This is a genomic window from Bacillus sp. F9_6S_D1_P_5 (assembly GCF_054823925.1).
The window spans coordinates 113,151-170,821 of sequence record NZ_JBTREW010000012.1; the positions used below are offsets into that span (position 1 = coordinate 113,151).

A 57,671-nucleotide genomic window follows, 5' to 3' on the forward strand; every position below is an offset into this window, starting at 1 on the left:
AAACATGAACATCCAGAGTCACATGAAAATCAATCGTCAAATGGCGATACTTGCGACGATTAGAAAGCTGCAGTTTGCCACAAGAAGACATGTCATGAGTGTGCATAATATGGGTGGTATTCGAAATGCAAACAGAATTATGGGCGATTTGAAGTCGTATTTAAGTAAGACGATGCAAGGGAAAGAGTACGTGTACTATCTCAATAAAGAAGGGCATGCTTTGTTTGGCGATGATGGTAAGGTTGTTTCGAGAGGAAAGCTTGCACATGCATTATTACGTAATGAAGCATGGTTACATTTATTCTGTCCAGATGATTGGCAGATTGAAATGGATATCCGTTATATAAAGAATAAGGAAAAAAAGAAAATAGTTCCTGATGTGAAGTTTCGTGATGAAGAAAATATACTTCATGCGGTTGAAGTGGATCGCTCGCAGAAAATGAAAGTGAATGAAGAGAAGTTAAAAAAATATGAAGAATTTACGCAAATTTATAAACAGAAGCATAACGGGAAAATGCCAGTGATTCATTTTTTTACAGTGACTAAATACAGAGAAAAGAAATTAGAAGAGTTGGCAGCTAAGTATGATGTGTTTGTGAAGGTGTATGTGATTACAAATATATAAGGGCGAAATAAAAATTAACAGTCCTTCCATGGTGATATATTTCGTTACAACTCTTTAGAAAACAATTCTAGTTCATCAAAAGTCGATAAACTCATGCCAAAATCGCTATCCTTTCCTATGATTCTACATAAAGAATAGCGTATTTTTTCATTTTAAGGAAATTTAGTTTTGTTAGCTTGATAGCGATGTGGCGGTCCCTTATTAGTAGTTAAGTATTAGCAAAGAGAGCCTTACGACTCTCTCTTTTACATGATTAAAACAATGATGAGAAAAATGTGAAAAATATACTCTTTTCAAAACATTATTAGATGGGACCGGTAGGGTGTACCACAGCAGTAAACCCTCGATTTCTAATTTGAGCACTTACTACCTGATCAAAATTCCCTATATTAGCTACAATGTGATAACGTATTGGATCTACTGGTAATACTGGGTCTGATGGAAAATCTACCCATGTAAACGTGGAGTTAAAAGTATATAGTGGATTTATTAGATTTACCTTATAGTCTGCAGATACAACCGACTCTGCCAATAACACATCTTCACGGAATAACTGATACGTTATTTTATCCACAATAAAGATAGCACTATCGTTACTTCCTGTGTCAACATCAATTTCTGTACCTATCGTTGCGTTTAAATGGACGAAATCGTTTTCTCCTTGTACTTTAACAAAAACCTCCATAATCTGAACATTATCCGTATTGGCTGGAAGATCTATAGGATCTGGTATTCTTGCAAGTGGTGTAAAAAATAGAAGAGCTCCGGTTGGACCAGTTGGGCCTGTTATACCCGTCGGACCAGTTACTCCTGTTGGACCTGTTGCTCCAGTTGGACCTGTTGCTCCAGTTGGACCTGTTGCTCCCGTCGGACCAGTTACTCCAGTTGGACCTGTTGCTCCCGTCGGGCCAGTTACTCCAGTTGGACCTGTTGCTCCCGTCGGGCCGGTTACTCCAGTTGGACCTGTTGGCAATGTAAATGGGGGAATAGATGGTAATGTGGGGCCAATCAAGTTCGGATCGAATGCCGCTCCTTTTAGAACCCCATGTGAGTTAAACCCGTATTCTTCTGACATACGTCACCTCCAAAAGTTCTTATCATATTAAATAAATGCGTTTCTGAAATAATTATGACATTAGCTAAGGGCCTAAGGCTCTCTTTTTATACAGATTAATAATATGACTAAAAAAACTAAAGTATAGGGCTTGTAAAAGGCAGTCTCGCTGCTGTAAAAAATGTTGCATTAAATTGATCGCCCACAATAAATCCATCTGTAGTAGCACGAAATATAACTTGCACACTGTCTCCTACTTTTAATCCATATATAGCAGAAACATTTGCAAGTGCATCAGCAAAAAAATTCACTTCATTAGTTGACACTATAACTTCAACATTGTTGAGAAGAATATTGACTGAAAACCCATAGGTAACTAAAGGGTTACTAGGGCTAAATCTTAAACCTGCTGCTAATGAATATACTCCATCTTGATTTGGTTGGAATGTTGAAACACCGTCAAATTCATTTCCAAAATCAAATTGTTCATTATTAAATGTAAGAACTAGCGCATCCCCTGCGGTATATGTTTGTGTCTCTAAAGGGCCTTGTTTAAACGCTCTAAATGCAGATTCAATTGCGGTTACTCCAGTTGGACCTGTTATACCAGTTGGACCTGTTATACCAGTAGCACCGGTTGAACCTGTTACTCCAGTTGGACCTGTTATACCAGTAGCACCGGTTGAACCTGTTACTCCAGTTGGACCTGTTATACCAGTAGCACCGGTTGAACCTGTTACTCCAGTTGGACCTGTTATACCAGTAGCACCGGTTGAACCTGTTATACCAGTAGGGCCTGTTGGACCAGTAGCTCCAGTTGGTAAAGTGAATGGCGGGATAGGTGGTAGCGTCGGACCAAGTAAATTCGGATCAAATGCTACTCCATTCAAAAACTCATTTTCTTCATTCATACACACACCTCCATAATATGCTTGTACTAATCATAATTATTAAATGCTCAATACTAGATAAATGATCTTCACATAAGCGGAATCTCTCTTTTTTATTTTTATTCGACAAAATAGTCGTAACTCGATTTGTTATGCTTGGTTGAGAAATCTTACAAATTGGAAGTGCGGAGGAAAGATATATGAAAAGTAAATTACTTACAGCATTAACTTGTAGCGCCTTACTTATGGGATTGGCTGCTTGCGGTTCAAATGAGGGAGTACCAACAAAACATGAATTTTACAGTCTGGGAATAATTTGAAAAATATGCATGTTAAGAAAGTACCTATTATAATTATTTTCTTTAATTGATGATTTTCATCATAGTGGCAGTATAAGTTATGTGTAAAAGAAGAAATACAATGATGGTTTTTAGTAGAAGAGATATAAAAAAGTGCTAACAAGTTTGCAAACGAGATTGCAAACGAAAATGCAAACTAAACGAATACTTCTTAGTAATGGTGAGAGGGAAATGGTCGCTGATATGTCCCCTAAACCTTTATATATTAACGCTTATTAACGTTGCATAATCATACATAAAACGTACTACTTCACCCGTACGCAATCTGGACACCATGTAGTAAAGAATTTAACAACTACTGGCTCCTCACTTGCGATAATGTCTTTGAATTCCTGTTCTGATTTGATTTCTTTCATGTTTGTTTCTCCTTTTTCACTATCAATATTTTTGGTTGTTTAGTTGGTGTATTTGCTGTGAAATGAAAACTTCTAACGAAAATCTAACGAGAGTTTTCTTTCCGAATAATTCGTTTGCAAATTGATTCACCGAAGTTTCTTGAAGTTCTGATAAAACATGTAAGTAGGTATCCAGTGTGATCCCACTCTTTATGTCCTAATCGTTCATTTAAGATTATTGAGATATATACCTTAAAATCTAGAAATGAATATTAGGAACCTCACTTTTCTTTATAAGCTTTTTCATGAGCTGTGTCAAACTTCTGAATTGTAAGGTTACTATTATAAATAGGATAAATTAAATTATATTCATAATAGCCATCGCTATCACGTTCTTTTCCTCAGATATTTTTATGAGATGTTGTGAGAGAAGATATTAGGCGGCGTTAGGGGAGTTCCAGCAACAATTACATCCAAATAAAGTAATGCAGGTAAAAGAAGCAAGACTAACAAGAGGGGGGAATTGCTGCACTGTATAGAGTGAAAGAAAAAAATGATGTGGAACACGAAAGGGATCGTAAGAACATCTTAGGAATTACTTAGCGGTTAAGAAGTCAGGAGGCTAATGCAGATGTGGTAGAAAAAGACCATTATATTATTCTTTCAGAGGGGAGAATTAAGATGTTGAAATGGGTAAAGAAACTGTGTTCAAAAAACGCCCACCCTGCATTGTTTGTGAGAAACAAGAAGGTGAGCTTCACTTTAAAAGAAACGAATTGGATTTGTGAAAATTGTGCCCCAAATTACGCATGAACAAGGTATTGAATAGATACCTATACTCTTTTACACCTTATCCCATAAACAAGAAAGTTGGTGGGCTTCTGATTCAAGAGCTATTAAATGATCATTATTAATAGAGTTATTCGTATACATTCTGTTCTTTTGAATGTTAAGGACTGTATAATTCACATCTTTATATTCATTTGAAAATGTTGATTCATTTAATAATGTCAGTGTTGAGTTGATGTTATATTTATCAATTCGCTCTTTTTTTCCTTTGAAAAATAGTTTAATAAGATGCGGCTCATCATTAATGAGCAAACCGAGTTCAGGTGATGAGCGGACGATTAAATTATCTGATAACCAATGTGATTTACCTGAATCAAACCAAGAAACCTCTTTGTTTTTAATAAATTTTTTGTACTGCTTTATAACATCAATGTAGTTTTGCTTTTTCTTCTGGTCAACAGTTTGTACTAATGTTTCAAAACAGTCAAAAGGTAGTTCGTTTTTATGAAATTTAATAATAGTTTCTCGTAATTGTTTCCAGTAATCAAAAACCGGGTGATATTCAGGTTGAGATTTTAGATTCTTTACTAAATTCGTTTTAGCTGCACTACTTTTCAGTGTGAAGTCTAAAAATTGTGTAAGTCCCACTTTAATTTCCGCCATGTTACACCCCCTTTCTAAACATTACCAATTCGATATTGGAAAGGGAAATCCTGCATTTTTAAGGAGGTGAACTAGATGCTAGAAAAATCGATGTTCATGCACAATGGCCATTGTAAAGCTGATCCAGAAATGCCAATTAATTTTATATATTTAGCCAAGGTGCGTGAATTTCGTGCCTTTTGTGTTTCTTATTAAGTATTGCTAATACGAAAAAAGGTCCTGTTGTTTCCAACAGGACCTTTCCTAAAATGGCAAAGAGTAACTCTTACCTTACTCTTCTCGTATATAATACCTGAAAAAGATAGATGTGTATACAACAAGAAATTCCAATATAATTATTCGAATATAGTGTTTAAAAATAATAAGGTGGGATTTAAAATAAGGAATTAAATTACAAATGTTGATTTATCAATTGGTTTGAATATTTTTCTATCATCTTGTAGTAAATAAAGTGATATTGAGATAATAAGATATGTAATTTTGCATACCGGATTGTAAAGTTGAATAAGGGTGTACATGATCTAAATGATACGGAAGTTGAGGAGAGTAATACTGAAATTTCATTAACTTGTTTACTGTGTGAAATAAATTCATTTGAATAGAAGCAAAAATAGAGGTTTGCCTTAGACATTTATGAAGGTTAAGAATATTTATAACGAAAGGAGTAAAATACACAGGTCTGATTTTTGTAATGATGGAGGGAATTGTTGTGGACATAACTCAAAGTATGGCACGAATCGTGGTTAATGGGAAAAATCTTCCGTTTCGTTCAGTTAGAACTTCTGTATGGAATCAAGGGCCTGTAAATGATTTAATTGTTTCGACAAACCTGAGAGTTGAGGAGCTTTATCAGTTTATGTGGTCGCAAGTGCCAGTTATGCTTGCGATGTATTTTCTTCAGGGCGCGGACTTAATGAGGTTTGCTAGAATTATTGGGATTAATCAAAGTGTAACGGGAGAATATATTTATCATTTCTCTTGGGGATAAAACGAATTTATAGTAGCTTAACAGCTGCTTTTTTATTTTGTAAGGAATTTTAGGAGATGATGCATATGAGGTTAGGAAAATAAGATTAGAGTGTGATATAGGTAATTTGTTACTATGTTTAAAGTTCGTAAAGATACTCAGTGACTTTTCTTAATACAAGGGGTTTTACAAACTAATGTATAAAAGTATATATACGAATAATTAAATGAATCGAATTTTGATTATGGCTAATATCCTTTCCATGTATATTGCGATTTTAAAAAAGTAAATAGGGGGACCGCTTTTTTGTCCCTCTGTTTTTTTTATTATCCACAAATAGTTCCAGTTGCTATACCAGTTAGAGCAAACCTTACTGGGACCGTATCTATAACTGTATTTGTAACAGTATTGATAACAGAAACAGTTTGAATTTTTAACAGGTAGATGTGTGAGTGAATAGGATGAAAGTAATTACTTAATGTTGGGATAGGTTATAAATGGAGAACCAACTAAAAGAAATATTTGGTGCATTGATAGCAGCTATAGGTACAATAACTTCCGCTATTGGAAGTACACCGTTCTATTTTATAAGTAGTAATGTAAGGGAGGATTTAAATATATATGGAAACACATTACAAGCAGTTGGTAACGCTTTAGAGGCTGATGGTCAAGGAGAAATATCTCTTGAAAAAATCGGAAATGAAATTCAATCAATTGGTAATGTAACTGTAATATCTGGATTGGTTATTGAGTTTAAAGATGAAACAAAAATAAAATTAGTGATTGCTGGGAATTGGACACAGACTTTAGGAGGACTTACAGCATTAGCAGATGAATTTGAAGATGCTTCAGATAAAAATGAATCTTTTAATATTGTAGGAAATTTATTGCAAGCTATAGGGAATTCATTGCAGGCAATTGGAGGGATTTATGAACTGAAAAGTATTAGAAGAGAGCGGCAGGATAGTAAAGACGAACTAGTAAATGATACGGAGGGGAACTTAGACAATCAAGTAAATAGTGAGCTGGATAAAAAGAAAGAAGGACAGTCAATAGATACCATAGGCAGTTGGATCCAAGCTGTAGGTTCTGTATTTTCATTAATTGGACAAATACGTGAAGAAAGTGAGGAGTTAGAAGGGAGCGATTGATAGACTAGCTTAAAAAATAAAATTGTAACTATCTTTTAAAATAATAAATGGTGATTTTTACTTTTTTTTGATGAACCATTTTTATATAAAAATCATATAATATGTTGTAGGACAAGTAACCAGCTTATAAACTATTTAATACTCAATGAGATTACCTTTTGTATATCTTCGCATCTACTGATTCAGATGCTCTTTTTTATCAAACAAAACGCCCATTATGATAGGAGGTTAATAATGGGGATGACATTAGAGGAATTAGAAAAGTGTTATATTAAAGCCTTAATTGAGGGAGCAGAGTACGTAGCTGTTCAGATTGAAATGGATGGATTTCATAGTGATGAAGTAATTATTAACGACAAATATAATATAGATTCTGAATTAAAGTATTATAAGAAAACATACAATGAAAATTTAGAACATAGATGGACCCCAGGGATTCGTATTATAGGTTTTGCATATGGCTATTCGTTTTCAGAAATTCTACATGAATTAGGATTGCTAGTGAAGTAATGATTAAACAAATAGCAGTTATTGTACGTGATGCCGTGATTTTTATGGCGTCTTTTTTTGTTGTGAAGGAAAGATAAAAATAAAAAAGAGAGCTTAAGCCCTCTTTTTAATAAATACCTAACTTTTATGCACAGATTGGAATCCCTAATGCTATTAAAGTCAATGCTACTTGAAGTGAAAGTTCTAATCTCGCAATTTCGATTCCAGCAACTGATACCACTAAAAGAGGTTGTCCATTAACGAACAAAATACAACTTTCCATGCTTACACCTCCTTTCTAGTAATCTACTACAGTATATGAATCAAATTTAAAAACGTTATAGATTAATTTATAAATTTAATAAAATTGATAAATTAATCTATTATATAAAGTGACTTTCAATAGTCTAATAGCTGCCTTTTTGTCACCTTATAAAAAGGATATGAATATATTGGTAGTATATAAAAGCATAGGAGTGATAGATATGTTTTTTGCAAAGTTACGTGGTAGAAATGAAGTCCCACCAGTAGAAACAGACGCTCGAGGAGAGGCTTTCTTTAAATTAAGTCGGGATGAACTTAGCCTAAAATTCAAGTTGGATCTATTCAATATAGAGGATGTAACAGCTGCCCATCTGCATCTTGGAGCAAAAGGAACGAACGGTCCTGTGATAGCTTTTTTATTTGGACCAATAACAAATCCGGTTTCAATAGAGTGTGCAACGCTTACGGGAATGATTACTCAAGAAGATTTGGTTGGGCCGTTAGCGGGTCAAACATTATCTACTCTTGTAAATGAAATCATATCTGGAAACATTTATATTAATGTTCATACAGTACAACATCCTAATGGTGAAATTCGTGGACAATTGAATTATTGCTAAGAAATTATAGTAGTGAAAAATAAAGCATCCGTTTAGGGTGCTTTTATTTTGTGGAGGATGTATAGATAGATAATTTACCTTTAATAATCTTGAAAATTCATTTGTATAGTTTCGAAAGGAATCGAATTGAATTAGAAATAGTGAATTTTTTATCTTTTTAGTTTGTAAAGTAATTATCGAAAACTTGTAAATGAAATGCCCCTCCGAAAATTAAATTAGTATTAGTAGATAAACTTTGTAAATGAAATATGAAAGTGTAAGAGATAATAGAAATTTTTAAACCTAATCAAAGCTAATAGACTAACTTTCAGCACCCACTGAAATAAAGAATCATAACATAATTTGTAATAACTTATATGAAAGTGAGCTGAAAAAAATGTTTTATTCGTATTTTTATTCTCAAGCGGGTATGCGACCAGCATATGGTACATCTATAACGTATAGCGGAGCACAAAGTACAGTTCAAGCTGTTCAACAAGCGTTACAAATGCAACAACAAATACAAATGCAGCAACAAGGTATCCAGCCGTATTATTCATCTATGGAGTATTTTTATCCAGTGCAACCTATTACACCGTATGGAAGTTCTTTTCTTACGATCCCATATGGAACTGTATTTAACCTATAAAGTGAAAGTTTAATTAGTTCGGGGCAAGTATCCCAAACCGATTATTAGGCCTTACCAATCGGGCATATACGGGGGGCAACAAGGTCCCCACCTAACTTTCTCGCATGTGCCGAATTGTGAGGTGTGAGCCTTGTTTGTCACAAATGGCGAGATGAAATTGTGTATATGTAAGCGTCAATTAGTCGTCACATATAATTTGTAAATAACCCATGAGATAATCTCCGTACATACTAAAAGTAGAGTTTTTGTTGTAAGAAGATACCGATTAAAGAAAGAATGGGAATTATCTAATCATGACACATGATGGTTAATGGCTTTGTATGAAAGGATACATGAATATTTATTTATACGGACGAAACAAACTTCCAAGTCTTACTTGAACAAGGTCGAGATACAACAAAGAAGTCCTATCTGTGGTTATATCGACAGGACGATTGTCATTTGACAATCAACCTACAAGAGCAGGTAAACATCCGAATCGTTTTTTACTGGCTTTGAAGTATATTTACAGTCATAACATCTTATATTTTGTTTATAATTGTAAATAGTTATTGGGATTTATAAGAGTTATTTCTTTTTTTATAAATAAAAATATAAAAAGGAAAAATAATGCAACTTTTTAACTCGCTTATTCGTGTTATATGTGAAAGGAGGAGGGGGATGGAAATTGAAGAAATATATAAGATTTATATCAACGATGTGTACCGGTATTTATTTTCCCTTTCTCGTAGCCATCATGTAGCGGAGGACTTGATGCAGGAGACTTTTTATCGGGCGTATCTTTATCTAGAAGACTATGAAAACCAAAAGGTAAAATCATGGCTTTTTAAAGTGGCATATCATACGTTTATTGATTTTGTTAGGAAAGAGAAAAAAGTATCTTTTGTAGGAACGGAGGAATTAGAGGCAATTCAAGCAGGTGAATCTACAGAAGAGTATGTAGTCGCAAAAAATAGTTATGAAAAACTAATTCAGATTATTCATACTTTGCCGGTGGTAGAGGCGCAAGCTATTTTATTATGTGATGTACATGAATTAACGTACGAAGAGGGTGCTTCTGTATTAGATTTAAAGTTAAACACGTATAAAAGTCACATATTTCGCGGGAGAAAGAGATTAAAACAATTGTTAAAGGAGGAAAAGAGTCAAAATGACAAATGATAAACCTCATTCCGAACAAGAAGATTATAAAGAATTGTTACAAGAAGCTCTTCAGCAAAGGCCTGCTTCTCTTCCTGATGGAAAACAGGAGCAAGTGTTGAAAATAGGAAAGAAAAGAGCGCGTATTACGAATGTTTTAATTGTATTTACTTTTTTATTACTTATTCAACCTATATTGTATATATCTACACTCGCATACTATGTATTTGCACCTACAAACGCAATGGAGATACGGAATGTAGTAAATCAAACGTTAAGTGTAACAGAACCAAATGTATTTTTGAAAGATAGGGACATGGAGCAATCATTGTTACCGCTTAGTTTACAATTGCATTTTGATTTGTATAAAAGGGTAGGGAAGAAAGATATTCGAATAGGAGAAGAGAAAACAGATTATGTATTTAGTAGAGCAACGAGAGTAAGCCGTGAATATACAACAGATGAAAAAATTCCAGAAATCCCGTATATAGATAACGAAGTATTGTCTCATCCTAATAATTATAATGCGTCCTATAATAGTAGCGAAGAAGCGCAGGTATTAAAGGGTCTTCCGCAAGAATCTGTAGTAGAAGCATTTGTATCTTTTAGAGAATTATTAAGTGTACAAGAGGTAACGAATATATTTCCTACTATTGATATTGTGTGGTATGCCGTTAATACAGGATTAGAGGAGAAGCAAATGAATGACGAGGGTATGTATGTTGCCCCGGTTGGCTTTCCGGCAGATATGATTTCAAGGCCAAGTGGTGCTTTTGTAAGTGATTCACCTCATGAGGAACAATTTATTGATGTGTTAAAGTCATTACAGAAGCATGAAAATTTAGCAGTGAAGCTATCTAGAGCGAAAGTATTAGAGTTGTCAAAGCGTATTTCTTTCCTTGAAAAAAATGGGGTAAAAACATATGGGGCAGTTGTAACAGGACCTAAAGCAGAAGTTGAAAAATTGATGAGCCACGAAAAAGTTAGAAAATTGAAAGTAGGTGAAGCGAGATTATGGAATTGGCATTCTTAAAAAAAAGAAAGAATCATATTTATAAACAGGAAACGTGGATGGGGACTATTTCATTAATTATTGCCTTTCTAGCGTTATTGTATTTGAACATTATATTGCTTATTCAAGAAACATTTATAGGTAAAGGTTTTCTGCAAATAGTTGGTATTGGAGTGGTGTGCTCAGTTGTAGGTATGATCACAAAAAGCAAAAGCCGAAAATATGCATTGTGGGCATGTAGTTTATTTGTTTTTATGTTGCTGTTTGCTATATTTGGATATATGTTAGGTTGGATGATAAGTTTTGGGCCATAAATATGTGGGAAAGAGCGAATGTAGATTCGCTCTTTTTTTATGTATTTAAAGTAAAATAGATAAAAGAAGCATCCATTAAATTTGAATGGAGTGCACTATACATCTAGGTTGTATTATTATGGATATCTTTTCCGCTCACGTACATATAAATAGGCGACAAGTTTAGTGCTAAAACAATAGCTCGTCCAAACATTACGGATCCCTCTTACATAATATGTAGTAATAAGCATGAAAGGGGAACTAGTATGTCTTGCTATAACTACTGTAAGTATTGTAAAGAGTATAAAAAGAAACAGCATGATTGTTGTAATAATACGAGTAAGTGTAATGACAACAAGGAAAAGCTTGTTAGGGCGTCAGCATTTAGAGCTAGAAATACGGTGGAGCAAACGGTTCCTGCCAATACTTTTGTAAAGGTATTGTTCCAAAATGAACAATTTGATTTAGCAAATGAGTATGATCCTGCAACTTCTATTTTTATGCCGAAGACTAAAGGAGTTTACTCTATTCTTGGAACAATTGGTTTCTTTCCAAACGATCCGAGCTTAAATTATAGAGCTCGTGTAGAAATTCGTGTGAATGGAAACGCGGCAATAGCTATAGATAATGACTTTTTCGGTCCAATCAGTTTTGGAAATGTAGTAAGTGTTTCGACAATCATTCAATTGAATGAAGGAGATCAAGTTGAGGTTTATGCGCAAAGTAGCATAGACGGAGTTTTAAGTCCTTCAGAAGACGGTTCACATTTTGAAGCGGCAAGATTCCCTTCTCCAATAAAATAAAGTTGGGTACAGAGAAGATAAAGAATAATCCTCACCAAAATGGTGGGGATATTTTATTCTATTGAAAATAGTAATAGTTTGTCCAAACAATTCTTATCTATGTTACATAGTATGTAATAATAAGTTTAAAGGGGGACTTACTACGTCTTATTATTACTGTAAGTATTGTAAAGATTACAAAGAGAAAAATCATGATTGCTTTAGAAAAAATAGTCAATGTGATAGAAAGTATGTAAAAGTGAATTGTTGTGATGATAAGAAAGAAAAACTTGTTAGGGCATCAGCATTTAGAGCTGTTAATACAATAAATCAACCTGTTCCTGAAAATACTTCAGTTAAAGTATTATTTCAAAATGAACAGTTTGATCTAGCAAATGAATTTAACCCAGCAACGTCTATTTTTATTCCGAAGACGAAAGGGGTATATAGTGTATTAGGGAATATAACATTTTCTCCAAATGATTTTAATGTAAATTACAGAGCTAGAGTTGAAATTCGTGTGAATGGAAATCCGGCAATAGCAATAGATAATGATTTCTTTGGGACTGGGGTATTTTTTAATAATGATGTTTCAGTAACGTCTATTCTTCAATTAGAAGCAGGAGATTCAGTTGAAATTTTTGCTGAGAGTAGTGTTGCTGGAGTAATTGTTCAAAATGTGAATGGTTTGAATACGGTTCATTTTGAAGCGGCAAGATTTCCGTCTCCAATTAAATAATGAAGAGAATAAAATAATTTTCAGTAGGTTTAGTGAATCCCCTTTACCAAATGGTAGGGGATTATTATTGTTTTTTGTAAAATATATAAGTAAACAGGTTAAATGTAGTTTATTTCAGGAGCATTTCGGATGATAGGAAGTAAGGGTGAAAGAGCTATCTTATTTTGAGTATTAGATTTTCTACAGATAATAAAAAGAGTACAACGAAAGTAGTAACATGATGGTGAAAGTTCTTTACCAGTACAATTGCTAGTTATTTTACGTTTTTTTCTTTACTATATAGAAATTACATATTTAACGTAAGTTTGTGTAGGTAATGTTATTGTATGGAAAGGAATAATAGTAAGGAAATTATACTATATAAAAATAAAATAAATCCTAATATGAGTAGTATTGGATGCAACTTGAACATGTTTGACCTCCTTGAGTATATAAAGATTTTAATACATCTATGGTCAATTTAGAAGGGAAATGTTTTAGATGAATCCTGTTTGAATAAATATACTAATGTAACAGAGGAGTGAAAGTAAAATTAATAAAGGAGTATTGCTCGGTACACTTTGATTAAATTGTTTATAAAGAGCAGGTGGATTTATCACACGTGAAATATAAAAGTGAACAGGCTTATATGTACAGGATGAGGGATAAATAAAAAAAGAGCATACACAAATGGTACGCTCTAAAGAAAGATAGGTTTTATGAGTGGATAATCTCCATACGATAATATATGCTCAATTAATAAAAACGTGTGAAAAATCAATAGATTATCAATGGAATATCATGAAATGAGTAATTGTGGTCTTTACCGAAGTTGTTTAGCTAACTAAATAGTACAGATTAACAACCAGATAGTAATCGCACTTCTGTTTCGTATTTCTTATAGTCTGGATATTGCGTAATAGTTTGACATTTAGGTGTGGAAAGTTGATTAATTATAGAAATATTTGTAATTACCTCGTTACAAGGGCCGAAAAATGTAATTTTTAGTTTTGAATTTGGTGGAACTTTGACCACGATAGGTTTTTTTTCCATGAAATCAGCTCCTAATACGCAGTATTGTATACTGCTTTTTTTATTTAATTTGTAAAGGCGTATGAATATATAATATGAAATTTTTAGTTGAGTTGATAATGATATGGAGTTTTATAGTGTGATCAGATTATGAAAAACTAGTAGAAACGTAATTAAAAGATTGTATATTTTTAAAAAAATATAGATTCCCCCTATTTATATTATAGATAGCTAGTTAGGCATAAGGAGCTTTCGCTAAAACTAGCTTTGAATATAATAATAAAAAGGAGATGAATTGTATTGGGGTATATTATCGATATCTCAAAATGGAATGGAACGATTAATTGGGATATTGCAGCATCTCAGCTAGATTTAGTTATTGCTAGAGTTCAAGATGGTTCGAATACGGTAGATTATATGTATCAAAATTATGTGAATGAAATGAAGAAACGTAGTATCCCATTTGGTAATTATGCATTTTGTCGCTTTATATCTATTGCTGATGCAAGGAAAGAGGCACAAGATTTTTGGAATCGTGGCGATAAATCTGCTAAGTTTTGGGTGGTAGACGTAGAAATTCAAACGATGATGGATATGCAAGGAGGGACACAAGCGTATATAGACGAATTACGCCGTCTAGGTGCGAAAAAAATAGGCTTATATGTGGGGCATCATACGTATGTATCATTTGGAGCGCGTAATATTGAAGTAGACTTTGTATGGGTACCTCGTTATGGAGGAAATAAGCCAGCATATCCGTGTGATATTTGGCAATATACTGATTCGGGAAATGTTCCGGGTATTGGGAAATGTGATTTAAACCAATTAATAGGAAATAAGTCGCTTTCTTGGTTTATAGGTTTTGATCGAATAAATCAATCTATTCAATCCGGCAAAGAGGATGCACAGCAATCAAACGGTATAGGTATTGCAGTTTCCAAATATCCTGATGGATATGGTATAAACGTATATGAAAATCCTGCAAATCCACGGTTTACAGGTATAATAACTCCAAAAACTCCATATGTAGTCTTACATGGTTATTGGGGAGGCACAGATAAAGATATGATTTGCTTAGGCAATGATAAACAATGGGTATATGTGAAATATTTTGATGTGAAATGGTTTTATGCATCTTCAAAATATCCCGTTGGGTATGGAGTTAACTATTATGCAGAGCCTGAATGTATAAATAATAAAGGGAGTATAGATGGATCGAAATCTTTTCGTGTGTGGGGCAGAGCGAAAAATGCGATAGATATCGGGCAAAATAATTGGATACTTGAAGAACATGTAACTATTAATTTGCTATAAATAGTTGCTTGTTTTTAATAATACGTAAAGGGTCATATTACACATACATAGTAAGATGACCTTTAATATTTGAACAAAAAGTACATGATACATAGTTTATTCAAATGAAATGAATTACATGTAGAAAACACATTGTATACACAACAATACTGTATAGTTATTCTTATATAATAATAAAAGTGAGGTATTTTGAATTGAAAAAGAAAAAGCTATTTTTAGGGACGATTATTTCATGCGTAGTATTGGCATTATCTGCATGTGGTTCCTCAGGCAACGTAGTAACATCAAAAGTAGGAAATGTTACAGAGAAAGAGTTAAGTAAAGAGTTAAGACAAAAATATGGGGAAAGTACTTTATATCAAATGGTGTTAAGTAAGGCATTGCTAGATAAATATAAAGTTTCAGATGAAGAAGCAAAAAAACAAGTAGAAGAAGCAAAAGATAAAATGGGAGACAACTTCAAATCGACTCTAGAGCAAGTTGGATTGAAAAATGAAGATGAATTAAAAGAGAAAATGAAGCCAGAAATTGCATTTGAAAAAGCGATTAAAGCTACTGTCACAGAAAAAGATGTCAAAGATAACTATAAGCCAGAACTGAAAGTAAGTCACATTTTAGTGAAAGATGAAAAGACTGCTAAAGAAGTGAAAGAGAAAGTAAATAATGGTGAAGACTTTGCGGCTCTAGCGAAGCAATACTCAGAGGATACTGGTTCAAAAGAACAAGGCGGAGAAATAGCTGGTTTTGCTCCAGGGCAAACGGTGAAAGAATTTGAGGAAGCTGCATATAAATTAGATGCAGGACAAGTAAGTGATCCGGTAAAAACAACTTACGGTTACCATATTATTAAAGTGACAGATAAAAAAGAATTGAAGCCATTTGATGAAGTGAAAGATGATATTCGTAAAGATTTAGAACAGCAAAGACTACAAGACACGACAGGTAAATGGAAGCAACAAGTAGTCAATGATTTATTGAAAGATGCTGATATTAAGGTGAATGATAAAGAATTTAAAAATACATTTGAATTTCTAGAAAAGAAATAATGACTGCAATTAGAAAAGGGAACCTTTATAGGTTCCCTTTTCTAGTTAGTGTGTGAGTTATAAATAGATAGTAAGACAATACAATATTACATATAAATATTAAGAATTACAATGGGAATATATGTAATATTTTAAAGGTGGAATAATCATTACTTCATAAAATGTTGATATTATAATGTTTTGTTTGATTAATTTTATTAAATATAAAGCAAAGTTATTATTTTTATCCCACTATTTGTAGGCAGTATCATTTGCTTGGGCTAATTATTAGTTGGGAATGAACAAAACTTGAATTGATTTAAATTTTACTTTATAGATGTTGATAAACATAATTTACAGAATGAAACATACAATAATATTGATGCTAAATGAAGGGGGAAGTAGAGCATTCTATTAAAATGGATGTTCTTTTTAGTATGGAATTTTCAGAGGAAGAATGAACATTGTTACATGGATTATTGAATAGATAAATATATTACGTAGGAGGAGAACATGTGAAAGTAATCTTTCAAAGAGAAGGTGCAGGGAAAATTTTTGAATCGTATGATGAAGATATAAGTAACTTATTAGCGATTTTAAAAGAAACGAAAGGGATTAAGATCGGGATGGTTGAGTATGAAGTATTAAAATACGAATTAGAGTATTTTCGTAACCCTAAAAAAGCAGTAACAGAGAGGGAGTTACATATAATAGTACAACCAAAATATATTGAATAATTTAGATGGAATTATTTATCCCACTTTAATGGGCAGTAAGACCCCCACCTCACAATTCAGCGAAAGCAAAGAATTTATGTGGGGGATCAACTGCCCATAAAAGTCCGATTGGTTCAACTAATAATCAGTGGGGGATGAAGAAAATCCCCACTGATTAAAGTTTCACTTTATAGATAGTCTTATACAGTATGTACGAAAAGAGAGTGTTTAAATTGCTCTCTTTTCATAGAAGTTTTGTGAGTTCGTTCTGTATAATATATGCTTGCTTTTATAGATGGTTAATAAACTCGAAAAGTAAAACTTTTTGGTTTAGGCAGGGATTTTATATTTGAGTAGATAAACGTTCATATATATTGTTTTTTTATAAAAATATTGGAGGAGTAAAAATGAGTTTAGCAAGTTATATAGGGTGCAATGTAGAAATTCCGTTAACAGATCCAGATTCTAATGATGTAATTGTTTTTGGATCGTGCTTTTCAGATGAAAGTATGCGTGGAATTGTACAAGAGTTTCAATTTCAAACAAGTTACACGTATGAAGTTTCAACGAGTTGGGGCATTGAGCTTGATGAGTGGCAAAGTGAAAGGGAGAAGAGAGAAGCTAAAAAAAGCTATTAGCTTTATGCTCGATTATGGAAGGCTATTTAAATGAAGGGGACTATTTTGAATTATTCAGTTGTTGGGGTGGTGATGAAGATAAAGAACGAGTGGGAGAGTTAAAATTAAAAATAAATCATTTCAATGTAGATGGGATTTGTATTCCGGAAAGAACTCTTGTCACAATAGAAAAATAAATATAGAAATATATGTTATGAGAAAAAGCGACTTCAACTTGTATGAAGTCGTTTTTTTGTTGATATTTGGACGTCCTATTAAATAAGAAGTGAAAAGCTCATTTGATGAAGAAAAAATAATGATGGATAAAAATATAATTTAAATCATTTCAAAAGAACGTAGGTTCGTGTATAATTAGAACGAATGTTCTTGTGTTGTGGGTAGTATACGATTTAGAAAGAACGCGAAACATTATTTACGGACAGTTGATTTTCAATTTACTTTCCTCGCCTGTAGCGATTATTGAGGTATGAGCTTTACTGTCTATTAATGTGGGGTAAATATGAGCCAAGCAATTATGAAAGAATAATCGAAGAACAATATGTATGAAATCAAATGGATAAATGATCAAGGAGATTAAGAAATGAATAATGTAAAGGTGCAAAAAGAAGAAAGAGAATGGGTTCCATTTACAGTAATGTCGGAACAGTTGTTAAGTATGCGAAAGGTTGTTGGGGAAAAGTTTAAAGTACAAAAACCGCTTTTAACAAACGAAGCGAAAGAGAACATTTCAGATAAATTATTAACGTCGTTATTGTCTGAGAAAGAAATATTAGTGACATATTTTGAAGATGGATACATACTAACAAGCTATATGACAGTTGTACATATAAACCCGCTAAAGCGCATTGTAATATGTACTGACGCTTTTTATAAAACATACGTATTTAATGCTGCGGATATTATTGAACTAACATAAAGGAAGCTGAAATTTAAGTTTTAGCTTTTTTATTTTTGTTAGATGAGGGATAGAAATAATGAAACGAAAAAGCAGCTAGCTTCAGACTAGCTGCTAAGCCCCAGGGAAAGGGAGAAAAAGATAGGGTACTCCAAAAATCAATAATAGCTGTGTAACAGCCTGATTATAGTATAGACAAATTCAAAATTTCTAAACAGAACGATAAAAAAATAGCATTAGGCTGTACCTACTTGGTTTTGATCTGCAAGGTCAGAATCAAACGTATTAGTCGCGCTCACGCCATTAAAAGTATTAACAACAAAACCGACGTTTGAAGCACCAGATCCATTATAAGCCTTCGTATTTTCTTTCGGAGAAACGTTGTAGAAATCACCTAAGTTAAATGAACCGTTACTATTTTGTACAACTAAATTCCCTACAACTGAGGGCATAGTTTTCACCCACTTTACAATCATTTGTTAACACTACTATATGGCCGTATAGTCCAAATGGTTCATGTAACAAAATTGTGGAATAGTAAATCGTTTGAAGTGTAGCTTAATCCTACAATAAAAGTATGTTAAAATTAATGTATGGTCGATTAACTTTTTGGGAGAATTGTATAATTAATATATGTGAAATAAAAGGAGGCAAAATGTAATGAATAATGTTATAAAAAAAGTAGATTTAACAGATGCAAAATCAAGTAATCTTGTTGCACTAATTTATAGCAATGAAGTTATATTGGTTGAAGAAGCATTTTGTCCAAATGAAATAAAATTAAAGTTTAATGAAATTGCAATTTTATCTGTCATTAAAACAGCACATATAATGAAAGTATCCATCAGAAAAGAACTGGAAGCAATTTTTCATGACACTGGTGTTTTATTTGTGAAGCATAGTGTTGAGTATGGTAACAGTCAATCTATTACTATGCATTTTGAGCAATTTAAAAAGTTGCAGCATGAGATTGAGAATTTAAAGAAAAGTATGTAATCAGATTAAGTGAAGATTCTTTCATAGAGGTGAACTGTTCTATGTTGAAAAAATGGTTTGAAAATTTTTTGAATGAAACTCATTGTAAACATAAATATATTTTTATTAAGATGCAGGATAATGAAGATTTTAAAAGTGGTAAGCTAGGTATAGCTTATGTGTATCGTTGTAAGAAATGCGGGAAAGAGAAGCTGAAATTTAAAAACAATAACGAAATAAATAATGAATTTTTTGATACATAAAAAAGAGTAACCGTTATCGTTACTCTTTTTGCTTATATAAAAACTCCTTCTAAAGTATGAAATGAGTTGATACTTTAGTAATTGGCTGAATAAAAAAGAAGATAATAAAATATTGTAAAGGAGGAGAGAGGCTTGAAACGAAATAACAGTGGGAAAAGTGTAATTATTACAGGAGTGACGCAAGGGTTAGGTCGTGCAATGGTTGATCGATTTCATGAATTGGGATGGAATATATATGGCTGTGGACGTTCAAAAGATAAAATTGAAGAATTGAAAAAATATTACGGTAATACACATGACTTTCAAATAATTGATGTTTCAGATTCTCAGCAAGTAAGCGATTGGGCAAATTATATACTTCATAGAAATAGAGCACCTGATCTGTTAATAAATAATGCATCGATTGTTAATAAAAATGCGCCACTCTGGAAAGTAACTGCTCAAGAATTCGAAAATGTAATGAATGTAAACGTAAACGGTGTAGTAAATGTAATAAGAGCATTTGTCCCAGCAATGATAGCTAGGAAAGAAGGAATGATTATTAATATGAGTTCTAGTTGGGGGAGAGAAGGAGAAGCTGAGCTTGCGCCATATTGTGCCTCAAAGTTTGCAATTGAAGGCATCACGAAATCTTTGGCACTGGAATTGCCTTATGGTATGGCTGTTGTTGCTTTAGACCCGGGTGGAAGTATTAGTACCCCGATGCTGTATTCGTGTGCACCGCAGTATGTAAACGATTCACCCACACCTGAAATGTGGTCCCATCATGCCATTCAATATATATTGAATATAACAATAGATAAAAATGGAGCTTCATTGACATGTCCAGAATGTATGTAAATATAAATTGAAATGGCATATTTTTAGTACTGCACACTTTGTCTAAAAAGTACCTATAAGGTGCTTTTTTGTATGATTAGCACATTATTGAATGCACAAAATTACATATAGAAAATAAATATGAGTTAAAGGATGCCATTTCTGTATTTCAAAAGTAGTAGAAAATTTCTAAATAGGTGATAAAAATGAACCCAAGCGGTTTAAAAGTGACAGGAGCATGGTTTCAAGTAGGCGGAAATCTTACAGCGGCAATTGGGACGACAAGAGGATTTATCGGAGAAGAGAAAGTTGAATCAAATCTTGTAATTGTAGGAAGCTCATTACAAGCCCTCGGATATATATTGCAAATTATAGCGAGTAATGAAACTGAAGATGAAGGTGACAGTGACAGAGAGAATCAAAATACGTGTTTGAAAAATAAAAGTGAAATGCTTGATAAAACGGGCATTGAGTTATTAGCATTAGGGAATATATCAAATGTAATAGGAACGTATTTTAATATAAATGAGCAATTGAAAGAAAATGATTATCTTATAATTGTCGGGAACAGTTTACAATCGATTGGTGCACTTTTAGGAGTGGAAGCGGCTTTGCTTGAGATGAAAGCAGTACAGAGAATTATAATATTAGGTAATTCTCTGCAAAGTTTAGGTGCTGGACTTCAAGCATATCAAGGTATTATTAATATATCAAATAACGAAATTGAAAAGGAGGACAGTACGGTTGATAAGAAAAATGAGAGAATAATAGCACTCATTGGTGTTTGGATACAAGCGATAGGAACGGCTATTTCTGCTATTGGACTAACTTTAATAGAGAAAGAAGAAAGGTTAGAAAAAATAATTATATGAAATTGTTCATATAAAGGAGATGTGTAAAATTTCAATTTTACATAAGTAGAAAAGTTGAAGTAGTAGGTTTTTTTGTATTAGAATAGAATATATAGCAGTAAAAAAGATAGTAGTGGCAAATGAAAAATAAAAATGCGAAAAAATGGTTTTATTAGCGTTAAATAGAAGAGAGATTAAAAATACAAAGCAAGGAGTTTTCAAGAGATGATGTATTTGTTGGCAATTCTTCTTCCACCTGTAGCCGTATTATTTTGTGGAAAACCATTTCAAGCAATAATTAACTTCATATTAACATTAATTTTTTGGGTTCCAGGCGTTATACATGCGATATTAGTTGTACATGATCAAAAAGCGGATCGGCGATTAAAAAAACAAATTCAAGCATATGATGAAATGAATAAGAGAAATAGAAGATAGTTGAGTCGTGAAATGAAAAAAGAAAGGGGGATTACCTCCTTTCTTTTTTCATTTTGTTTAAGTTTAAATTTTAGTATAGCGGAAAGAATTTTTAATATAAGTATTGTGATAATTAGTTTTAGATTGTGCGTTTAATAAACCGGTGTAAATGTTTTCAGGCACGTTAAAGAAATCATACATTCCATTCTTTAATTGAATACGCAAAATCATAGAAAATGGATTATAACCAACAGCAACTAAATTTTTTGAAATCACGGGAGATAGCTCCATTATTTCGCAACTCCTCACTTTTCATTTTTTATTATTTCTTGTAGATGTTGAGTTTGTGGTGTTGAAATCCTTATAATTAAAGAAGTATTATACTTATATGCAATATATTAAATATTTGTTATACGTAATAATAAGGAAGTTCACACGAAGTACATATCGTTGTGCTATTTTTATTTCACCTTTGATTTATAAATAAGAAAATATTGACCATTTGAAAAAAAGGTATATTATTTATACGAGGTATAAAAATTCACTTTTTACATTCTATGCTTAAAGGGGCGGCATTATTAGGAAAAATAGAAGTGAAAATAGTTTGTATAAGAAGTATTCTAAAATTTATAATCTGTGAATTAGGAAAATATTGAATGCTCCAGGTCAATATACTTTCTTAATTAACTTTAGTTTAGAAAGTATATTGACCTCAATATTTTTAAGTAAATCAACGGGAGAATTGAAAGGCAGGAGAAAGTAACATGTCAGAAAATTATCGTTCTCGAGAGGAGCGACGACAAGTTAAAAAGAAAAAACAGCCAGCTTCTAAAACACAAAAACCAAAAGGAAAAACATCGTTCTTTCGTAAGTTTTTAATTACTTGCTTATTACTTGGTATTGTTGGTTTAGTGGCAGGGGTTGCTACCTTCTTCGTAATGATTAAGGACGCACCAAAACTTGAGAAAGCAAAACTTGTTAATCCATTATCCTCAAAAATTTATGATAAAAATGGCGATTTGGTATATGAATACGGGAAAGAGAAACGGACGAATGTTACGTATGATCAAATTCCTAAATTAGTAGAAAATGCATTTTTAGCAACAGAAGATGCACGTTTTTATGAGCATAGCGGAGTAGACTTCAAAGGTACTGCCCGTGCTGTGTTGGTGAGTCTTAAAGGAGATTACGGTTCACAGGGTGGAAGTACAATAACGCAGCAGGTTATTAAAAACTACTTCTTATCGATGGAAAAAACATCAAAACGTAAAGTTCAGGAAATATATTTAGCGTATAAGCTAGAACAACAATATTCAAAACATGAAATTTTAGAAATGTATTTAAATAAAATTAATTTAGGAAACCGTTCATATGGTATCGCAACAGCAGCACAAAACTACTATGGTAAAGAATTAAAAGAGTTAACATTACCAGAAGTTGCGATGCTTGCAGGTTTACCGAAAGCACCGAATAACTATGATCCAACGAAAACGGACAATATTCAAAGAGCAACAGAAAGAAGAGATGTTGTACTAAAATTAATGAATCGACATGGTTATATTACGAAAGCAGAAATGGAAGAAGCTTCGAAAGTTAAAGTAACAGATGGACTTAAAACTGCAACTGTACAAGCAATGCCATATCCTGCATTTATGGATGCAGTTGTGAAAGAAGTAGAAAAAGAATTGCCAGATGCTAACATTGGTTCTGACGGTTTAGAAATTTATACAACTTTAGATAAAGATGCACAGAATGCTGCTGATAGAATATTAGATGAAAATATTATTAATTATCCAAATGATAAATTCCAAGGTGCTTTCACATTTATGGATACGAAAACAGGCGAGGTTCGTGCTATAGGTAGTGGGCGCGGTGAAAATAAAGCAGTATTTAAAGGGCATAATATGGCAATTGAATTAGATCGTGCAGCTGGTTCAACGATGAAGCCAATCTTTGATTACGGTCCTGCAATTGAATACTTAAAATGGGCTACGTATCATCAAATTGATGATTCTCCATTTAAATATTCAACGGGACAAGAACTTCGAAATGCGGACAGAAGTCATTTAGGCCCAATTACTATGCGTGAAGCGTTAAAAATGTCACGTAACGTTCCAGCAGTTAAAACTGCAAAAGAAGTAGGACTTAATAAATCAAAGGAATTCTCTGAGAAATTAGGTATTACATTTAATAAACCGCCGGCAGAATCTACAGCTATTGGTACAAACGAAGTATCACCAACTGAAATAGCGGGTGCTTATGCGACATTTGGTAATGGTGGAAAGTATACGAAACCGCACTTTGTTAAGAAAGTAGTTTATCCAGACGGCAAGTCACAAAGTTTTGGACAAAAACCAAAACAAGTTATTGCTGATTCTACAGCATATATGATTACTGATATGCTTCGCTCAGTAGTGACATCAGGTACTGGTACAGCGGCAAATATTAGTTCTTTAGATGTAGCTGGTAAAACGGGTACAACAAACTATGATTCAAAACAATTAGCGAAATTTAATATTCCAGAAAGTGCAACTCGTGATAGTTGGTTTGCAGGTTATACGCCGCAATATACGATGGCAGTATGGACTGGGTATATGAAAGATGGTAAAGACGAGTATATTAGTAGTAAAAATACGAAAATTGCACAATTGATCTTTAAAGAAATGATGAGCGAGATGGCTACAGATAAATCAAGATTTAAAATGCCAAGTAGTGTAATTCAAGAAGGTAGTGAGCTGCGTATAAAAGGGGAAAAACGTGATTCTTCTCCAAATACGAGCGTACCGGATACAACGGAAAAACCAAAACAAGATCAACAGCAAAAAACTGAAGAAGAGAAAAAGCAAGAAGAATTAAAGAAACAAGAAGAACTTAAAAAACAAGAAGAAGAAAAGAAACAAGAGGAACTGAAGAAGCAAGAAGAACAAAAGAAACTAGAAGAGCAAAAGAAACAAGAAGAAGAAAAGAAACAAAATGAACAAAATAATGGAAATGGCCAAGGAACAACACCTCCAGCAAATAACGGAGGAGGCCAAGGAAATACAACACCTCCAGCGAATAATGGAGGAGGCCAAGGAAATACAACACCTCCAGCGAATAATGGAGGAGGCCAAGGAAATACAACACCTCCAGCGAATAATGGAGGAGGCCAAGGAACAACACCTCCAGCAAATAACGGAGGAGGTCAAGGAAATACAACTCCACCAGCGACCACAGAACCAAATACTGGCGGGAATGCAGGAGAGACCCCTGCTAATAATGGGCAGTAAGAAAAATTTATAAAAATATTAAAAAGCACTTAAGATTTGTATACATTACATTCTTAAGTGCTTTTTTCGTTTAAATGTTAAAAGTACCATAGAAATTTTAGGAATAAATAGAAGGAGAATGATAAAAAACTTGAGCCTGAGGTAGTGGAGGATAACTTTGGCTTTGAAAGATAGTACTACTTGGATGTGCGCCATGATGCCAAAATGAGGGAGTAACTTGACCTGGAATTTGATATTGTTGCCAAGTTGTAGGAAGTTCAATTCATACATCGGAACTAGCTGTATGGACGGCTGGAACGTGTATCCCAGGAGTCGAAGGAACGACGGCTGTTACTCTTAAAGATACCCACATAACATAATCATTCCTAAGTTGTGATAATAAAGTAGTATATTCTATTCACGCGTGTAAAGGTACATATAGATAGGACTTTAGGCTAATGTATATGTATAAAGTTGTAAGACCAATTTAAATTCATGGTGGACCATTTATTATAAAAAGATACATCTATTTACGGAGGGAAAAGGAACTAAGAAAATGTAAAATGGAGGTGTTAATTGCAAGAATATACGTGTTTATGGAGGAATTTTAATGGAACGATTATGGACGAAATCATTTATTCAAATGACTTTCGCAATGTTATTTTTATTTACAGGATTTTATTTACTTGTTCCAACGCTCCCGCTCTTTATTAAAGAAATTGGTGGTAATGAATCACAAGTTGGACTTATGATGGGGATGTTTACAATTGCAGCAGTTGTAATACGACCGATTATTGGAGGAATGTTAGATCAATATGGTAGAAGATCTTTTATTATTTTCGGACTCATCTTTTTTGGGTTAACGATGTATTCTTATAATTTAGCGTCCACTATTGTCCTGCTAGCTGTTTTACGTGTTATTCACGGGGTAACTTGGGCTGTCTCTACAACAGCTGTTGGAACAGCGATAACTGATATTATTCCAGATTCGCGCCGTGGTGAAGGTATGGGATGGTACGGTATGGCTATGACAATTGCGATGGCAATTGGCCCAATGATTGGATTATCGGTTGTACAAAATTATTCATTTCACGGCCTATTCTTGTTAGCAACTCTTTTATCCTTTGTGGCAGTGTTATTATCGTTCATCACGAAAATACCATTCACACCACAAAAAGAAAAAGGAAAAATGCAGTTGTTTGAAAAGTCCGTTCTATCCATTACGATTGTTGTTTTCTTTTTATCATTTGCATATGGAGGGATTACGACATTTTTACCGCTATTTGCATCGTCAATTGATGTGAATCCTGGGACATTCTTTCTTGTATATGCAGTTTCTTTAACAATTATCAGACCAGTTTCAGGAAAACTATTAGATAAGTATGGGGAAGTATTTATCATACTCCCGGCACTATGCATTACTATCATCGCAATAGTTGTATTAACGATTTCACATAGTTTAATGGGTGTAGTTATCGCCGCTGCATTATACGGTGTTGGATTCGGTTCCGCACAGCCGGCATTGCAAGCAGCGATGCTTACAATTGTTGATCCGAGTAAAAGAGGGGTCGCTAACGCTTCATTCTTTACCGCATTTGATTTAGGGATTGGACTTGGTGCGATTTTACTTGGAGTTGTTTCGCAAATGTTTGGTTACCGTATTTTATTTGCAGGTAGTGCAATTTCAGGATTAATTGCTTTCATTATTTTTGTTATTTTTGTAAAACAGCGATTAGGTAAAAAAGAATTTGCGTAAACGGGAGTAAAAAAGATGAGAATTTCAATTGAACATGACGCTCTACAATGGTTTAAGGAATAATTACGAATATAACATGATTGTAATTCAATGCAGCATGGATATTCTTTAGGGATAGTTTCTAAGAAACCAGATGGGGAAATTGTGTCAGTTGAGTAAGAAGTCATTCTATTTTTAGGGGATGTTGATGAACTTTGGTACTTTCAAAACTATCATTTAGTTGAAGGTTACCTCGAGAAAATGAAAGAAATTTAATTTAATTATGTAAAATAATAACTTTTTTAAAAATAAATAAGTTTTATATGAAAATTATATTGAAGAGATAGTGAAATAAATATCATGTAGAAACGAGTTGTAAATGTGTACAACTCGTTTTTATTATTTTCTTAAAAAAATTGGAAGAATGATATATTTAGCAGGAATTTTTGAATCATCCTTATATTTTGTTTTAATAAAAGTTAAAAAGAAGTCTGTCCTTTCTTTATAAAATATGAAAATTATTTTTGAAAAATTGTATTGTTACATCGGTAAAAGTATAGGAAACTTATCATTATAAAATAAATTGAAATCTTCTAAAAACTCTGATACATTGAAATAGAAATGTAGTTTCACAGTATTGTAAAGGCTTACAGTTATGTGCACGAAGATCTATTAGGATTGGAGGAAATAATGATGAAAGCTGAAGAAAAATTTTCCCCGGGATTAGATGGTATAGTGGCAGCGGAGACGAAAATCTCGTTTCTTGACACAGTGAAAGGTGAAATTGTAATTCAAGGGTATGATTTAATCGAACTCTCAAAAACAAAAGAGTATTTAGACATTGTGCACCTTTTATTGGAAGAACATCTACCAAATAAGGATGAAAAAATAGCACTTGAAAAGAAATTAAAAGAAGAATATGCGGTACCAGAAGGTGTATTTAACGTATTAAAAGCATTGCCGAAAGAAACGCACCCTATGGATGGGTTACGTACAGGTGTGTCCGCATTAGCTGGTTACGATAATGACATCGAAAACCGCTCTTTAGAAGTGAATAAAAGCCGAGGGTACAAGCTATTAAGTAAAGTACCAAACATTGTAGCAAATAGCTATCATATTTTAAACAATGAGGATCCAATTGAACCTCTTAAGGAATTATCGTATAGCGCAAATTTCTTCTATATGTTAACAGGTAAAAAACCAACTGAACTTGAGGAGAAGATCTTTGATCGTTCCCTTGTTTTATATAGTGAACATGAAATGCCAAACTCTACATTTACAGCGCGCGTTATTGCCTCTACGCAATCCGACTTATATGGTGCTTTAACAGGTGCGGTTGCATCTTTAAAAGGTAGCTTACATGGCGGTGCGAACGAAGCAGTTATGTACATGCTTTTAGAAGCTGGTAATGTTGAGAAGTTTGAAGAGTTGTTACAGAAGAAATTATATAACAAAGAAAAAATTATGGGCTTTGGACACCGTGTTTATATGAAGAAAATGGATCCAAGAGCACTTATGATGAAGGAAGCTTTAAAGCAGTTATGTGATGTAAAAGGTGATTATACACTATATGAAATGTGTGAAGCTGGAGAAAAGATTATGGAGAAGGAAAAAGGAATTTATCCGAACCTTGATTATTATGCAGCTCCAGTATATTGGATGCTTGGTATTCCAATTCAACTTTACACACCAATCTTCTTTAGCTCTAGAACAGTAGGACTATGTGCGCACGTAATTGAACAACATACGAACAATCGATTGTTCCGTCCACGTGTAAATTACATTGGCGAGCGACATGTACTTAGTAAATAAGAACAACTGGGGAGTTGTTAGCGCCGCCCGCCGGATGGGTGTTTGACCGACACCCATCATTAATAATAACGAATTTTCGACAGAAAGGGAAGAATAGCATGATTAAAACAAATGAAATTAAACAAAAAGATGCATTATTAGAAGAGATTACGGATTATGTATTAAATAAAGAGGTAACTAGTGCAGAAGCATTCAGTACTGCTCGTTACGTATTACTTGATACACTTGGATGCGGAATTTTAGCACTACAATATCCAGAGTGTACGAAATTATTAGGGCCAGTTGTACCAGGAACAATCGTGCCAAATGGTACACGTGTACCTGGTACGTCATATGTACTTGATCCAGTGAAGGGTGCATTTAATATCGGATGTATGATCCGTTGGTTAGACTATAACGATACTTGGCTTGCAGCAGAGTGGGGACATCCATCTGATAACTTAGGCGGCATTTTAGCAGTGGCAGATTATATTAGCCGTGTTCGTATTTCAGAAGGAAAAGAACCGTTAAAAGTACGTGAAGTATTAGAAATGATGATTAAAGCACATGAAATTCAAGGTGTACTTGCTTTAGAAAACAGCTTAAACCGCGTTGGTCTTGACCACGTATTATATGTAAAAGTAGCAACAACCGCTGTAGTTGCAAAAATGCTTGGCGGAACACGTGAAGAAATCTTTAATGCATTATCACATGCGTGGATTGATAATTCTAGTCTTCGTACATATCGTCATGCTCCAAATACAGGATCACGTAAGTCATGGGCAGCAGGTGATGCAACGAGCCGCGGTGTTCATCTTGCAATGACTGCTCTAAAAGGTGAAATGGGTTATCCAACAGCATTATCTGCACCAGGATGGGGATTCCAAGATGTATTATTCAATAAACAAGAATTAAAATTAGCAAGACCACTAGAGTCTTATGTAATGGAAAATGTATTATTTAAAGTTTCATATCCAGCAGAATTCCATGCACAAACAGCTGCAGAATGTGCTGTGAAATTACATCCAGAAATTAAAGAAAGATTAGATGAAATTGACCGTATTACAATTACAACTCACGAATCTGCAATTCGTATTATTGATAAAGAGGGTCCATTAAATAATCCAGCTGATCGTGATCATTGTTTACAGTACATTACGGCAATTGGTTTATTAAAAGGAGATATCGTTGCGGACGATTATGAAGATGTAGTAGCAAATGATCCACGTGTAGATGAATTACGTAATAAGATGGTCGTTGTTGAAAACAAACAGTACAGTTTAGACTATCTTGACCCGAACAAGCGCTCAATCGCCAACGCTGTTCAAGTTCATTTCAAAGATGGCACTGTAACAGAAAACGTGGAATGTGAATATCCACTTGGTCACCGTTTCCGTAGAGACGAAGCAATTCCAAAAGTTGTTCAAAAATTCACTGCAAATATGGCAGGTCATTATTCTAGTAAGCAACAAGAACAAATTCATGAAGCTTGTTTAAATGAAGAGAAGCTAGAAAATATGAATGTAAACGAATTTGTAGATCTATTCTTAATTTAATAATAGGGGGAATTTAGAATGGCTTGGGTTGTGAATAAACAGTCAACACAAGAGGAGCTTGCGAATCGCTTCCGAGCTTTAGTAGAAGCAAATGAAATTTTGCAAATTCCAGGTGCTCATGACGCAATGGCAGCTTTAGTTGCGAGAAATACAGGATTCTCAGCTCTTTATTTATCAGGAGCTGCTTATACTGCAAGTAAAGGACTACCTGATTTAGGAATCGTGACGTCTACTGAAGTAGCAGAGAGAGCAAAGGACCTAGTAAGAGCTACAGATTTACCAGTTCTTGTTGATATTGATACAGGGTTTGGTGGTGTATTAAACGTAGCGAGAACAGCGGTAGAAATGGTAGAAGCGAAAGTTGCAGCTGTTCAAATTGAAGATCAACAACTACCAAAGAAATGTGGACATTTAAATGGTAAGAAACTCGTTACGACAGAAGAGTTAGTTCAAAAGATTAAAGCGATTAAAGAAGTTGCACCAAGCTTATATATTGTAGCGCGCACAGATGCTCGCGGTGTAGAGGGCTTAGATGAAGCGATCGATAGAGCGAACGCTTATGTAAAAGCAGGTGCAGATGCGATATTCCCTGAAGCACTTCAATCAGAAGAAGAGTTCCGTCTATTTAATAGTAAAGTAAATGCACCTTTACTTGCGAATATGACTGAATTTGGGAAAACGCCGTATTATAGTGCAGAGGAATTTGCGAATATGGGCTTCCAAATGGTTATTTATCCTGTAACTTCACTTCGTGTTGCAGCGAAAGCGTATGAAAATGTGTTTACTTTAATTAAAGAAACAGGTTCTCAAAAAGATGCACTTTCAAATATGCAAACGAGAAGTGAGTTATATGAAACAATTTCATATCATGACTTTGAAGAATTAGATACAGGAATTGCAAAAACCGTATTATCAGAGGATCAATAGATAAAACAACTAAGGCGATGAGAATACATCTTTGGCAAAACGAACTGCTTGATGTGAAAATTCATCGCCTTCTGTTTTCAAAAATAAGAAATTCCACTCATCGTAGACGAGCATACGTAGTAGCATGTAAGGCCGAAATGATAGGGGGATTCAGATGGAGAAAACGAAGTTACCGTGGGATGAATTTTTTTCACTTAATAAAGATGTGAATCATACTTTCTTTACGCCAGAAGATTTTTCAGGAGATGAAGATTTAATCGCAAAAACGACAGAACAATTCGTTAAACAAGAAATTGTTCCACAAATGGAGAATATTGAACAACATAACTATAAAGTTTCTCGACAATTATTTGAGAAAGCTGGAGAGCTTGGATTATTAAGTATCGAGGTTCCAGAAGATTACGGTGGATTTGAGTTAGGAAAGGCAGTTTCAGGACTTGTAGCAGAAAAAATGGGATACGCTGGTGCATTTAGCGTTTCATTTAATATACACGCAGGTGTAGGTACATTGCCTTACATATATTACGGAACGAAAGAACAAAAAGAAAAATATTTGCCGAAAATTGCGTCTGGAGAATGGATTGGGGCTTATGCTTTAACTGAGTCGAATGCTGGTTCGGATGCTTTAAGTGCAAAAACGAGTGCAGTATTAAATGAAGATGGTACTGCTTGGAAGTTAAATGGTGAAAAGCAGTGGATTACAAATGCTCATATGGCAGATGTATACGTTGTTTTTGCGAAGACAAATAAAGGAATGACAGCATTTATTGTCGAAAGAACATGTGAAGGTGTATCTATTGGACTAGAAGAAAAGAAAATGGGGATTAAAGGTTCTTCAACGGCTACTCTTATTTTAGAAGATGTTGTCATCCCTGCTGAAAATGTTTTAGGGGAAGTTGGGAAAGGGCATCACGTAGCTCTTAATATTCTAAACTTTGCTAGACTAAAGCTTGCTTTTGGAAATATTGGAACAGCAAAACAAGCAATTGGTTTGTCGGTTCAATATGGAAAAGAGCGAAAACAGTTCCAAACGGAATTAGTAGATTTTACGATGATTCAAGAGAAAATTGCAAATATGATTATTGCTACATATGGAGCAGAAAGTGCAGCCTACCGTACAGCAGGTGTAATTGATGAAGCAATTCATGAGAGTGATGAAGATCTTATGAAGAAAATGTCTCAATTTGCAATTGAATGTGCACTTAATAAAGTAAATGCTTCTGAAACACTAGGTCATATCGTAGATGAAGCTGTACAAATTCATGGTGGTTACGGTTATATGCAAGAGTACGAAGTAGAACGATTATATCGTGATGCTAGAATTAGTCGTATTTTTGAAGGTACGAATGAAATTAATAGATTAACAGTTGCTAAAATGTTAATGAAGCAAATGGAACAAATTGAAGATACTGAAGTAGAAGTGGATGTAGCAAATGTTGAAAGGAACCACCGTTACATTTTATTAGCGAAAAAATTGTTGAAACAATCTTTGAAAACGCTCTCTAAAACTCCAGGTTTAAAAATTGATCAAGAGCAAGAATATTCACGTGTATTATCAAATATGTTAACGGACGTGTACGTCATGGAATCAGCATTTTTACGTACGAGTAAAGCCATTAGTAAAAATGGTGAAGAGAAAGAGCGTACGAAACAAATGATAACTGACGTTATTTGTGAAGAAGGCTATCGCAAAGTAGAAGAAGCGGCGATTTCTATACTTTCAGCGGCTGTTACAGAAGAACAAGATCGACATGTGATTTTAGCTGAAATTCGTCAATTATTAGTGCCTTTATACACGAACGTATTTACAAAAAAGAGAGAGATTGCGAAAGCTATTATAAATCGCGGAAAGTATATTGTGTAAATAGGAGGAAAGCGATATGAAAAAGATTGGTTTTATCGGTTTAGGTAACATGGGTCTTCCGATGTCTAAAAATTTAGTTAAATCAAGTTACACAGTATACGGTGTGGATTTAAATAAGGAGGCTGAAGCTTCCTTTGAAAGTGAAGGAGGAATTATTGGCTTATCAATCTCAAAGCTAGCAGAAACATGCGATGTGATTTTTACAAGTTTACCTTCACCTCGTGCTGTTGAAGCAGTTTATTTTGGGGAAGAAGGATTATTTGAAAATAGTCATTCGAATGTAGTTTTAATTGATACAAGTACTGTATCTCCACAATTAAACAAACAGTTAGAAGAAGCTGCCAAGGAAAAGAAAGTAGACTTTTTAGCAGCACCTGTTAGTGGTGGGGTAATTGGAGCCGAAAACCGTACATTAACGTTTATGGTTGGTGGATCAAAAGATGTATATGAGAAAACGGAATCTATCATGGGCGTACTAGGCGCGAACATTTTCCATGTTAGTGAGAAGATTGATAGTGGTACAACAGTTAAATTAATTAATAATCTATTAATTGGTTTTTATACAGCTGGTGTGAGTGAAGCTTTAACATTAGCGAAAAAGAACGATATGGATTTAGATAAAATGTTTGATATTTTAAATGTAAGTTACGGTCAAAGTAGAATTTATGAGCGCAATTATAAAAGTTTTATTGCATCAGAAAACTATGAGCCAGGCTTTACTGTGAATTTATTAAAGAAAGATTTGGGGTTTGCAGTAGATTTAGCGAAAGAAAGCGAACTTCACTTACCGGTAAGCGAAATGCTATTGAATGTATATGAAGAAGCAAGTGAAGCTGGGTATGGTGAAAACGATATGGCTGCTTTATATAAGAAAGTTAGTGAACAATTAATTTCTAATCAAAAATAATAGATTTATAAACATCATAAAAAAGGAGAGAATATAATGATTACAACTGAAATTAAACGAGTAAAAAATCATATTAATGGTGAGTGGGTAGAATCTACTGGTACAGAAGTAGAAGCAGTTCCAAATCCGGCGACTGGAAAAATTATCGCTTACGTTCCGCTATCTCCGAAAGAAGATGTTGAAAAAGCTGTTGAAGCGGCAAAAGCAGCATATGAAACATGGTCTAAAGTACCAGTTCCGAATCGTTCAAGACAATTGTATAAATATTTACAGCTTTTACAGGAAAACAAAGAAGAGCTTGCTAAAATCATTACGCTCGAAAATGGTAAAACATTAACGGATGCAACTGGTGAAGTACAGCGTGGTATTGAAGCAGTAGAACTTGCAACATCTACGCCAAATTTAATGATGGGACAAGCTCTACCGAATATTGCTAGCGGCATTGATGGATCAATTTGGCGCTATCCAATTGGAGTTGTTGCTGGTATTACACCATTTAACTTCCCAATGATGATTCCATTATGGATGTTCCCACTTGCAATTGCTTGCGGTAATACGTTCGTATTAAAAACATCTGAAAGAACGCCACTTTTAGCAGAGCGACTTGTAGAGTTATTCTATGAAGCTGGTTTCCCAAAAGGGGTATTAAATTTAGTACAAGGCGGCAAAGATGTTGTAAATAGCATTTTAGAAAATAAAGATATTCAAGCTGTTTCATTCGTTGGATCTGAGCCGGTAGCTCGTTACGTATATGAAACAGGTACGAAACATGGGAAACGTGTACAAGCGTTAGCTGGTGCGAAAAACCATGCGATTGTAATGCCAGATTGCAATCTTGAGAAAACAGTGCAAGGTGTAATTGGGTCTGCATTCGCAAGTAGTGGAGAGCGCTGCATGGCATGTTCAGTAGTAGCAGTAGTTGATGAAATTGCTGATGAATTCATCAACGTACTAGTAGCAGAGACGAAGAAATTAAAAGTAGGTGATGGTTTCCACGAAGATAACTATGTTGGACCATTAATTCGTGAATCTCATAAAGAGCGTGTATTAGGCTATATTAATAGCGGTGTAGCAGATGGAGCTACTTTATTAGTAGATGGCCGTAAAATTAAGGAAGAAGTTGGAGAAGGTTACTTTGTAGGTGCGACAATCTTTGATGGTGTAAATCAAGAAATGAAAATTTGGCAAGATGAGATTTTTGCTCCAGTATTAAGCATTGTACGTGTTAAAGATTTAGAAGAAGGTATTAAACTAACAAATCAATCTAAATTTGCAAATGGTGCGGTAATTTATACGTCAAATGGTAAGCATGCACAAACGTTCCGTGATAATATCGATGCTGGTATGATCGGTGTAAACGTAAACGTTCCAGCACCAATGGCATTCTTCGCATTTGCAGGAAATAAAGCTTCATTCTTTGGTGATTTAGGTACAAATGGTACAGATGGCGTTCAATTCTATACACGTAAAAAAGTTGTAACTGAGCGCTGGTTTTAATAAAGAGTAAACAGTCAAATCACTTATTAAACGAAAACCACCACTAGAAATAGTGGTGGTTTTCGTTTTGTTAATTACTTTTTTCGAAAGCAAGTTTAATACCAAAACCAATTAAGACGATTCCCGTTAACCCTTGAATATAACGTTGCGTCTTCGGTTTCTTCATAAAAGCACTAATTTTATCAATTAAAAATATATAAAAAGCGAACCAAATAACTGTTAATACGAGATAAGTAAGGCCCATTACGAGAAGTTGGATAAACGTATTATGATTTGGATTTAAAAATTGCGGTAAAAACGTTAAAAAGAAAACTGCAACTTTAGGGTTTAATAAATTCGTAAGAAAACCTTGGCGAAAGCAAGAAGTATGTTCATCTACATTATTCAAAGATAAATCGCTCGTATCAACGCCTTCTTTATTTCTTACTGCTAAAAGGGCTTTAATACCAATATAAATTAAATATAGAGCTCCAACGTACTTGAAAATAGAGAATAAAAGAGCTGACTTTACAATAAGTGCGGATAGTCCGATTACTGCTGCTAACGTATGAATCAAAAGTGCAATACATGTGCCGAACACTGTTTTTACTCCGCCCACCTTACCGGCAACTAATGTGTTTTTCGTGGCCATTGCTGTATCTGGACCGGGTAAAATAATAAGACAAATAGACATAATGATGAAAAGAAAAAAATTTTCAATCATAGTCGCTCCTCCTTTTTTATTTTTAGAATATTTGATTAAAAATAGTGTAGCACATATTTCGATTTAATAAAATTAAATTTTATTAAAAATTATTAAATAGGAAAGAGGCTATATAGTCATGTAATTACATGACTATATAGCCTCAGGTTTATCCCGAATGAACGGGCGATTGGTAAGGGGTAACTCACCACTTATGCGTTAAGTAAGTTAAAGAATCGATTTACATCCTCTTCTGAAACATCACTTAACTGCTTATATTTATAATTCGGGTTTTGATCTTTATCAACGACAACAGAGCGGACTCCTTCGAAGAAATCTGCATGTCTCATGAAATTTTTAGCAAGTACAAGGTCGGTAGCGAAACATTCTTCAACGGACTTACCTTGTCCATCGATAAACTGTTTTAATGTTACTTTTAATGAAACAGGGGATTTGGATAATAGTGTTTCTTTCGTTTTTAAAGCAAAGGAACTTTGGTCTTTCTCCAATGAATGGATGATTTCTTCAATTGTATCGAAGGCAAAATGAGAATTCATTTCTTCTAATGAAGGAGCAAGCTCGCTGTCTAAGTTTGGAGCAGTTGCAAATGTACGAATAATTTCTTTTAAATTAGTATGTACATCATTTTCTTTATGCCAATTAACACTTTCAAGTTCAGTAAGGAAATTTGGTAATGAATCAGATGTCATAAAGTAATCAGCAGCGTTTATAAATAATACGTCAGAAGCTTTTAAAATAGATGCTGTTAAAGCAACATATCGGCCAGCAAAACCTGGAGCTTTATTTAAGAAATAAGCAGCACCGACATCTGGGAAGAATCCGATATTCATCTCTGGCATTGCCCATTTTGTACGCTCTGTTACAATTCGATATTTCGCACCATTTGTAAGACCGACACCACCACCCATTACAATCCCATCTAAACAAGCGATGATCGGTTTTTTATATTGATAAATATATGTATCAATTTCATACTCTTCTTCAAAGAAACGTTCCGCATGCTGCAGTGCAGTTTCATTTGAACGTGCTTCATAAAGAGTTTTAATGTCGCCGCCTGCACAAAAACCTTTTGTACCAGCGCCTTTTAATACGATAAGCGCAATTCGCTCATCATGTTCCCACTCTTTCAGTTTTTGCCCAATTGGTTGCAACATGTCATAAGATAAAGAATTAAGTGCTTTTGGGCGATTTAAAGTAATTGATGCAACTCCGTTTTCACTAACAGAAAATAAAACGTGTTCAGTCATAATTCATCCTCCCTTACATATCTTCTTATTCTTAATTCTTGATACGTACTGAAATGTCCTTTTTAAATTTTGTCTAAAGTTGGCGGTACATGTTAATTTGTACACCGCATATTTTGACGAGTTATATTTGCAGGATTTTGGAGGTTGAAAATGAATATTACAACATTACTGTAATTGTAATTATTTGAAGTTATCATGATAAACACGCTATTATATATGTGTAAATTGTACAAAATCACTTCGGAAAGAGTATTTGAAGTGATAATAATGTAAGTAAAATTGCTTTTCATTAGAAATAGAGAAAGGAGAAATCGGAATGCCAGTACCTTTACTATTGTCGGTGATTATTTTGTCTTCTTTAATGATAGGAATAACCCAGTATTTTCATCATACAGATACGACAGAGGAAGTGAAGGATAAAGTACGACTTGTATTTCCGATTTTTATCATATCTATTTCTTTTTGCATTCTATTAAATAAGGATGGGTACATTGTCGCAGTATTTTCATTTTTTGTAGCGATCGTTTTCATTACAGTTTTATATTATGTAATGAAAGACTTTATACAAAAATAAAGATGTCGCAAGAGGCATTTTTATTTTTGAAACTAATAAAATTTCACATACCGTATTTTATATAAAAATAGAAAACATATAGCAATAGAAAAGTAAGCACTTCAACGTGTATTTACTTGTCAATCTTGCATTGCCAATATACTATTAATAATGTAGAGATTAGAAAAAGGGGTTGTATCTAACATGAAATTTGAGATGCACACAAAAATTATTTCAAATGAAAAAGAAGTAAGATTACATATAGAAGAAAACATATTTCAATTAACATTGGATGGTTATCACTTATTTACAGTTGAAGAAATATTACCTTTATATAAATCAAATGAAGAAAGAATTGGTAGTGCAATGATACAAAAGTTAGAGTGGGAGAACGGAAAAACTACAATAAACTATCAACTCGTATCACTTAAATCAGTAAATTAAAAGGAGCAGGAAAATATGAAGTTATTTCATACAGCGGATTGGCATTTAGGAAAACTTGTTCATGGCGTGTATATGACTGAAGATCAAAAGATTGTATTAGATCAATTTGTACAAGCTGTTGAGGAAGAAAAACCAGATGCCGTAATTATTGCAGGTGATTTATACGACCGAGCAATTCCACCTACAGAAGCAGTAGACTTATTAAATGATGTTTTACAAAAAATAGTGATTGATTTACAAACACCAGTTATTGCAGTTGCTGGAAACCATGATAGTCCAGATCGCATTCATTTTGGAAGTAGTTTAATGAAGAAACAAGGGTTATTTATTGTGGGCCAATTTCAATTTCCATATGAGCCAATTATATTAAATGATGAATATGGTGAGGTTCACTTCCATCTCATTCCATATGCGGATCCAAGCATAGTTAGACATGTATTGAAAAATGAAGACGTACGTTCTCATGATGATGCAATGCGTATTTTTATGAATGAACTTTCTGAAACGATGGATCAAGAAGCAAGACATGTCTTTGTTGGTCATGCATTTGTAACTTCTGCGGGCGAAGCGGAGGAGAATACAAGTGATGCAGAACGACCACTTTCAATTGGTGGTGCTGAATACGTAAATAGTCATTATTTTGATAAGTTTCATTACACAGCGCTTGGACATTTACATCAAGCGCATTTCGTACGTAATGAGACAATTCGATATTCAGGTTCTCCACTTGCATATTCTATTTCTGAAGAAAAACATAAAAAAGGATATTATATTGTGGAATTGGACGAGCAAGGTGAAGTAACAATTGAAAAAAGGTTACTTACACCACGCCGTAAAATGCGAACAGTAGAAGCGAAAATAGATGAATTATTACAACATCCAGTAAGTGAAGATTACGTGTTTGTAAAATTATTAGATGAAAATCCTGTCTTGCAGCCAATGGAAAAAATACGCTCTGTATATCCAAATGCAATGCATGTTGAAAGATCTATTCAAAGACGAGAATTCACAGAGTCAAATGAAGTAACTGTTTCAAGACATAAAACGGATGATTTATCACTATTAAAGGCTTTTTATAAAGAAATGAAAGGCCTAGAGTTATCAGAAGAGAAAGAACGTCTATTTGTAGAAGTATTACAAACAGTGCAAGAACGGGAAGGTGAACGAGGATGAGACCGATTCAGCTTATTATGACGGCATTTGGCCCATATAAACAGAAAGAAGTAATCGATTTTGATGATCTTGGAGAGCATCGTATTTTCGCCATTTCTGGGAATACGGGAGCTGGAAAGACAACGATTTTTGATGCGATTTGTTATGTATTATATGGTGAAGCAAGTGGAGAAGAACGTAGTGATACCAGCATGCTTCGTAGTCAATTTGCTGATGATAATGTGTATACAAGTGTAGAACTAACCTTTCAGCTAAAAGGGAAGCATTATGAAATAAAACGCCAACTTGGACATAAAAAACAAGGGAACAAGACGATTACGGGACATGCAGTAGAATTATATGAAGTGATTGATGATGAGCAGGTTCCAGCTGTTGATCGTTTCCATGTTACGGATGTAAATAAAAAAGTGGAAGATTTAATTGGTTTAAGTAAACATCAGTTTAGCCAAATTGTAATGTTACCACAAGGGGAATTCCGAAAATTATTAACATCTGAAACAGAAAACAAAGAAGAAATTTTGCGTCGTATTTTTAAAACAGATCGTTATAAGTTAATGCGTGAGTTACTTGATCAAAAACGAAAACAATGGAAAGACGTCTTACAAGAAAAGCAAAAAGAGCGAGAGTTATATTTCCGTAATGTTTTTAAATTACCAATTCGTGATGGATCATTATTAGAGACATTAGTGGAACAAGAACATGTAAATACGCATCAAGTAGTAGAGGCATTAGAACAAGAAACAACTGCGTATAAGGCAGAGGTGGAGCAATTACAAGTAGAACAAGATGCTCAAACGAAACAATTAAAGGATGCTGAAACTCGTTTTCATGCAGCGAAATCTGTAAATGAGAAATTTATAGATTTACAACAAAAGAATGAGAAATATAATACTTTACAAGAAAACCGTCCAGTAATTGAAATGAAAGAAACATCTTTTAAACGAGCGGAACAAGCGAAGCGCTTAGTACCATTTGAGCAATGGTATGAAGAAGCAATGCAAAATGAGCAGAAAGTTGAAAGTTTGTTAAAACAAATAATCGCCAAAAAAGAAAATATAACGAAGAGCTTTGAACTTGCTCAGGAGAAATATGAAGCAGTAAAGAATAAAGAACCTGAGAGAGAAAATGCAAAAAAACTCGTTCAAAGATTAGAAGAGTTACAACCGATTATTGCGTCATTAGCTGAGAAACAGTTGAATTTACAAAATGCAGAAGTTCAAGTAGTGAAATTAAAAGAAAGTATGCAAAACTTAGAGAAACAATTAGAAGTGCATACAAATCAAAAGCAGTTAATGTCTGGTGAATTGCAGCAATTAGAACGAGCACTTGAGCAATATGTAGCTAAAGTAGAAGAACTAACGAATATGCGAGAAGATGCAAAAGTTTTAAAGCAAGCATATGATGTTTGGCAAGAAAAACAAAAATTCGAGCAAGAAAAAGAAGCGGCGTATAATAAGATGCATTTGGCAGTAAATGCATATGAAAGTATGGAACGCCGCTGGTTAAGTGAACAAGCTGGTATATTAGCTCTTCATTTACATGATGGTGAATCTTGTCCAGTATGTGGTAGTACGAACCATCCGAAAAAAGCTACAGAGCAAAGTGATGCGATCGATGAAAAAGTGTTAAATGATTTAAGAGACAAGAAAAATAGTGCTGAAAAATTACATGTTCAATTAGAGGAGAAATGGAATTTCTATCATCTTCAATATGAACAGGTAATAGAAGAAGTTAAGAAGCGAGGCTATCACTCGGAAGAATTAGCTGAAACATATAGTGCGCTTGTTCAAAAGGGAAAACAATTAGCAACTGAAGTGAATACGTTAAAAGCAAGCGAAGAAACGCGTAAGCAAACTGCTGTGAATATAAAAAGCGTAGAAGAAAAAGTAGATGTACTTCAGAAACAAAAGCGTGAGGTAGAAACAGAGCAGCACCGTATAGAAATAGAGTGTATGCAGCTTCGTACGTCATATGAACATGATAAGAAAAATATCCCTGAAAACTTACAAACAGTTCAAGCTTGGAAAGTACAGTTTGACCAAGCTATGCATGAACTCAAGTTAATGGAGGACGAATGGAAGAAAGTGCAGGAAGCGTATCAACATTGGCAAAATGAAAATATACGTATTCAAGCAGAACAGAAAGGTGCTTCTAATCAATTTGAAAGTGCAAAATTGAAGAAAGAAGAGACTTTTACGCGCTTTATGAAAGAGCTTGAGCAGAGCGGATTTACAAATCAAATTACGTATAAAGAAGCTAAATTAAGTGATATCGAGATGGAGGTGTTACAAAAAGAAATTCAAAGTTATTATTCATCTCTTGAAGTGCTTGCAAAACAAATTCAAGAGTTACGTGCTGAATTAAAAGATAAAGAGTATATGGATATTACCGCGTTAGGTGAACATATAAAAGATTTAGAAATTAATCTTGATATTATTAAAGAAAAACGTCAACGTGCGCAAAATGCGGTAACATATATTTCTGATTTACATGAAAATATTAGACGTATCGATGAGCAAATTCATGAGGAAGAAAAAGCTTTCCAAGAACTTGTTGATTTATATGAAGTAATGAAAGGTGATAACGAAAGCCGTATATCATTTGAACGTTACATCTTAATAGAGTATTTAGAACAAATTGTTCAAATTGCAAACGAACGATTACGTAAATTATCAAATGGACAATTTTATTTAAAACGAAGTGAGCGAGTTGAAAAGAGAAATCGTCAAAGTGGATTAGGATTAGATGTATACGACGCATACACTGGCCAAACACGCGATGTAAAAACATTATCGGGCGGAGAGAAATTTAATGCATCACTTTGCTTAGCGCTTGGAATGGCAGACGTCATTCAAGCATATGAAGGCGGTATTTCCATCGAAACGATGTTTATCGACGAAGGCTTTGGTTCATTAGATGAGGAATCATTAACAAAAGCAGTTGATGCTTTAATTGACTTACAAAAATCAGGCCGATTTATCGGTGTCATTTCACACGTTCAAGAGCTGAAAAACGCAATGCCAGCTGTATTAGAAGTAACGAAACAGAAGGATGGGTGTAGTCAGACGAGGTTTGTGGTGAAGTAAGTTCAATTATAATTCATGCTCAAAGTATTGTTTGCGATTTTCTAGTATAGAACTTATAAAACACAAATGCCATCTCTTTATAGAGGTGGCATTTATTTGTTATTCAGAATTAGACAATTCACCCACAAGTTATCTGGAGAAGGCGGTGTATTTTCCAAGCGATTATAAGTTTTAAAAGCCGAAATTGCTGATATAACTCCACCTACTAAAAATAAAGTAGATCCACTGACTAATATGATACGACTGACATACGTTTCACGTGCTTCCTCGACTTCCTCCTGTAACGTTGTTGGCATTTGAACTCCCCCTAATCGACATTAATTTTGTAGATAGTATATACAAATGCCTAAAATATGTTAAAATCACTGGATAGTGTTAAGAGGAAGTATATAGTTAGATGTGAATTGTTTGAAAAATCTTCATTATAAATTTATGCTAACTTCACATAGAGCACATATTAACATTGTATTATGTATATGTACCAAATAAATAAAGTGAATTGTATTTCTTTCTGTTTTCAAAAATTTAAAATTCTATTATTTTTATATAAAAGTTTCACATCAGAGTTTTAAATATTTTGGAAATAGATCTAAATAAGAGAAATTCACATAAAAGGGGAATGTCTTATGACAACATATACGAGTGAGATGAGAAAAAGTTTAGTTTCAGAAGAAGATGTAGATATTTTAAAAATTATGGCGCACCCAATCCGCTTACAAATTGTAAATGAATTAAGTACGAGAAAAACTTGTAATGTAACACAATTAACAGAATTACTAAATATTCCACAATCGACTGTTTCACAACATTTATCAAAAATGAAAGGTAAAGTGTTACGAGCTGAGCGAAGAGGATTAGAAATTTATTATCACATTAATAATTTAAAGGCGAGTAAGATTGTAAGTGTTTTAGGATATATAAACTAATGAAGTATTTTCATATAAAATAGCCGCTGCTGATGAGCAGGGGCTATTTTGTGTTGTTTTATGTATTCGTATTTAAAATTTTATAGTTTTTATGATTTACAATTGTTCGCTCGAATTCAAAAGTACCACCGCTTACATTTGTAATTTCAACTAAGACCGATTCAGTATAAAGTTTTAGTACAGATCCTGTAATCTTTAAATTATTTCGTTGAAAAAGTATAGTATCCCCTACGTTTGCTTTCATAGTACCTCCTCATTAAAAACAGAAATATTTTTTTATTATATATATTAAACCACGTATAGATATATTAGTGAATATTTAGTTTTGTTTATCAATAAAATATTTTTTATTTTATAAAAGAGGATGATAAAACAGCTGTAAGTCGTATGGAAACAAAACATTATAAAAGCTGCTTTCGTATTTAATAAGTAGTTTTTTGTATTTCGTCCTTCGTTTTCTGTAACTGATTCCATATTTTTGACGCTCTATCTTGTAAGTGCTTACATAACCGGAAACATCTTATACAATGAAGGTGTTAAATCAAAAGAGGTGGTCAATATGAACATAAAAAAAGAAAACTTAGCGAAAAGCATTGAAATAGAAAGAGGAGGCGGAAAGGTATGAAAAAATCAAATGTTAATCCATGGCTTGTTGTCCTTGGTACAGTCATAGTTCAAATGGGACTTGGTACGATATATACATGGAGTTTATTTAATCAGCCTTTAGTTAGTAAATACGGTTGGAGTCTTAACGCAGTTGCTATAACTTTCTCAATTACGAGTCTTTCCTTAGCATTTTCAACTTTATTTGCGAGTAAATTGCAAGAAAAATGGGGACTTCGTAAGCTTATTATGATAGCTGGGTTAGCATTAGGACTAGGATTAGTACTTAGTTCACAAGCTTCTTCGTTAATATTGCTTTATGTATTAGCAGGGGTTGTTGTAGGTTATGCAGATGGTACAGCATATATCACTTCACTATCCAATTTAATAAAGTGGTTTCCAAAGCGTAAAGGTTTAATTGCTGGAATTTCTGTCTCTGCATATGGTTCGGGTAGCTTAATCTTTAAATATGTTAACGCACAGTTAATTGAATCAGTTGGTGTATCACAAGCATTTATATACTGGGGTTTAATTGTTACAGCTATGATTGTCCTTGGAGCTTGTTTAATCCATCAAGCTGCTGAACAGGGTGCAGTTCATGAAACAAAAACTTATGAATATACAACGAAAGAAATGTTACGTACAAAACAAGTATACTTATTATTTATAATGTTATTTACATCATGTATGAGTGGCTTATACTTAATTGGTATGGTAAAAGACATTGGTGTTCAACTTGTAGGGCTTAGCGCAGCAACAGCAGCTAATGCGGTGGCTATGGTTGCAATCTTCAACACATTAGGTCGTATTATTTTAGGACCGTTATCAGATAAAATCGGCCGTTTAAAAATCGTTACTGGTACTTTTGTTGTTATGGCGAGTTCAGTCTTAGTTTTAAGTTTTGTAGATTTAAATTATGGTATCTACTTCGTATGTGTAGCAAGTGTTGCGTTTTGCTTTGGTGGAAATATCACTATTTTCCCAGCTATCGTTGGTGATTTCTACGGTATGAAAAACCATAGTAAGAACTACGGAATTGTGTATCAAGGATTTGGATTTGGAGCGCTTGCAGGTTCCTTTATCGGTGCACTTCTAGGTGGGTTCAAACCAACATTCATGGTGATCGGCGTACTATGTGTCGTATCATTTATTATCGCAATTTTAATTCAAGCACCTAAGCAGAAAAAAGAACAAGAAGAAGAGTATCGCAGCGTAGCATAAGAATATAAATCTTCTATCACAATATAAATACGAAAAAGCACCCTATTAAATAGGGTGCTTTTTTATGAATTATTGTAACGAGGTTATATAATCTTTGGAGTTTTTTTGAGACAAAAAATTGAGTGAAATACCCATTTGGATTATATTGGAATATTAAAAATGAAACATTAAATTCGAAATACGTATTAAATCTTAAATAATAAACAAGACATACATCAGTTATTGCAAGATATATTTTCTCGGTATTTTCAGAAAAATATTGAGAAAATATATACTTGAGTTTGTGATAATGATGTGTAAATGAAGGTATCTACTGTTAGTCTTTTATAAGTTTAAAAAGGGGAGTATAAATTAAATGTGTAAGATAAGTACTTATTAATGCTTTTAGATGTAATTGTATTGAGAATCACTAAAATGTTTTATCTGAAAAATAAAAATAGGTTGACAAGTTTATTGAGAAAGATTATCATTTCGTTGTAAGAATATTAATTGAAAAATATTATCAATAAATAATAATTTGATGAAAAGTACACTTGACCAATTAGTTTAGTAAGTGTATTATTTTTTACATCGATAATGATAATCATTATCATTATTTGTTTAATTAGATTAATTTTCAAATGAAAGGATAGAGGAAATGAACTTAGGGGAATTTGTTGGAAAAACGGTTTTAGTAACAGGTGCAGCCCGAGGTATAGGTAGTGTTGTTGCCAAAATGTTTTTAGAAAGAGGAGCTACAGTTATTGCTGTTGATCAAAATGAAGAAGGGTTAAACGAACTCTTAAATGAAACACGTATGAAAATGTTTCGTTTGGATGTGAGTGATAGTAACGCTGTTGAAGATATAGTAAATCGTATTGAAAATGATATAGCACCGATAGATATATTAGTAAATGTTGCAGGGGTTTTACGTATGGGAGCGATTCACTCTTTAAGTGATGAAGATTGGAATAAAACATTCTCTGTAAATTCTACAGGCGTTTTCTATATGTCCCGAGCAGTAAGTAAACGTATGATGCAAAGAAAGTCAGGGGCAATTGTTACAGTTGGTTCAAATGCAGCAAATACCCCGAGAATCGAGATGGCTGCGTATGCTGCATCAAAAGCTGCAACGACGATGTTTATGAAATGTTTAGGATTAGAACTTGCAGCGTATAACATTCGCTGTAACTTAGTTTCTCCAGGCTCGACTGAAACTGAAATGCAAAGGTTACTATGGACTGATGAGAATGGAGCAAAAAATATAATTGCTGGTTCTCAAAGTACATATAGACTCGGTATACCGTTACAAAAAATTGCACAACCTTCAGAAGTTGCTGAAGCGGTATTGTTTTTAGCTTCAGATAAAGCGAGCCATATTACAATGCATAATTTATGTGTCGATGGCGGAGCTACATTAGGCGTTTAATAAAAAATCAGGGGGTCACTATACTATGAATGAATTGACGGCTGTAAAGGAACTGTCAGAAAAATTACTAGAAGATTATAAGACTGAATCTTCATTCTTTTTCGCTTCACCAACGCGAACGATATTGACAGAAGGAGAGTTTACTACAGTAAAGCATCGTGAAATTGAAAGTTTTCCAGAACTAGTACAGGCGTTATTACGTAATGCAAAACAAGCTGGAAATCCGAATCCTATCGTTGTTGGTGCCTTGCCATTTGATCGTAGAAAAGAAGTTCAACTTATCATACCAGAAGATAGCAGAATTTCTGAGCGTTTACAATTGGAAACAACAAATCAGTTTGAAACAAACGAGAACTTAACTTTTGAAATGACGCCTGTACCAGATCCAGGAGTGTATATGAATGGTGTGAAGCAAGGAATTCAAAAAATACAAGACGGTGATTTAAAGAAAATCGTTCTATCTAGATCGTTAGATGTTAAATCTTCCGAAAAGATTGATAAGCAAAAACTTCTTCGAGAATTAGCAGAGCATAATAAGCACGGTTATACATTTGCTGTGAATTTACCGAAAGAGGAAAACGAGGATAGTAAGACATTAATAGGAGCAAGCCCTGAATTACTCGTTTCACGTAATGGTATGCAAGTTACTTCTAATCCATTAGCGGGTTCAAGACCACGTAGTGATGATCCAGTGGAAGATAAAAGAAGAGCAGAGGAATTACTTTCTTCTCCAAAAGATTTACATGAACATGCGGTAGTAGTGGAAGCGGTTGCCGCAGCACTTCGTCCGTACTGTCATACATTACATGTTCCAGAAAAACCATCTGTTATTCATAGTGAAGCGATGTGGCATTTATCTACTGAAGTGAAAGGGGAACTAAAGGATCCAAATACTACTTCTTTAGAATTAGCAATTGCTCTTCATCCTACGCCAGCAGTTTGCGGAACGCCGATGGAAGAAGCGAGAGAGGCGATTCAAAAAATTGAGCCATTTGACCGTGAATTCTTTACAGGAATGCTAGGGTGGAGCGATTTAAATGGGGACGGTGAATGGATTGTTACAATTCGCTGTGCGGAAGTGCAAGAAAATTCACTTCGATTATTTGCAGGAGCGGGAGTTGTTGCTGAGTCAAAACCAGAAGATGAGTTAGCAGAAACATCAGCTAAGTTCCAAACAATGCTAAAGGCTCTAGGGTTAAGTGATAATTCACTGAATGAAAAATAGGGGGAAGAAAGAATGTTAACAGGTTATACAAAGTGGCCAAAAGAATTTGCTGATTGTTATCGAGAGGAAGGGTGTTGGCTTGGTGAAACATTTGGCGGGATGTTAAGAGAGCGGGCTGAAAAATATGGAGATCAAATTGCAGTTGTAAGTGGTAATACGCATATAACGTATAGTGAACTTGATAAAAAAGTAGATCGTTTAGCATCAGGTTTACTGAATTTAGGAATAAAGCAAGAAGATCGAGTTGTAATCCAACTACCTAACGTTATCGAGTTTTTTGAAATATGTTTTGCGCTATTTCGAATTGGAGCTCTTCCTGTTTTTGCACTACCTTCACATCGAAGCAGTGAAATTAGTTATTTTTGTGAGTTTGGTGAGGCGAGTGCTTACGTTATTTCAGATAAGGCTCTCGGCTTTGATTATCGAAAACTAGCAAGAGAAGTGAAAGAGAAAGTGCCAACTTTACAACATGTAGTTGTAGTGGGAGAAGAAGAAGAGTTCCTAAACATAAATGATCTGTATATAGATCCCGTTCCATTACCAGAAGTTCAGCCAAGTGATGTTGCGTTTCTCCAATTATCAGGAGGGACAACAGGACTTTCTAAATTAATTCCTAGAACACATGATGACTATATTTATAGTTTACGTGTTAGCGCTGAAATTTGTAATTTGAATGCAGAAAGCGTCTATATGGCAGTTCTACCAGTAGCGCACAATTACCCAATGAGTTCTCCAGGTACATTTGGAACTTTCTATGCGGGTGGAAAAGTTGTGCTGGCGACTGGAGGTAGTCCAGATGAGGCATTTGCACTTATTGAAAAAGAAAAAGTTACGATTACTGCTCTCGTGCCACCATTAGCAATGATATGGCTTGATGCTGCATCCTCTCGTAATAATGATTTATCGAGCCTAGAAGTGATTCAAGTAGGTGGAGCGAAATTTAGTGCTGAGGTTGCAAAACGTATACACCCTACATTTGGATGTACGTTACAGCAAGTGTTCGGTATGGCAGAAGGGTTAGTAAATTACACAAGATTAAATGATCCTGAAGAAATCATTATTCATACGCAAGGGAGACCGATGTCTACATTCGATGAGGTAAGGGTTGTTGATGAAAATGATAACGATGTAAAACCTGGTGAAGTAGGTAGTTTATTAACACGAGGGCCCTATACAATTCGTGGTTATTATAAAGCAGAAGAGCATAATGCACGAGCATTTACAAAGGATGGTTTTTATCGAACGGGTGATCTTGTAAAAATAAATGAACAAGGTTACATCATAGTAGAAGGAAGAGATAAAGATCAAATTAACCGTGGTGGTGAGAAAGTTGCTGCGGAAGAAGTTGAAAATCATCTATTAGCACATGATGCAGTGCATGATGTAGCAATTGTATCGATGCCTGACGATTATTTAGGAGAACGTACTTGTGCATTTGTAATAGCTCGCGGACAAGCTCCGGCAGTAAGTGAATTAAAAATGTTTTTAAGAGAACGCGGTATAGCTGCTTATAAGATTCCAGATCGAATTGAATTTATTGAATCATTCCCGCAAACAGGTGTGGGAAAAGTGAGCAAAAAAGAATTACGTAAAGTCATTGCTGAAAAACTTATTACGGTATAACGATAAATAATATAAAAATTGGAAGGAAGTGATTAGATGGCTATCCCATCTATTTCAGTATACAAAATGCCAGTTGAATCAGAACTACCAAAAAATAAAGTGAACTGGACACCAGATCCGAAGCGTGCGGTTCTTCTAATCCATGACATGCAAGAATATTTTCTTGATGCATATAGCGATAAAGAATCACCAAAAGTAGAACTCATTTCAAATATTAAGGTAATAAGAGAAAAATGTAAGGAACTTGGTATACCAGTTGTTTATACAGCGCAACCAGGTGGACAAACGTTAGAACAACGAGGATTATTACAAGACTTCTGGGGTGACGGTATTCCTGCTGGACCAGATAAAAAGAAAATTGTCGATGAACTTTCCCCTAATGAGGATGATATATTCTTAACAAAATGGAGATATAGTGCATTTAAAAAGACAAATCTATTAGAAATTTTAAATGAACAAGGAAGAGATCAACTCATTATTTGTGGTATTTATGCGCATATTGGCTGCCTTTTAACAGCTTGTGAAGCGTTTATGGATGGTATAGAGCCGTTCTTTGTAGCAGATGCAGTGGCGGATTTTTCATTAGGGCATCATAAGCAAGCATTGGAGTATGCGTCTAGTAGATGTGCAGTAACGACATCCACCCACTTACTGTTAAAAGATTTACAAAGTGTAAAAGGTGATAAGAGTGAAGGGATTACTTTACAGGAAGTACATGAACTAGTTGCACAATTACTTCGTGAACCAGTAGAAAGTATTGAGACTGATGAAGATTTATTAAATAGAGGACTTGATTCGGTCAGAATTATGAGTTTAGTAGAGAAGTGGCGTCGCGAAGGAAAAGAAATCACTTTTGCGGATTTAGCAGAGAACCCAACCGTTGTTGATTGGTACCGCTTATTATCTCTGCAAACAGAACATGTACTTTAATATAGACTACATAATAAAGGGGTAGTAAAGAATGCCTAATAGTCAAAAGGTTCGTCATTCATTATCATCTGCGCAGACTGGTATGTGGTTTGCGCAGCAATTAGATCCACGTAATCCGATTTATAATACTGGAGAATATGTAGAAATAAACGGAAATATTAATCAAGATATTTTTGAATTAGCAGTACGTAAAGTTGTAATGGAAGCAGAAGCGCTGCATGTTCGCTTCGAAGAGGATGAAATTGGTCCATGGCAAGTTATTGAAGAATTACAGTTTCAAATGCACTTTATTGACGTTCGTAAAGAAGAAAATCCTGAAGAAGCTGCTAAAGTATGGATGAAAAATGATTTATCTATGCCAGTCGATTTGAAAACAGATACATTATTTACTGAAGCACTTATTCAAGTTGAAAATAATCGTTTCTTTTGGTATCAGCGCATCCATCACATTGTGATGGATGGCTATGGATTTTCACTTCTTAGCCAAAAGGTAGCGAAAGAGTATACAACACTTATAGAAGAAACAAATAAGAAAGAGAAGCCATTTGGTTCTCTTTCAAAGATTGTACAAGAAGATATTGAATATCGTGAGTCGAAACAATTTCAGGAAGATCGTACTTTTTGGTTAGAGAAGTTTGCAGATGAACCAGAAGTTGTAAGTTTAGCAGAACGAGCGCCGAGAACATCAAATGGATTTTTACGAGAAACAGCTTATTTATCCAGTTCTAGCACGAAAACTTTACTAGAAGATATCAATATTTCTTTAACAAGTTGGCCAGAATTTATTGTCGCTGTAACAAGTATTTATATGCATAAGTTAACAGGTGCAAATGATATTGTTTTAGGCTTACCGATGATGGGGCGTCTCGGTTCTGCATCTATTCATACACCGAGTATGGTAATGAATTTAGTACCACTTCGTCTCACTGTAACTCCAAATATAACTATTACAGAATTAGTACAGCAAGTTTCTAAAGAAATTCGAGATGTACGTCGTCATCATAAATACCGTCATGAGGAATTAAGAAGAGACTTAAAGTTACTAGGTGAAAACCAAAGATTATTTGGACCATTAGTGAATGTGATGCCTTTTGATTATGGACTTAATTTTGCTGGGAATCGCGGGATAACACATAATTTATCAGCAGGACCTGTCGATGATTTATCGATAAATGTTTATAAACGTTTCGATGAAAATGAGCTAATGATTCATTTTGATGCGAACCCAGAAGTATATAATGGTGCGGAACTAGCATTGCATAAAGAAAGATTTATGAATGTATTAGAATTAGTGATAAATGATTATGAAAAAGATGCGTCGATTGGAAGCATAAACATTACTCTTCCTGAAGAAAATCAAAAAGTTTTATTCGAATGGAATGAAACTAAAGAAGTTGAAGAGTTAATCTCTTTACCTATATTATTCGAAAAACAAGTACAAAAAAATCCAAATAAAATAGCAGTAACTTGTAACGGAATAAATCTTACGTATAAAGAGCTAAATGAACGAGCGAATGAACTAGCACACTATTTAGTAGAAGAAGGAATAGGGCCAAATCAGTTTGTAGCTTTAGTATTTCCAAGATCAACGGAAATGGTAGTTAGTATGCTAGCAGTTTTAAAGGCTGGTGCAGCGTATTTACCAATAGATCCAGAATATCCAGCCGAGCGAATAAGTTATATAGTAAATGATGCAAAACCAGCTTGTATTATAACGCATTCATCTGTTACATCAACTTTATTTATAGAAAATGATATGAAAAAAATTGAATTAGATCGTGAAGAAACAGAACAAGCGTTAAAAGCATATTCTCATTTGAATCTACCATTTAGAAATGATGAATCACTTTTAAACCCAGCTTATACAATTTATACTTCAGGATCAACCGGCAATCCAAAAGGTGTAATTGTTCCTATGAAAGCTTTAAGTAACTTTTTATTGGCTATGGATGATATGTTTTCATTACATGAAAACGATCATTTATTAGCAGTTACAACATTTGCGTTTGATATTTCAGCTCTCGAAATTTATTTACCTCTTATTAGTGGTGCAAGTTTAACAATCGCACAAAAAGAAGTAATTCAAGAACCTTCTGCGTTAACGGCATTGTTACAAAAAGAAAGAGTGACAATTATGCAAGCTACACCGACGCTTTGGCAGGCGTTAGTAACGGAATATCCAGAGAAGCTACAAGGACTAAATGTGCTCGTAGGTGGCGAAGCACTTCCAGCCCATTTAGCAAAAACATTAAAAGAATTAGGTTGTACTATTACAAACTTATATGGACCAACTGAAACGACGATTTGGTCTACTGTCATGAACATCGATGAAAGAGAAAGTGGTATACCTCCTATCGGAAAGCCGATTTGTAGTACAGCTGTATATGTATTAGATGCAGGGTTACAACCAGTACCACCTGGAGTAATTGGTGAATTATATATTGCAGGGGAAGGGCTTGCAAGCGGATATTTAGGAAAAACAGAGTTAACGGCTGAACGTTTTGTTGCAAATCCTTATGGAGAACGAGGGCAGCGCATGTACCGTACAGGTGATCTAGTAAAATGGCGCAATGATGGTGTGTTAGAATATGTGAGCCGCGCAGATCATCAAATTAAAATTCGTGGTTTTCGAATTGAATTAGCTGAAATTGAAATGGTATTACAACGACATGAAAATATTAAGCAAGCAGTAGTAATGGTACGAGAAGACCGCCCAAATGATAAGCGAATCATTGCGTATATCGTTGCCGAAGAGAAGGAAACGATTAATCTTTCCGAAATTCGTTCTTATGTTTCAGAAAGTTTAGCGAATTATATGGTACCATCAGCGTTTGTGTTGTTAGAAGAATTACCATTAACACCAAATGGAAAAGTTGATAGAAAGAAATTACCAGCTCCTGATTTTAATGAAATGAATAAGGAGAGAGTTGCTAGAAATCCGAAGGAAGAAATATTATGTGATTTATTTGCAGAAGTACTTGGTGTTTCTCGTATTAGCATTGATGATAATTTCTTTGAAATGGGGGGCCATTCGCTTCTTGCATCTCGTTTAATGGCAAGAATTCGTGAAACGTTAAGTGTCGAATTAGGAATTGGAAAACTATTTGGATCGCCAACTGTCGCTGAACTAGCGAAGCAACTGGATGGAGCAAAAAATGCACGACCAGCTATTCAGAAAGTAAGTAGACCAAGTGAAGTTCCACTTTCATTTGCACAGCGTAGGTTATGGTTCTTAAATTGTTTAGAAGGTCCAAGCCCTACATATAATATCCCGCTAGTCATTCGTTTGTATGGAAAGTTGAACGAGGAAGCATTGCAAGGTGCTTTTTATGATGTAGTCGAGAAACATGAAACACTGAGAACAATTTTCCCTAACGTATTAGGTAGTTCCTATCAGAAAATTTTAAATATGGAAAATATAAATCTAGCAATGATTAAAACAAAAACATGTAAAGAGGAATTAGAAAGTGTGCTTGCTGAGGCGGTAAGATATAGCTTTAACCTCGATGTTGAACCAGCAGTTCGTTTGCATCTATTTACAGTGAATGAAAATGAACATGTATTACTAATACTATTGCACCATATTGTAGGGGATGGCTGGTCATTACAACCGTTAACGAGAGATTTTACAACGGCATATAAAGCGCGATGTCAAGGTGAAAGAGCGCAGCTGGAGACACTTCCAGTTCAATACGCAGATTATGCACTTTGGCAACAGCAATTGTTAGGTGATGAAACTACAGAAAAGAGTCTCATTTCAACACAATTAGAGTTTTGGAAGAAAGAGCTAAAGGGGTTACCAGATCAATTGGAGCTACCTACAGATTACCAGCGTCCAATTGAAACGAGTTATCGAGGAGAAACAATTCATTTTCAAATAGATGCGGGTATGCATAGTAGGTTAGTAGAACTTGCACGGAAAAACGGAGTTAGTTTGTTTATGGTGTTGCAAGCAGGACTTAGTGCGCTATTTACAAGATTAGGTGCAGGTACTGACATACCAATCGGTAGTCCGATTGCTGGAAGGAACGATGATGCACTCTCTGACATAGTCGGTTTATTTGTAAATACATTAGTGTTGCGTACAAATACATCAGGAGATCCAAGTTTTAAAGAATTATTGAATAGAGTGAAGCAAGTAAATCTTGCAGCTTATGAAAATCAAGATGTGCCATTTGAACGACTTGTTGAAGTGTTAAACCCAGTACGTACTCGAAATAGTCATCCGCTGTTTCAAGTTATGTTAGCTTTCCAAAATACGCCAGAAGCAACCTTTGATGCTCCTGATATAGAAGCGAACCTTGAAATTCAAAGCGTCGGCTCTGCAAAATTTGATCTAACATTTGAAATTAGCGAGAGTAACGGCGTTGATGGTACTCCAAACGGCTTACACGGATTATTAGAGTTTAGTACTGATTTATATAAACGTGAAACGGTGCAAAAATTAATAGAACGATACATTTTGTTATTAGATGATGCGGTAGAGAATCCGGATCAATCAATTGGTAGATTAGAAATTTTAACGTTAGCAGAGAAAAATACAGTGTTAGAAAAGTGGAATGGTGGTTTTCAAATTGTACCAGAAATGACATTATCACAATTATTTGAAAAGCAGGCTCATATAAATCCAAATGCTATTGCTGTCATCTTTGAAGATGAAAAGTTAACTTATGAAGAGTTAAATAAAAAAGCGAATAAAATAGCTCGTTTGTTAATAGCAAAAGGAATTGGTCCTGATCAACTCGTTGCTTTAGCAATGCCGAGGTCTTTAAATATGGTTGTGAGTTTACTTGCGGTTCTTAAAGCAGGAGCAGGTTATCTTCCATTAGATCCAGATTACCCGTCTGATCGTATTTCATTTATGCTCCACGATGCGAAACCATCATGTGTTTTAACAAATTCAAATGTGGAAATTGAATGTGATGAGAAACTAAAAATTTTAGTTGATGATGAAAAAGTAATAAAAGAAATTGAGAAATATAGTGAAGATAATATTGATGAAATGGAGCGTGTGAAGCCGTTAACTCCATCACATGTTGCTTACGTTATTTATACGTCAGGCTCAACAGGTAGACCGAAAGGCGTTATGATACCTCATCAAAACGTAGTAAGACTTTTAGGAGCAACTGATCATTGGTTCCAATTTGACGCGAACGATGTGTGGACGATGTTCCATTCCTATGCTTTTGATTTCTCAGTTTGGGAAATTTGGGGACCTTTATTATATGGAGGGCGTCTAGTCGTAGTACCACATACTGTAAGTCGTTCGCCGAAAGAATTTTTACAACTTCTAGTTAAGGAAAAGGTTACTGTTTTAAACCAAACTCCATCAGCGTTCTATCAATTGATGCAAGCAGATCGTGAAAATGAAGAGATTGGCCAAAAATTATCTTTACGATATGTTGTTTTTGGAGGAGAAGCACTTGAGCTAAGTCGATTAGAAGATTGGTATAGTCGACATTCTCATAACGCACCAAAACTTATTAATATGTACGGTATTACGGAGACGACAGTACATGTTAGTTATATTGAATTAGATGAAACAATCGTCTCTTTACGCGCGAATAGTTTAATTGGTTGCAGTATACCAGATCTTAAAGTATACGTATTAGACAACTACTTACAACCAGTGCCACCTGGAGTAGTTGGAGAAATGTATGTTGCAGGTGCAGGGCTTGCTCGTGGGTATTTAGGAAGAGCAGGATTAACAGCTGAGCGCTTTATCGCAGATCCATTTGGTAAGCCTAGTACAAGAATGTATCGTACAGGAGACTTAGCGCGTTGGCGTAAAGATGGGACGCTAGATTATATAGGGCGTGCAGATCACCAAATAAAAATTCGTGGATTCCGAATTGAATTAGGGGAAATAGAAGCGGTCATAATGAAACACCCTAAAGTTCAGCAAGTAGCCGTTATTGTACGGGAAGATCAACCAGGGGATAAACGGTTAGTTTCTTATATCGTCGCATCTAATAATGAAATGATTGATACGAATGAAATGCGTCAGTATGCTGGATGTAGTTTACCAGATTACATGGTTCCGTATGCTTTTGTAGTAGTAAATGAGTTACCTTTAACTCCAAACGGTAAATTAGATAGAAAGGCATTGCCAGTTCCAGAATTTATTGCATCATCTTCTAGTCGTGGACCAAGAACACCGCAAGAAGAAATGTTATGTGACTTATTTACAGAGATTTTAAGTGTACCTCAAATAGGAATTGATGACGGATTCTTTGATTTGGGTGGTCATTCACTTCTTGCGGTGCAGCTTATGAGCCGAATTAAAGAAGCGCTTGGAGTGGAATTAAATATTGGAACTTTATTTGCAGCACCAACCGTTGCGGGATTAGCTGAGAGACTTGAAATGGGAAATGGTCAAAGTGCACTTGATGTGTTGCTTCCATTACGAGCAAGCGGAGACCAATTACCACTATTTTGTGTACATCCAGCAGGTGGATTAAGTTGGTGCTATGCCGGACTTATGAAATCTTTAGGAACAGATTATCCAATCTACGGTGTCCAAGCACGTGGAATCGCTAAAAATGAAGAACTTCCAAAAAGTTTGGAGGAAATGGCGAAGGATTATTTAAAACACGTTCGTGAAGTACAGCCCCACGGACCATATCGTTTACTTGGCTGGTCGCTCGGGGGAAATGTTGTTCATGCAATGGCGTCGCAACTACAAAATGAAGGAGAAGAAGTAGAATTACTCGTTATGCTGGATTCTTATCCAGGTCATTTCTTACCGAATACGGAAGCACCTACTGAAGAAGAAGCGTTAATCGCATTACTTGCTTTAGGTGGATATGATCCAGATAACATGGATGGTAAACCACTTACGATGGAAAGTGCAGTAGAAATACTCCGTAAAGATGGAAGTGCATTAGCAAGTCTTGAAGAAGAGACGATTTTAAATTTGAAAGAAACGTATGTAAATTCGGTAGGGTTGTTAGGGAAATATGTACCGAAAGTTTATAACGGAGATATATTATTCTTTAGATCTACTGTTATACCAGAATGGTTTGATCCTATTTCTCCAAATACGTGGTTAAATTATTTAGACGGGGAAATAGTGCAACACGATATTGATTGTAGACATAAAGATTTATGTCAGCCAGGTCCGCTTACAGAAATTGGACAAGTATTAGCGAAATATTTGCAGAATAAGAAAGGGGTAAGTACAGTATGACGAATCCGTTTGAAAATGATAACTACACATATAAAGTATTAAAAAATGAGGAGGGCCAGCATTCTCTCTGGCCTGTCTTTCTTGATGTACC

At 34.4% G+C, this 57,671-nt stretch carries 53 protein-coding genes and 6 pseudogenes (2 of these 59 cut by a window edge); 45 read left to right on the plus strand and 14 right to left on the minus strand.

What is annotated here, in order from left to right:
• Together ACUXEY_RS16460 and ACUXEY_RS16465 are read left to right on the plus strand one after the other, a co-directional pair.
• Positions 1 to 63: the 3' end of an FtsK/SpoIIIE domain-containing protein gene (locus tag ACUXEY_RS16460; RefSeq protein ID WP_461301139.1), read on the plus strand. The gene continues 1,128 nt to the left of window position 1, outside the view; the window shows 63 of its 1,191 coding nt (coding positions 1,129-1,191); the start codon falls outside the window, past its left edge; the stop codon is at positions 61 to 63.
• Positions 5 to 625 carry a replication-relaxation family protein gene (locus tag ACUXEY_RS16465; protein ID WP_461301140.1) on the plus strand — a complete coding sequence of 207 codons (621 nt, stop codon included), beginning with the start codon at positions 5 to 7 and terminating at the stop codon, positions 623 to 625. The genes ACUXEY_RS16460 and ACUXEY_RS16465 overlap by 59 nt, the downstream gene beginning before the upstream one ends.
• A 304-nt stretch (positions 626 to 929) precedes the next feature.
• On the opposite strand, the gene ACUXEY_RS16470 is transcribed toward ACUXEY_RS16465, so the two are convergent.
• The 4 genes and pseudogenes from ACUXEY_RS16470 to ACUXEY_RS16485 form a co-directional block, all read right to left on the minus strand.
• On the minus strand, positions 930 to 1,700 hold the full coding sequence (locus ACUXEY_RS16470) for an exosporium leader peptide-containing protein (protein WP_461301141.1): 771 nt from the start codon (positions 1,698 to 1,700) through the stop codon (positions 930 to 932).
• A 116-nt stretch (positions 1,701 to 1,816) separates the two neighbouring features.
• The gene (locus tag ACUXEY_RS16475; RefSeq protein ID WP_461301142.1) at positions 1,817 to 2,590 is read right to left on the minus strand and encodes an exosporium leader peptide-containing protein; all 774 of its coding nucleotides are present in this window, start codon (positions 2,588 to 2,590) and stop codon (positions 1,817 to 1,819) included.
• Between the two features lie 589 nt (positions 2,591 to 3,179).
• Positions 3,180 to 3,284: pseudogene (locus ACUXEY_RS16480) on the minus strand (thioredoxin domain-containing protein); the annotation flags it as partial.
• Positions 3,285 to 3,378: 94 nt separating this feature from the next.
• Positions 3,379 to 3,678, minus strand: a pseudogene (locus ACUXEY_RS16485) (site-specific integrase); the annotation flags it as partial.
• A 20-nt stretch (positions 3,679 to 3,698) separates the two neighbouring features.
• On the opposite strand from ACUXEY_RS16485, the pseudogene ACUXEY_RS16490 reads away from it, so the two are divergent.
• Positions 3,699 to 3,766: pseudogene (locus ACUXEY_RS16490) on the plus strand (helix-turn-helix domain-containing protein); the annotation flags it as partial.
• A gap of 340 nt (positions 3,767 to 4,106) precedes the next feature.
• Here the strand turns inward: ACUXEY_RS16490 and ACUXEY_RS16495 are convergent.
• Positions 4,107 to 4,715, minus strand: coding sequence for a hypothetical protein (locus ACUXEY_RS16495; protein WP_461301143.1), 609 nt, complete (start codon positions 4,713 to 4,715; stop codon positions 4,107 to 4,109).
• A gap of 691 nt (positions 4,716 to 5,406) precedes the next feature.
• Between ACUXEY_RS16495 and ACUXEY_RS16500 the strand changes: the two genes are divergently transcribed.
• From ACUXEY_RS16500 to ACUXEY_RS16510, 3 genes are all read left to right on the plus strand, one after another.
• Positions 5,407 to 5,703 (plus strand): hypothetical protein, encoded by a 297-nt coding sequence (locus ACUXEY_RS16500; protein ID WP_461301144.1) that lies wholly within the window; start codon positions 5,407 to 5,409, stop codon positions 5,701 to 5,703.
• Positions 5,704 to 6,179: 476 nt separating this feature from the next.
• Positions 6,180 to 6,833, plus strand: a complete 654-nt coding sequence (locus ACUXEY_RS16505) for a DUF6944 family repetitive protein (protein ID WP_461301145.1) — start codon at positions 6,180 to 6,182, stop codon at positions 6,831 to 6,833.
• Between the two features lie 234 nt (positions 6,834 to 7,067).
• The gene (locus tag ACUXEY_RS16510; protein WP_242251870.1) at positions 7,068 to 7,343 is read left to right on the plus strand and encodes a hypothetical protein; all 276 of its coding nucleotides are present in this window, start codon (positions 7,068 to 7,070) and stop codon (positions 7,341 to 7,343) included.
• 124 nt (positions 7,344 to 7,467) lie between these two features.
• Here ACUXEY_RS16510 and ACUXEY_RS16515 read toward each other — a convergent pair whose 3' ends face one another.
• Positions 7,468 to 7,605, minus strand: coding sequence for a DUF3956 family protein (locus tag ACUXEY_RS16515; RefSeq protein ID WP_098654712.1), 138 nt, complete (start codon positions 7,603 to 7,605; stop codon positions 7,468 to 7,470).
• Positions 7,606 to 7,807: 202 nt separating this feature from the next.
• On the opposite strand from ACUXEY_RS16515, the gene ACUXEY_RS16520 reads away from it, so the two are divergent.
• The 8 genes from ACUXEY_RS16520 (at position 7,808) to ACUXEY_RS16555 (ending at position 12,800) form a co-directional block, all read left to right on the plus strand.
• A complete protein-coding gene (locus ACUXEY_RS16520; protein ID WP_063223409.1) occupies positions 7,808 to 8,206 on the plus strand; it encodes a CHRD domain-containing protein in 399 nt (132 codons plus the stop codon).
• A gap of 376 nt (positions 8,207 to 8,582) precedes the next feature.
• The gene (locus ACUXEY_RS16525) at positions 8,583 to 8,834 is read left to right on the plus strand and encodes a DUF3947 family protein (RefSeq protein WP_063223408.1); all 252 of its coding nucleotides are present in this window, start codon (positions 8,583 to 8,585) and stop codon (positions 8,832 to 8,834) included.
• Positions 8,835 to 9,176: 342 nt separating this feature from the next.
• The gene (locus tag ACUXEY_RS16530) at positions 9,177 to 9,332 is read left to right on the plus strand and encodes an IS66 family transposase (protein WP_461301175.1); all 156 of its coding nucleotides are present in this window, start codon (positions 9,177 to 9,179) and stop codon (positions 9,330 to 9,332) included.
• 162 nt (positions 9,333 to 9,494) lie between these two features.
• Complete coding sequence (locus ACUXEY_RS16535) at positions 9,495 to 9,995, plus strand: sigma-70 family RNA polymerase sigma factor (protein ID WP_063223407.1); 501 nt, start codon at positions 9,495 to 9,497, stop codon at positions 9,993 to 9,995.
• On the plus strand, positions 9,985 to 11,007 hold the full coding sequence (locus tag ACUXEY_RS16540; RefSeq protein WP_461301146.1) for an anti-sigma factor: 1,023 nt from the start codon (positions 9,985 to 9,987) through the stop codon (positions 11,005 to 11,007). The genes ACUXEY_RS16535 and ACUXEY_RS16540 overlap by 11 nt, the downstream gene beginning before the upstream one ends.
• Positions 10,989 to 11,300, plus strand: coding sequence for a hypothetical protein (locus ACUXEY_RS16545; protein WP_166704319.1), 312 nt, complete (start codon positions 10,989 to 10,991; stop codon positions 11,298 to 11,300). The genes ACUXEY_RS16540 and ACUXEY_RS16545 overlap by 19 nt, the downstream gene beginning before the upstream one ends.
• Positions 11,301 to 11,545: 245 nt before the next feature.
• The gene (locus tag ACUXEY_RS16550; RefSeq protein ID WP_461301147.1) at positions 11,546 to 12,082 is read left to right on the plus strand and encodes a C1q-like domain-containing protein; all 537 of its coding nucleotides are present in this window, start codon (positions 11,546 to 11,548) and stop codon (positions 12,080 to 12,082) included.
• Between the two features lie 106 nt (positions 12,083 to 12,188).
• Positions 12,189 to 12,800 carry a complement C1q domain-containing protein gene (locus ACUXEY_RS16555; RefSeq protein ID WP_166704359.1) on the plus strand — a complete coding sequence of 204 codons (612 nt, stop codon included), beginning with the start codon at positions 12,189 to 12,191 and terminating at the stop codon, positions 12,798 to 12,800.
• Between the two features lie 837 nt (positions 12,801 to 13,637).
• On the opposite strand, the gene ACUXEY_RS16560 is transcribed toward ACUXEY_RS16555, so the two are convergent.
• Entirely contained in the window at positions 13,638 to 13,832 is a 195-nt protein-coding gene (locus ACUXEY_RS16560) for a hypothetical protein (RefSeq protein WP_098345735.1), read from the minus strand.
• 279 nt (positions 13,833 to 14,111) lie between these two features.
• On the opposite strand from ACUXEY_RS16560, the gene ACUXEY_RS16565 reads away from it, so the two are divergent.
• From ACUXEY_RS16565 to ACUXEY_RS16585, 5 genes and pseudogenes are all read left to right on the plus strand, one after another.
• Positions 14,112 to 15,125, plus strand: a complete 1,014-nt coding sequence (locus tag ACUXEY_RS16565; protein WP_461301148.1) for a glycoside hydrolase family 25 protein — start codon at positions 14,112 to 14,114, stop codon at positions 15,123 to 15,125.
• A 194-nt stretch (positions 15,126 to 15,319) separates the two neighbouring features.
• Positions 15,320 to 16,171, plus strand: coding sequence for a peptidylprolyl isomerase PrsA (locus tag ACUXEY_RS16570; RefSeq protein WP_461301149.1), 852 nt, complete (start codon positions 15,320 to 15,322; stop codon positions 16,169 to 16,171).
• Positions 16,172 to 16,665: 494 nt separating this feature from the next.
• A complete protein-coding gene (locus tag ACUXEY_RS16575; protein ID WP_461301150.1) occupies positions 16,666 to 16,887 on the plus strand; it encodes a hypothetical protein in 222 nt (73 codons plus the stop codon).
• A gap of 386 nt (positions 16,888 to 17,273) precedes the next feature.
• Positions 17,274 to 17,680 (plus strand): annotated as a pseudogene (locus tag ACUXEY_RS16580) (hypothetical protein).
• 404 nt (positions 17,681 to 18,084) lie between these two features.
• Positions 18,085 to 18,420, plus strand: a complete 336-nt coding sequence (locus tag ACUXEY_RS16585; RefSeq protein ID WP_461301151.1) for a YolD-like family protein — start codon at positions 18,085 to 18,087, stop codon at positions 18,418 to 18,420.
• Between the two features lie 215 nt (positions 18,421 to 18,635).
• Here ACUXEY_RS16585 and gerPF read toward each other — a convergent pair whose 3' ends face one another.
• On the minus strand, positions 18,636 to 18,851 hold the full coding sequence (gerPF, locus tag ACUXEY_RS16590) for a spore germination protein GerPF (protein WP_001141565.1): 216 nt from the start codon (positions 18,849 to 18,851) through the stop codon (positions 18,636 to 18,638).
• Positions 18,852 to 19,059: 208 nt separating this feature from the next.
• Between gerPF and ACUXEY_RS16595 the strand changes: the two genes are divergently transcribed.
• From ACUXEY_RS16595 to ACUXEY_RS16615, 5 genes are all read left to right on the plus strand, one after another.
• A complete protein-coding gene (locus ACUXEY_RS16595; RefSeq protein ID WP_166689182.1) occupies positions 19,060 to 19,395 on the plus strand; it encodes a hypothetical protein in 336 nt (111 codons plus the stop codon).
• A 41-nt stretch (positions 19,396 to 19,436) separates the two neighbouring features.
• A complete protein-coding gene (locus ACUXEY_RS16600; protein ID WP_461301152.1) occupies positions 19,437 to 19,637 on the plus strand; it encodes a hypothetical protein in 201 nt (66 codons plus the stop codon).
• A gap of 111 nt (positions 19,638 to 19,748) precedes the next feature.
• On the plus strand, positions 19,749 to 20,477 hold the full coding sequence (locus tag ACUXEY_RS16605; protein WP_461301176.1) for an SDR family oxidoreductase: 729 nt from the start codon (positions 19,749 to 19,751) through the stop codon (positions 20,475 to 20,477).
• A gap of 185 nt (positions 20,478 to 20,662) precedes the next feature.
• On the plus strand, positions 20,663 to 21,328 hold the full coding sequence (locus tag ACUXEY_RS16610) for a DUF6944 family repetitive protein (RefSeq protein ID WP_461301153.1): 666 nt from the start codon (positions 20,663 to 20,665) through the stop codon (positions 21,326 to 21,328).
• 204 nt (positions 21,329 to 21,532) lie between these two features.
• Complete coding sequence (locus ACUXEY_RS16615; protein ID WP_166704328.1) at positions 21,533 to 21,745, plus strand: YqaE/Pmp3 family membrane protein; 213 nt, start codon at positions 21,533 to 21,535, stop codon at positions 21,743 to 21,745.
• A 63-nt stretch (positions 21,746 to 21,808) separates the two neighbouring features.
• Here ACUXEY_RS16615 and ACUXEY_RS16620 read toward each other — a convergent pair whose 3' ends face one another.
• Positions 21,809 to 22,015 (minus strand): KTSC domain-containing protein, encoded by a 207-nt coding sequence (locus tag ACUXEY_RS16620; RefSeq protein ID WP_166704329.1) that lies wholly within the window; start codon positions 22,013 to 22,015, stop codon positions 21,809 to 21,811.
• 473 nt (positions 22,016 to 22,488) lie between these two features.
• Between ACUXEY_RS16620 and ACUXEY_RS16625 the strand changes: the two genes are divergently transcribed.
• Positions 22,489 to 24,993: a transglycosylase domain-containing protein gene (locus ACUXEY_RS16625; protein ID WP_461301154.1), complete on the plus strand. Its 2,505-nt coding sequence runs from the start codon at positions 22,489 to 22,491 to the stop codon at positions 24,991 to 24,993.
• A 97-nt stretch (positions 24,994 to 25,090) separates the two neighbouring features.
• Here the strand turns inward: ACUXEY_RS16625 and ACUXEY_RS16630 are convergent.
• A pseudogene (locus tag ACUXEY_RS16630) lies at positions 25,091 to 25,345 on the minus strand (hypothetical protein).
• 237 nt (positions 25,346 to 25,582) lie between these two features.
• Here ACUXEY_RS16630 and ACUXEY_RS16635 point away from each other — a divergent pair.
• From ACUXEY_RS16635 to ACUXEY_RS16670, 8 genes and pseudogenes are all read left to right on the plus strand, one after another.
• Positions 25,583 to 26,728 carry an MFS transporter gene (locus ACUXEY_RS16635; protein WP_461301155.1) on the plus strand — a complete coding sequence of 382 codons (1,146 nt, stop codon included), beginning with the start codon at positions 25,583 to 25,585 and terminating at the stop codon, positions 26,726 to 26,728.
• 69 nt (positions 26,729 to 26,797) lie between these two features.
• Positions 26,798 to 26,983, plus strand: a pseudogene (locus tag ACUXEY_RS16640) (hypothetical protein).
• 414 nt (positions 26,984 to 27,397) lie between these two features.
• Entirely contained in the window at positions 27,398 to 28,519 is a 1,122-nt protein-coding gene (gene mmgD / locus ACUXEY_RS16645) for a citrate synthase (protein WP_461301156.1), read from the plus strand.
• Between the two features lie 98 nt (positions 28,520 to 28,617).
• On the plus strand, positions 28,618 to 30,054 hold the full coding sequence (gene prpD, locus ACUXEY_RS16650; RefSeq protein WP_078419866.1) for a 2-methylcitrate dehydratase: 1,437 nt from the start codon (positions 28,618 to 28,620) through the stop codon (positions 30,052 to 30,054).
• 18 nt (positions 30,055 to 30,072) lie between these two features.
• Positions 30,073 to 30,981, plus strand: a complete 909-nt coding sequence (gene prpB, locus ACUXEY_RS16655) for a methylisocitrate lyase (protein ID WP_166704333.1) — start codon at positions 30,073 to 30,075, stop codon at positions 30,979 to 30,981.
• 154 nt (positions 30,982 to 31,135) lie between these two features.
• Positions 31,136 to 32,845, plus strand: a complete 1,710-nt coding sequence (locus ACUXEY_RS16660; protein WP_461301157.1) for an acyl-CoA dehydrogenase family protein — start codon at positions 31,136 to 31,138, stop codon at positions 32,843 to 32,845.
• 16 nt (positions 32,846 to 32,861) lie between these two features.
• Complete coding sequence (locus tag ACUXEY_RS16665) at positions 32,862 to 33,752, plus strand: NAD(P)-dependent oxidoreductase (RefSeq protein WP_166704335.1); 891 nt, start codon at positions 32,862 to 32,864, stop codon at positions 33,750 to 33,752.
• Between the two features lie 36 nt (positions 33,753 to 33,788).
• Complete coding sequence (locus ACUXEY_RS16670; RefSeq protein WP_113741443.1) at positions 33,789 to 35,249, plus strand: CoA-acylating methylmalonate-semialdehyde dehydrogenase; 1,461 nt, start codon at positions 33,789 to 33,791, stop codon at positions 35,247 to 35,249.
• 70 nt (positions 35,250 to 35,319) lie between these two features.
• Here ACUXEY_RS16670 and ACUXEY_RS16675 read toward each other — a convergent pair whose 3' ends face one another.
• Positions 35,320 to 35,952 (minus strand): LysE family translocator, encoded by a 633-nt coding sequence (locus tag ACUXEY_RS16675; RefSeq protein ID WP_166704336.1) that lies wholly within the window; start codon positions 35,950 to 35,952, stop codon positions 35,320 to 35,322.
• 191 nt (positions 35,953 to 36,143) lie between these two features.
• Entirely contained in the window at positions 36,144 to 37,199 is a 1,056-nt protein-coding gene (locus ACUXEY_RS16680; RefSeq protein WP_461301158.1) for an enoyl-CoA hydratase/isomerase family protein, read from the minus strand.
• 316 nt (positions 37,200 to 37,515) lie between these two features.
• Here ACUXEY_RS16680 and ACUXEY_RS16685 point away from each other — a divergent pair, with 316 nt between their 5' ends.
• The 4 genes from ACUXEY_RS16685 to ACUXEY_RS16700 all read left to right on the plus strand — a co-directional run bounded on the left by ACUXEY_RS16685 (position 37,516) and on the right by ACUXEY_RS16700 (position 42,455).
• Positions 37,516 to 37,773, plus strand: a complete 258-nt coding sequence (locus ACUXEY_RS16685) for a hypothetical protein (protein ID WP_001145040.1) — start codon at positions 37,516 to 37,518, stop codon at positions 37,771 to 37,773.
• A gap of 183 nt (positions 37,774 to 37,956) precedes the next feature.
• Entirely contained in the window at positions 37,957 to 38,196 is a 240-nt protein-coding gene (locus tag ACUXEY_RS16690; RefSeq protein WP_461301159.1) for a DUF2584 family protein, read from the plus strand.
• Positions 38,197 to 38,211: 15 nt separating this feature from the next.
• Entirely contained in the window at positions 38,212 to 39,369 is a 1,158-nt protein-coding gene (locus ACUXEY_RS16695; RefSeq protein ID WP_461301160.1) for an exonuclease SbcCD subunit D, read from the plus strand.
• Entirely contained in the window at positions 39,366 to 42,455 is a 3,090-nt protein-coding gene (locus ACUXEY_RS16700) for an AAA family ATPase (protein WP_461301161.1), read from the plus strand. The genes ACUXEY_RS16695 and ACUXEY_RS16700 overlap by 4 nt, the downstream gene beginning before the upstream one ends.
• A 92-nt stretch (positions 42,456 to 42,547) precedes the next feature.
• Here ACUXEY_RS16700 and ACUXEY_RS16705 read toward each other — a convergent pair whose 3' ends face one another.
• Entirely contained in the window at positions 42,548 to 42,751 is a 204-nt protein-coding gene (locus ACUXEY_RS16705; RefSeq protein ID WP_461301162.1) for a hypothetical protein, read from the minus strand.
• 330 nt (positions 42,752 to 43,081) lie between these two features.
• Between ACUXEY_RS16705 and ACUXEY_RS16710 the strand changes: the two genes are divergently transcribed.
• Complete coding sequence (locus ACUXEY_RS16710) at positions 43,082 to 43,381, plus strand: ArsR/SmtB family transcription factor (protein ID WP_000214798.1); 300 nt, start codon at positions 43,082 to 43,084, stop codon at positions 43,379 to 43,381.
• A 58-nt stretch (positions 43,382 to 43,439) separates the two neighbouring features.
• Here the strand turns inward: ACUXEY_RS16710 and ACUXEY_RS16715 are convergent, their stop codons facing one another.
• Positions 43,440 to 43,625, minus strand: coding sequence for a YkvS family protein (locus ACUXEY_RS16715; RefSeq protein ID WP_000646794.1), 186 nt, complete (start codon positions 43,623 to 43,625; stop codon positions 43,440 to 43,442).
• Positions 43,626 to 44,002: 377 nt separating this feature from the next.
• On the opposite strand from ACUXEY_RS16715, the gene ACUXEY_RS16720 reads away from it, so the two are divergent.
• From ACUXEY_RS16720 to ACUXEY_RS16750, 7 genes are all read left to right on the plus strand, one after another.
• Positions 44,003 to 45,205, plus strand: a complete 1,203-nt coding sequence (locus ACUXEY_RS16720; protein WP_461301163.1) for an L-lactate MFS transporter — start codon at positions 44,003 to 44,005, stop codon at positions 45,203 to 45,205.
• 637 nt (positions 45,206 to 45,842) lie between these two features.
• Entirely contained in the window at positions 45,843 to 46,613 is a 771-nt protein-coding gene (gene dhbA, locus ACUXEY_RS16725) for a 2,3-dihydro-2,3-dihydroxybenzoate dehydrogenase (protein WP_429601400.1), read from the plus strand.
• A 25-nt stretch (positions 46,614 to 46,638) separates the two neighbouring features.
• Positions 46,639 to 47,838 (plus strand): isochorismate synthase DhbC, encoded by a 1,200-nt coding sequence (gene dhbC / locus ACUXEY_RS16730; protein WP_461301164.1) that lies wholly within the window; start codon positions 46,639 to 46,641, stop codon positions 47,836 to 47,838.
• A gap of 12 nt (positions 47,839 to 47,850) precedes the next feature.
• A complete protein-coding gene (locus ACUXEY_RS16735; protein ID WP_461301165.1) occupies positions 47,851 to 49,461 on the plus strand; it encodes a (2,3-dihydroxybenzoyl)adenylate synthase in 1,611 nt (536 codons plus the stop codon).
• 36 nt (positions 49,462 to 49,497) lie between these two features.
• On the plus strand, positions 49,498 to 50,391 hold the full coding sequence (locus ACUXEY_RS16740; RefSeq protein ID WP_461301166.1) for an isochorismatase family protein: 894 nt from the start codon (positions 49,498 to 49,500) through the stop codon (positions 50,389 to 50,391).
• Between the two features lie 31 nt (positions 50,392 to 50,422).
• Entirely contained in the window at positions 50,423 to 57,580 is a 7,158-nt protein-coding gene (dhbF, locus tag ACUXEY_RS16745; protein WP_461301167.1) for a non-ribosomal peptide synthetase DhbF, read from the plus strand.
• A protein-coding gene (locus ACUXEY_RS16750) for an MbtH family protein (protein WP_461301168.1) crosses the window boundary here: on the plus strand, positions 57,577 to 57,671 show its 5' portion. The gene runs 130 nt beyond the window's last position; the window shows 95 of its 225 coding nt (coding positions 1-95); it begins with the start codon at positions 57,577 to 57,579; its stop codon lies beyond the right edge, outside the window. The genes dhbF and ACUXEY_RS16750 overlap by 4 nt, the downstream gene beginning before the upstream one ends.

Bases quoted from the DNA above. Each gene is read 5' to 3' on its own strand.
- ACUXEY_RS16465 (WP_461301140.1), top strand. From the start codon at position 5: ATGAACATCCAGAGTCACATGAAAATCAATCGTCAAATGGCGATACTT.
- ACUXEY_RS16470 (WP_461301141.1), bottom strand. From the start codon at position 1,700: ATGTCAGAAGAATACGGGTTTAACTCACATGGGGTTCTAAAAGGAGCG.
- ACUXEY_RS16475 (WP_461301142.1), bottom strand. From the start codon at position 2,590: ATGAATGAAGAAAATGAGTTTTTGAATGGAGTAGCATTTGATCCGAAT.
- ACUXEY_RS16495 (WP_461301143.1), bottom strand. From the start codon at position 4,715: ATGGCGGAAATTAAAGTGGGACTTACACAATTTTTAGACTTCACACTG.
- ACUXEY_RS16500 (WP_461301144.1), top strand. From the start codon at position 5,407: ATGATGGAGGGAATTGTTGTGGACATAACTCAAAGTATGGCACGAATC.
- ACUXEY_RS16505 (WP_461301145.1), top strand. From the start codon at position 6,180: ATGGAGAACCAACTAAAAGAAATATTTGGTGCATTGATAGCAGCTATA.
- ACUXEY_RS16510 (WP_242251870.1), top strand. From the start codon at position 7,068: ATGGGGATGACATTAGAGGAATTAGAAAAGTGTTATATTAAAGCCTTA.
- ACUXEY_RS16515 (WP_098654712.1), bottom strand. From the start codon at position 7,605: ATGGAAAGTTGTATTTTGTTCGTTAATGGACAACCTCTTTTAGTGGTA.
- ACUXEY_RS16520 (WP_063223409.1), top strand. From the start codon at position 7,808: ATGTTTTTTGCAAAGTTACGTGGTAGAAATGAAGTCCCACCAGTAGAA.
- ACUXEY_RS16525 (WP_063223408.1), top strand. From the start codon at position 8,583: ATGTTTTATTCGTATTTTTATTCTCAAGCGGGTATGCGACCAGCATAT.
- ACUXEY_RS16535 (WP_063223407.1), top strand. From the start codon at position 9,495: ATGGAAATTGAAGAAATATATAAGATTTATATCAACGATGTGTACCGG.
- ACUXEY_RS16540 (WP_461301146.1), top strand. From the start codon at position 9,985: ATGACAAATGATAAACCTCATTCCGAACAAGAAGATTATAAAGAATTG.
- ACUXEY_RS16545 (WP_166704319.1), top strand. From the start codon at position 10,989: ATGGAATTGGCATTCTTAAAAAAAAGAAAGAATCATATTTATAAACAG.
- ACUXEY_RS16550 (WP_461301147.1), top strand. From the start codon at position 11,546: ATGTCTTGCTATAACTACTGTAAGTATTGTAAAGAGTATAAAAAGAAA.
- ACUXEY_RS16560 (WP_098345735.1), bottom strand. From the start codon at position 13,832: ATGGAAAAAAAACCTATCGTGGTCAAAGTTCCACCAAATTCAAAACTA.
- ACUXEY_RS16585 (WP_461301151.1), top strand. From the start codon at position 18,085: ATGAATAATGTAAAGGTGCAAAAAGAAGAAAGAGAATGGGTTCCATTT.
- gerPF (WP_001141565.1), bottom strand. From the start codon at position 18,851: ATGCCCTCAGTTGTAGGGAATTTAGTTGTACAAAATAGTAACGGTTCA.
- ACUXEY_RS16595 (WP_166689182.1), top strand. From the start codon at position 19,060: ATGAATAATGTTATAAAAAAAGTAGATTTAACAGATGCAAAATCAAGT.
- ACUXEY_RS16600 (WP_461301152.1), top strand. From the start codon at position 19,437: ATGTTGAAAAAATGGTTTGAAAATTTTTTGAATGAAACTCATTGTAAA.
- ACUXEY_RS16610 (WP_461301153.1), top strand. From the start codon at position 20,663: ATGAACCCAAGCGGTTTAAAAGTGACAGGAGCATGGTTTCAAGTAGGC.
- ACUXEY_RS16615 (WP_166704328.1), top strand. From the start codon at position 21,533: ATGATGTATTTGTTGGCAATTCTTCTTCCACCTGTAGCCGTATTATTT.
- ACUXEY_RS16620 (WP_166704329.1), bottom strand. From the start codon at position 22,015: ATGGAGCTATCTCCCGTGATTTCAAAAAATTTAGTTGCTGTTGGTTAT.
- ACUXEY_RS16625 (WP_461301154.1), top strand. From the start codon at position 22,489: ATGTCAGAAAATTATCGTTCTCGAGAGGAGCGACGACAAGTTAAAAAG.
- ACUXEY_RS16635 (WP_461301155.1), top strand. From the start codon at position 25,583: ATGGAACGATTATGGACGAAATCATTTATTCAAATGACTTTCGCAATG.
- mmgD (WP_461301156.1), top strand. From the start codon at position 27,398: ATGATGAAAGCTGAAGAAAAATTTTCCCCGGGATTAGATGGTATAGTG.
- prpD (WP_078419866.1), top strand. From the start codon at position 28,618: ATGATTAAAACAAATGAAATTAAACAAAAAGATGCATTATTAGAAGAG.
- prpB (WP_166704333.1), top strand. From the start codon at position 30,073: ATGGCTTGGGTTGTGAATAAACAGTCAACACAAGAGGAGCTTGCGAAT.
- ACUXEY_RS16660 (WP_461301157.1), top strand. From the start codon at position 31,136: ATGGAGAAAACGAAGTTACCGTGGGATGAATTTTTTTCACTTAATAAA.
- ACUXEY_RS16665 (WP_166704335.1), top strand. From the start codon at position 32,862: ATGAAAAAGATTGGTTTTATCGGTTTAGGTAACATGGGTCTTCCGATG.
- ACUXEY_RS16670 (WP_113741443.1), top strand. From the start codon at position 33,789: ATGATTACAACTGAAATTAAACGAGTAAAAAATCATATTAATGGTGAG.
- ACUXEY_RS16675 (WP_166704336.1), bottom strand. From the start codon at position 35,952: ATGATTGAAAATTTTTTTCTTTTCATCATTATGTCTATTTGTCTTATT.
- ACUXEY_RS16680 (WP_461301158.1), bottom strand. From the start codon at position 37,199: ATGACTGAACACGTTTTATTTTCTGTTAGTGAAAACGGAGTTGCATCA.
- ACUXEY_RS16685 (WP_001145040.1), top strand. From the start codon at position 37,516: ATGCCAGTACCTTTACTATTGTCGGTGATTATTTTGTCTTCTTTAATG.
- ACUXEY_RS16690 (WP_461301159.1), top strand. From the start codon at position 37,957: ATGAAATTTGAGATGCACACAAAAATTATTTCAAATGAAAAAGAAGTA.
- ACUXEY_RS16695 (WP_461301160.1), top strand. From the start codon at position 38,212: ATGAAGTTATTTCATACAGCGGATTGGCATTTAGGAAAACTTGTTCAT.
- ACUXEY_RS16700 (WP_461301161.1), top strand. From the start codon at position 39,366: ATGAGACCGATTCAGCTTATTATGACGGCATTTGGCCCATATAAACAG.
- ACUXEY_RS16705 (WP_461301162.1), bottom strand. From the start codon at position 42,751: ATGCCAACAACGTTACAGGAGGAAGTCGAGGAAGCACGTGAAACGTAT.
- ACUXEY_RS16710 (WP_000214798.1), top strand. From the start codon at position 43,082: ATGACAACATATACGAGTGAGATGAGAAAAAGTTTAGTTTCAGAAGAA.
- ACUXEY_RS16715 (WP_000646794.1), bottom strand. From the start codon at position 43,625: ATGAAAGCAAACGTAGGGGATACTATACTTTTTCAACGAAATAATTTA.
- ACUXEY_RS16720 (WP_461301163.1), top strand. From the start codon at position 44,003: ATGAAAAAATCAAATGTTAATCCATGGCTTGTTGTCCTTGGTACAGTC.
- dhbA (WP_429601400.1), top strand. From the start codon at position 45,843: ATGAACTTAGGGGAATTTGTTGGAAAAACGGTTTTAGTAACAGGTGCA.
- dhbC (WP_461301164.1), top strand. From the start codon at position 46,639: ATGAATGAATTGACGGCTGTAAAGGAACTGTCAGAAAAATTACTAGAA.
- ACUXEY_RS16735 (WP_461301165.1), top strand. From the start codon at position 47,851: ATGTTAACAGGTTATACAAAGTGGCCAAAAGAATTTGCTGATTGTTAT.
- ACUXEY_RS16740 (WP_461301166.1), top strand. From the start codon at position 49,498: ATGGCTATCCCATCTATTTCAGTATACAAAATGCCAGTTGAATCAGAA.
- dhbF (WP_461301167.1), top strand. From the start codon at position 50,423: ATGCCTAATAGTCAAAAGGTTCGTCATTCATTATCATCTGCGCAGACT.